Source organism: Photorhabdus thracensis (genome assembly GCF_001010285.1).
Lineage (GTDB): Bacteria > Pseudomonadota > Gammaproteobacteria > Enterobacterales > Enterobacteriaceae > Photorhabdus > Photorhabdus temperata.
The window spans coordinates 461,372-518,185 of the sequence record NZ_CP011104.1; the positions used below are offsets into that span (position 1 = coordinate 461,372).

Here is a 56,814-nt window from a genome sequence, read left to right on the forward strand (position 1 = left end):
ACCGCAGCAATCAGATCACGGAACAGATCAATCTCATAGTTGGCATTAACATGCTGCAATACAGCAGCGATACGTTCCAGCCCCATACCGGTATCTACGGATGGTTTTGGCAGCGGCTCCATCGTGCCATCAGCATGACGATTGAACTGCATAAAGACGATGTTCCAGATTTCAATATATCTATCACCATCTTCCTCTGGACTTCCTGGCGGGCCACCCCAGATATGATCACCGTGATCATAAAAAATTTCAGTACAAGGGCCGCAAGGACCGGTATCACCCATCTGCCAGAAGTTATCTGATGCATAAGGAGCACCTTTATTATCACCAATGCGGATAATTCTTTCTGCTGGTATTCCAACTTCATTTTGCCAGATATCATAGGCTTCATTATCAGTCTGATAGACAGTCACCCATAATTTTTCTTTAGGCAAATTGAACCAATCCTTGCCTGTCAGAAGTTCCCAAGCATAGCTAATAGCATCATGCTTGAAATAGTCACCAAAACTAAAATTACCCAGCATTTCAAAGAAAGTATGATGACGTGCGGTGTAACCGACGTTTTCTAAATCATTATGTTTACCACCGGCACGAACACAGCGCTGAGCAGTTGTTGCTCGGGAATAAGATCTTTTGTCCTGCCCAAGAAATACATCCTTAAACTGGTTCATCCCTGCGTTGGTAAACAACAGTGTTGGGTCATTATTTGGCACCAAAGAACTGCTTGGTACTACCTGATGCCCTTTAGTATGAAAAAAGTCGAGAAACGCTTGACGGATCTCAGCGGTGCTTTTGCTCATAATTGTCCCGAAATCAAGCTGGAAAAAACAGATTTATGAATTGGTTAGGTGGAATATTTCATCACCCATTTTCAACTCACGAATAAACAAAGTGGGGATAAGATAAAATTTCTTCCATTAGAAGTAAAATCCCAGATACATCCATTCGCTGGCAGCATTGTAAATCGTCTGGCTATTTTCTGAAAGCATGATCGCATAATATGGATAATACTTGCTTTCTGAGAGAAGAAACCGCGTCATTATTAACGCGGTTATAAGTTTGATGGCAAAACTTTTACAGCTTTAATACCAGAATACAGGCTATCAATATAATCAGATTAGAATTCTTCGTTATTCAACTCTTCTTTTTCGTTGTCTTCATAATCAGAAGCAGCACTGCTGAATTCTCCAGCATTATGCAGCAGCATTTCGCGTAATTTTTTATCCAACTCAGTAGCAATTTCAAGATGTTCTTTCAGGTAGATAGTCGCATTCGCTTTGCCCTGACCAATTTTATCGCCATTGTAGCTGTACCACGCACCTGCTTTTTCTATCAGTTTATGTTTCACACCCAAGTCGATCAATTCACCATAAGTGTTGATGCCTTCACCGTACATAATCTGGAATTCGGCTTGCTTAAATGGCGCTGCCACTTTGTTTTTGACAACCTTAACACGGGTTTCGCTACCAACGACCTCTTCGCCATTTTTCACAGAACCAATGCGGCGAATATCCAGACGTACAGAAGCATAGAATTTCAGCGCATTACCACCGGTTGTGGTTTCGGGGTTACCGAACATAACACCAATTTTCATCCGGATCTGGTTGATAAAGATCAGAAGAGTATTGGAACTTTTCAGGTTACCCGCCAGTTTGCGCATTGCCTGACTCATCATACGAGCAGCTAACCCCATATGAGAATCACCAATTTCTCCTTCGATTTCAGCTTTTGGTGTTAAAGCCGCAACGGAGTCGACAATAATGACATCAACCGCGCCGGAACGTGTCAACGCATCACAAATCTCAAGAGCCTGTTCTCCGGTGTCTGGCTGAGAACACAACAGGTTATCAATATCAACACCCAGTTTCTTCGCATAGACAGGATCAAGGGCATGTTCAGCATCAATAAACGCACAGGTTTTACCTTCGCGTTGTGCTGCGGCAATAACCTGTAATGTCAGCGTTGTCTTACCAGAAGATTCCGGGCCATAGATTTCGACAATGCGCCCCATCGGCAAGCCACCAGCACCTAATGCAATATCCAGTGACAGTGAGCCAGTGGAGATAGTTTCAACGTCCATTGAACGGTCTTCGCCCAGACGCATGATGGAACCTTTACCAAACTGTTTTTCAATTTGGCCCAGTGCCGCTGCCAGTGCTTTTTGTTTATTTTCATCAATAGCCATTTTTACTCCCTCGTAAGCAATGAAAGGATTACCTCACTGCCGATGAATAATTTTTAATACCAAAATGTTACCTGCAAGTATACTGTATAATCATACAGTATCAAGCTAATTTTTTATAATCTCTGATAACAATGTTTTCAGAGAATAAATTGCGGATTGAAGGCGTACTTCATTTCGATCACCGTTAAAACAACAATGACGGGATACAACTTCTATCCCATTTACTGTTCGGTATGCAAACCCAAACCACACTGTGCCAACAGGCTTTTCTTCGCTTCCACCATCAGGCCCGGCAATACCACTGACAGAAACCGCCAGATCCGCGTGCGCTGCTTCCAACGCTCCTGCCGCCATCTCTCTCACCACCGGTTCACTGACAGCGCCATATTGCTGTAAAGTGGTTTCTGATACACCAAGCATCTGATGTTTGGCTTTATTACTGTATGTCACAAAACTCCGGTCAAAGTAAGCAGAGCTACCGGCAATATCTGAAATTGCTTTTGCCAGCCAGCCACCTGTGCAAGATTCAGCACAGGTCACCCACAATTTTTGCTGTTGCAGTTTCATTCCCAGTTCAATACTAAGCTGAGTCAGAATTTTTTCATCCATAAACACACCTTTATCCGGTAAAAGATCAATTTTTCTGAAGCTGGTTCCAAATCCACAAACCGGTGATTGTCAAAGTAAACAGCACACCAAAACCTATCCCTGCTATGACAACCGGAACACCTATTTTAATGACCAGTGAATATAAGCCAAGCATCAGTAACATGGCAGTATTCTCACCCAAATTCTGTACTGCGATTGCATTACCGGCCCCAACTGTTTGCCTGCCGCTTTCCTGCAATAACGCATTCAGCGGAACAATAAACAAGCCGCCAAAAATGCCAAGAATAATGAGTATAACGTGAGAAGCCCAGAGACTCTGCTGAACAGCAAAAACCACCACCATCACACCAATTAAAATACCGGCAGGCATACAACGGCGGACGGTTTTCAATGTGATAAAACGGGCAGCAACCCCTGCGCCGATAATAATCCCGATAGCAACCATCACATTAAGTACTGTCGGCGTGCTGTTATCAACAATTCCCAAAACAACAGGCACCCATAAAACCAACAGAAATCTCAGTGTGATCCCCGCGCCCCAGAACAGACTGGTTCCAACCAAAGAAAATCGTGCTTCTTTGTTATGCCAAAGAATACAACAGGCTGAAGTAAAATCTGTCAGCATCTTTTTCAGGCTCCAGCCCTTACCCTGGCAAGCTGGCGATAATTGCGGGATAAAGAAATTAACAATGACAGCAATGCCATATACCAGCGCACAAGTAAATAATGCAGCGGTCAGACTCCAATCAGACAAAAGACCACCCGCCACAGAACCTGTGAGAATAGCAGCTATAGTTGAAGCCTCCAGTAAACCATTAGCTTTCACTAAGCGATCGCCATCTGTCAATTCAACCAAGATTCCGTATTTGGCCGGTGAATATGCTGCTGCCCCAATCCCAACCAAAGCATAGCCAAAAAAGGGATTATAACCCAGGCAAATACTCAGCGCGCCTAATAGCTTGAAGCTATTGGCAAACAGCATCACACGACCTTTTGGAAAACGATCTGCTATTCGCCCGACAAAAGGTGCCAACAAGATATACGCAAGGACAAACACTATCTGCAATATCGGCTGACTCCAGTCAGGATAAAACTGGGCTTTCAACTGTGCCAAAATCGCAAACAATAGAGCATTATCCGCAAAAGCCGAAAAAAACTGTGATACCAATACGGCTTTCATGCCACGGGTTAATAGCGGTTGATCAACAACAGAAGATACATTCACAATTATTATTCCTGAGCTGTCTGAAGCATTAATGAGTATTCAAGTTCCGAATCAGTAGTGAACAGCACCAATATTTTTCCTTGCTATGGTCACCCTTAACTGTAGCAACATGTATGGCATCAGGAGAGACTTGCAATGCAAGTTTCTTCACTGTCCAGTGGCACCATTTCGTCTGACAATTCAGCAAAACGTTTCACCCGATCAAGAATAGTGCAGAATCCTTGTTCATCAATTGAAACAATATCTCCAGTATCGAACCAGCCACACTGAACATTCCCATGCTCATCTTCTGCCGATGGACATTCCAAATGATTTGGATCGTCCCCCCTCAGATACCCTTTCATAACATTCGGGCCACGCAGTTGCAAACGTCCCCCTTCCCTAATACCTGCCACCGGAATCAAACGGAACTCCATTGCCGGTAAAATTCGCCCAACAGTCCCGGCTTTAGCCATCATTGGCACATTCAATGCAACGACAGGCGCACATTCCGTCATTCCATACCCTTCCAGAATGCGGATCCCGAATTTATCTTGCCAAACACGTTTAGTGTTCTCAGCGAGCTTTTCAACACCCGCCATTACACAGCGAAGACGTGCGAAATCATAGGGATGGGCAAAACAGGCATAATTCTCCAGGAAAGTAGATGTGCCCAATAATACGGTGCAGTTACGTTCATATACCAATTCCGGCACCACCCGATAGTGCAGTGGATTTGGGTAAAGGAATACCTGGCTACCCGTCAACAACGGGGTAAATAGGCCAACAGTCAGTCCAAATGCATGAAACAGTGGTACAGAAGACATAAAACGGTCAAGTGGATTGAAATCAGTAATGGTTTTTATCTGTTCCACATTTGCCAACAAACTAGAGTGACTATGAACCACACCTTTTGGCACACCGCCTGAACCGGACGTAAACAACACCAATGCATCATCATCCGGTTTTAGCGCCACCATCGCTTGTTTCGGGAAAAAGAGATGCCACAAGATCCATAATTTATCCAGAAAAGTCACTGTACCTTTTAAATCCTCAAGATAAACCCAATTAACCTCAGTAACCTGTTCAGATAAATGCGTTAACTGTTCCTTTTCCAGAAACTGCCGGGAAGTCACAATCGTTTTGATACTGGCGATTGTTATGGCATTTTTCAGCCCGTAGCTGTCTGCGGTATAGTTTAACAGGGCGGGAATTCTGCCTCTCAAAGATGCGCCAAATATAGCCGCTGCCATAATAGTGGTATTTGGTAAAAGAAAACCAATCCGTTCATTCCGACAGGTAAAACGTTGCAAAATACGGCTAATACCCAGCGTTTTTTTAAGCAAACTGTTATAGCTATCTTCCTTAAAAGAAGCATCTTCAATACAGGGCTTAAAGCGGCCAAATCGCTTTTGTGCAACCAGTAAAGATTCAAATATTGTTTCTTGCGGACGAGTCGCCATTCGTGCACTCATCATGATTTCATGCAAGCGTTCTCCCGCCAAACGGCGTCTCTGGTCCGCGTTAGGTGCATCCGGCATTGGCAATTGTGTGGCAGGCAGAATTTTTATTGTCACCTTCGGAAAAAGATGAAGCTTGAAGATACCTTTTAATCGGCTGAATATCGTTTGTTCCAACCCCTCAATGCGGACAGGCACCACCATTGCTCCCGATACAGCGGCAATAAAAGCTGCCCCATCGTAGATTTTCATTAAAGAACCCGTAACCGTAATTCGTCCCTCAGGGAAGACAACTATCGGTCTTCCTTTACCTATTTCTTTGACCAACCCCCTGACCGCCATTGGATTTATTGGATCCAAAGGCACTATTTCAACATAGCGCCTTACCCATTTCATAAAACCCCGGTTTGCAATGTCGGAGTAAACAGCAAATACCGGCTTAACAGGTAAGAAAAGTGTTAACAAAACACCGTCAAGAAAAGAGACATGATTAGGTGTGATAAGGCATTTTGGGTAGGTAAATTGTTTAATATCTCCTTCTATCGTTAAACGGAACATCAAACGAAAAACAAGTTTTAGAAAAAAAAACAACATATTCGTATCTCAACCCATTTGAAAAATAAATAGAAGATATTATTTATCATCTGATACTATAATATTCTTATTTTTAAATAAAAAAGTGTCAGGATATTCTTCTGGGAAGAATAATTTCTTTCACACAAGCTATAATTCTTTCCGGTGAAAGTTGCGCATTAATAATATGATCTGCACACTCACAATAGAGATTCTCCCTTGCAGTGAGGACTTCTTCCATTTCTTCAACAATAGATTTTCCAGTTAAACTGGGGCGTTGAGTACTTTCCGGCTGCTGCATTAATCGTTCAGCCAATATGTCAGCGGAAGCCTGAAGATAAATCACCGTACCATTTTGTCGCATATATTGGCGATTTTCAGCAGAAAGAATAATCCCACCACCGGTGGAAATAACCCGATTACTTTGACTAACTTGTTGTAAAGCCTTAGTTTCCAATTGCCGAAATTGTTGCCACCCTTGCTGGTTAACAATATCCGCAATGGTCATATTACTGATTTGTTGGATATGATGATCGGTGTCAATAAATGTGTACGATAACTCATTGGCTAATCGCTTTCCAACCGTCGTTTTTCCTGCCCCACGCGCACCTACAATAAACAATATTGGGTTCATTGTCTGATATCCTTGGTAAATTTCATCGTTAAAAATATATTAACAGCTATAGTAACCAGAACTTTACATCAACGTAAAATCAAAAGTGAATCTATATGGAAAAAGCTACCCCAAAACATGATCCTACCGATATATCAATTAATCAGACACACTTTTGGGGTAACAAAAACAGATTACTTACGGATTAAATTATCGCCATAACCAACCCACTTATACGTAGTCAGCGCATCTAATCCCATTGGACCACGGGAATGCAGTTTCTGAGTACTGACGGCAACCTCCGCCCCCAAACCAAACTGTCCACCATCAGTAAAGCGAGTGCTGGCGTTCACATAAACCGCCGCAGAATCTACCTGACGAACAAAATAGTCGGCATTGTGCAAAGATTGAGTCAGAATCGCATCAGAATGGGATGTGCCGTATGTACGGATATGGTTAATTGCCCGATCAATATCACTGACAATTTCCACATTCATATCCAAAGATAACCACTCATCACTGTAATCTGCTTCTGCCACATCCACGACTTTTGCAGGGCCTTCCCGCAAAAATTCCATTGCTGATTTACTCGCGTGAAGGGTAACACCTTGTCCTGCCATATTCCTGCTCAGTACAGGCAAAAAATCTGCCGCGATCCTATGATGTACCAACAACGTTTCCAAAGCATTACAGGCGCTTGGTCGTTGAACCTTAGCGTTAGTGATGACAGTCAATGCCTTATCGAAATCAGCACTTTCATCGACAAAAGTGTGGCAGACACCGATACCACCGGTAATAACCGGAATAGTTGACTGCTCACGGCACAGCTTATGCAACCCAGCGCCACCGCGTGGAATCAGCATATCCACATAACGGTCCATTTTCAGTAGCTGAGTAACTAATTCACGATCCGGTTTATCTATCGCCTGCACTGCTGCGGCAGGTAACCCACTCTGCTCAAGTGCCTGCTGAATGACTTTCACTGTTGCCTGATTAGTGTTATGAGTTTCTTTACCACCACGCAAAATAACGGCATTACCTGTTTTCAAACACAGAGATGCAACATCAATAGTGACATTAGGACGGGCTTCATAAATCACACCAATCACACCAAGCGGTACACGGCGACGTTCTAACTTCAAACCACTATCAAGCAAGCTACCATCAATAACTTGCCCTACCGGGTCAGATAAACGACACACCTGGCGAACATCGTTAGCTATCGCTGCCAAACGTTCCTGTGTCAGTAACAGACGATCCAGCAACGCTTCACTCATTCCCTGTTCACGAGCCTGAGCCATATCAAGCTGATTAGCTTCGAGAATGATTGTACTTTTCTGCTCCAGCAAATCTGCAATGTGGATTAATACCTGATTTTTCTGTTTCGTACTTAGCTGTGCCAGTTGCCATGAGGCTTCTCTGGCAGCCTTTCCCATTTGCTCTAACATTATGAACCCCTAACTCACAATCATGTCGTCACGATGAACCGCAACAGCACCATATTCATAACCGAGAATTTGGTTTATCTGCTGTGAATGGTGGCCTGCAATCAAACGCAAAGCATCACTGTTATAACGGCAAACGCCGTGCGCCAAATCCTTACCAGACAGGCTACGAATACAGATAACTTCTCCACGGGAGAAATCACCTTTAATATTTTTAATCCCTTTCGGCAACAAAGAGCTGCCTTTTTCACAGATTGCGGTTTCAGCACCGTGATCAACAATAATTTCACCAGCAGGTGGGGCGCCAAAAATCCAACGCTTGCGATTTTCCATCGGGCTTTCCAACCCATGAAAGCGAGTCCCCACCGGATTACCTTCAATGACATCCGTGATAACATCAGGTTTATTACCGGCAGCAATAATGACATCAATACCGGCCCGGCCTGCAATACCCGCTGCCTGAAGCTTAGTCGCCATTCCACCCGTCCCTAAACCGGAAACGCTATCACCGGCAACCATACGTAATTCGTCGCTGATGTCATAAACTTCCGGAATAAGTTCTGCATTTGTATTACTACGCGGATCAGCGGTATATAGCCCTTCAATATCAGTCAATAATAACAGTTTATCTGCTCCACCCAGAATTGCTGCCAGTGCAGATAAATTATCATTATCACCCACTTTAATTTCCGCAGTTGCAACCGCATCATTCTCATTGATTATAGGAACAATGCGATTATCAAGCAGGGCATTTAAGGTATCTCTGGCATTTAAAAAACGCTCCCGATCTTCTAAATCCGCACGGGTCAGTAACATTTGACCAACATGAATACCATAAATAGAAAAAAACTGTTCCCACAGCTGAATCAACCGGCTCTGACCTACTGCCGCCAGCAATTGCTTAGAAGCAATAGTTGCAGGTAAATCCGGATATCCCAGATGCTCCCGGCCAGCCGCAATAGCACCGGAAGTTACAATAATAATACGGTGGCCTTTTTCATGTTGTTGAGCACATTGGCGTACCAGCTCTACAATACGAGCCCGGTTCAGACGACGAGAGCCGCCGGTCAATACACTTGTCCCCAGCTTCACAACCAATGTTTGGCTACCATTCATCATATTTTTGCCGTTATATTTAATTTGAAAAAACAGCGTTCAGTTTTAGCAGGAGAGAAGCGTTATGCCAACAGGCATAACGATAAATTGAAAAAATGTGAGTTCAAAATAAACTTATGCCATCAATTTCAACTAACCCATTTTATTTTTCAACCACTGACTGGTTTCCTGTAATGCCTTATTGAAGCTGCTGTAAACAGGGGTTGTCGGAATAGTCAATAATTTACCGTCCATTGATGACATTGCTATCAGCTTTGATTCTTCCTTCGGGCTGAAAATATCATTCTGCCAGTAACCAGCTAGCATAGGAACGGAACAACGTCGGCCCAACAGACCTTGTTTTTTAAGGGAATAACAACCAAGTTCGAGGCGAAACGCATTTTCATCCACATTATAAATACCCATCCGGCTGGCAAACATATCGAGATACATCACAGGGGCATTTTGCTGGCGTTCAGCGCTATTGAGCCACTCATGAACAATAGCGCCAAAAGTCGCAATACATTTGATACGTTTAGATTCCAAATATGCCAGGCGGACAGCAATATTAGCACCAAAACGGAAACCAAAAACGCCAACCCGTGTATGGTCAATCCAAGGGATGTCATCCAGTTGATGGATTATTTGTTGATGCAGAGTACAAGTATCCTGTGTCAATCGCAGACGTGAGCAGTAACCCACTGAAGGCATATCCACAGTCAGCATGGCGAATCCCAAAGGTGCCAGATAATCACGGAATAACTGATAATAATCGCTTTGCAAATTATCTAAGCTACCACACACCAGAATAGTTGGAGAGGGTCCTTGTGGTCGTTGAGGCAAATGCAGAAAGCCAGTTACACAACCGCCCTCTTTCAGTTTGAACTCTATCTTCCTCAACTGATAATCAGAACAACGAGCCGCATTTTCATAGGCTTTATTCGCCAAAACAACGGCCTGCTGAGACAGATCATCACCTTTGAGATGAGGATAACCGGCGATGCTATACAAATTGGCCGCTTTCAACCAGAAATTACCCGCTTCGGCGGTCTGTTCTGTCTGTTCTGTCTGTAACGCTCTCTGTTGCCACAGCATCGCCTGATGTGACCATTCAAAAATCCAATTACCTTTACGGTACCCAGCCACCGTATCCAGTAAATTATCATCACTGCGTTGAGCGTTTGCCATGGCAATCCGGCACAAAACTTCGTCTATCTCAAAAGGATCAATTCCCCGCCAAATCCACATCAGCCGGTTAATCATACGATACCAGCTCCCATGACTATTACCATCCAACGTATTGTCATTACCGGCAATCAGCCGGGGATGGCGATGCTTTACCAGCGTGGAAGTTTCCTGATGCTTTTGTCTTGGCTTAAAAAGTGATTCTGAAAGATTTTGATTTGCCATAACAAATGCTAAGTTTATTTACTTTCACAAATTGGCGGAACGAATACTACACTCATATCCCAAGGTTGCTCGATCCAAGTATCTTGCGGAATATCAACAACATAATCATCAACAAGAGGACGACCTGCCGGTTTGGCGAAAATAGTCACAAAATGCGCTTTTGGATACATATCACGAATAACCTGAGCGGTGCCTCCAGTATCAACCAGATCATCGACAACGATGAAACCTTCACCATCACCTTCCGCTTTTTTCAGCACTTGCAGATCACGTTGATTATTATGGTCATAGCTGGAAATACAGACAGTATCGACATGACGGATACCCAATTCACGCGCCAGAAGCGCCCCAGGGACAAGACCGCCCCGACTCACAGCAATAATGCCTTTCCACTGTTCGACAGGGAGTAAACGTTGTGCCAATTTACGGGCATGTATTTGCAACATATCCCAGGTTACGACATATTTTTCGCTCATAAGAATGGATCCCGGCAACTTAAGAATATCTCAGAAAAGAGTTTTCGCAGAAAAAGTTGCGCGAGATTATATTGATTTAGGTCAGCAAAAACCAGCGGAAACAGGGAATCGATGAATCACATTATCCTTACCAAAGGAAAGTGGTATTCTGAGCTCAATAGCATCAAAGCGTTAATCGCTCGTAATAATAAAACCTATGTCTCTGGTAGAGAGTAGTATTTCCATCTTATTGAGATGCAGTCACAGGAGATTCGTCGTGTCAGAACTATCACAATTATCCCCTCAGCCTCTGTGGGACATCTTTGCCAAAATCTGTTCTATCCCTCACCCTTCTTATCATGAAGAAGCGCTGGCAACCCACATTGTTCAGTGGGCGCAGGAAAAAGGCTTGCACGTTGAACGCGATCAGGTTGGCAATATTCTACTCAGAAAGCCAGCCAGTAAAGGGCTGGAAAATCGTAAAGCGGTTGTTCTGCAAGCTCACCTTGATATGGTGCCGCAGAAAAACAACGATACAGAGCATGACTTTACTAAAGATCCTATCCGTCCTTATATTGATAGTGAATGGGTTACTGCACAGGGTACAACATTGGGTGCAGATAATGGTATTGGCCTGGCGTCAGCATTGGCAGTGCTGGCTGATGACAATGTAAAACATGGTCCTTTGGAAGTTTTACTGACCATGACGGAAGAAACTGGAATGGATGGTGCTTTTGGCCTGCAACCGGGCTGGCTACAGGCTGATATTTTAATCAATACCGATTCAGAAGAAGAAGGCGAAATCTACATGGGTTGTGCCGGAGGTATCGATTTCACCACAACGTTAGCACTTACCCGTGAAACGGTTCCGGCTCACTACAAAACACTAAAACTCACCATCAAAGGTCTGAAAGGCGGGCATTCCGGTTGTGATATTCATTTAGGGCTGGGTAATGCCAACAAACTACTGGCACGATTCCTTGCTGCCCATACTGAGGAACTGGAGCTAAAACTGCTCGAGTTCCAAGGCGGTACTCTGCGTAATGCCATTCCACGTGAAGGTCATATTATTGTTGCCGTCCCCACCGATAAAACAGTGCGGCTAACCCAACTGAAAGATAAATATCTGGGTATCCTGAAAAATGAATATGCCATCGTCGAGAAAAACCTGACTGTATTGCTGGAAGAGGTTGAAACCGATATTCAAGCACTGACTGATGATTGCCAGAACCGTTTTATCTCATTGCTGAACAGTACACCAAACGGCGTTATCCGTATGAGTGATATCATCAAAGGCGTAGTAGAAACTTCTCTCAATGTGGGCGTTGTGGCTATGGACCAAGATAAGGTAAATATTATTTGCCTGATCCGCTCGCTTATCGACAGCGGCAAATCCTATATTATAGGTATGCTCGGTTCCCTAGCAAAACTGTCAAACGCTGAAATTTCCGCTAAAGGCGATTATCCAGGCTGGCAGCCGGATGCAAATTCCCCGGTTATGCATCTGGTACGTGAAACTTATCAACAGCTGTTCGATAAAACCCCCAATATTATGGTAATTCACGCAGGGCTGGAATGTGGTCTGTTTAAGAAACCTTATCCTGATATGGATATGGTCTCTATCGGGCCAACTATCACAGGCGCTCACTCCCCTGACGAACAGGTTCACATCAAAAGTGTTGGTCAATATTGGCAACTGCTGACCGCAGTCCTGAAAGCTATTCCTGAAAAATCTTAATCGAATCTCCCCTGCTCCGATTAGTAGCAGGGGAATTACCACTCAAGCAATAGTTGCCGATCAATTTGTGGATCCAGCAAAGTCACATGCAGGCCCACTAAAGATAAGCCGATCAACGGTCTACAAGATACTGATTTCAGATCAAATATAGAGCTATACTTAGCTCTATATTTGATCTATTGTATAATTTTTCCGAGCGGAGGTTTTCCATGTTGCAGAAAGTCATGTGTGGCTACACAACAGCTATCAGTAAGTTTAAATCCAATCCCAGTGCAGCATTGGCAGAAGCCCAGGGAGATGCTATTGCTGTTTCATCTAACAATCAGATCCAGTTCTACGCTGTTCCTGCTGCGCTTTTTGAAGAAATGAGCGCGTTTTGTGAATATGCGCAACGGGGAAGTACGGAGTTGAAAAGCATCCCGGCCAATTTCACCGGAGAAGGGCTAAATATGAATAAAATAGCTACTAAGATGGCTGCAAAAATCAAAGAGGGGATGTCCGGGGACTACGAAGAATGGTCGTAAGATATGGACATATCTCTCCGAAGAAAGGATACGACCATTCTTTAGTGATCTACTGGTGATGAACAGCGCCCTTCATCACCAGCAGATCATGTTCACCAAGGTGAAAATGAAATAAAGAAAATAACGGAAAAGTCACTAAACAATTAATAAGGAAACTCAGCGGTGATAAGAACATTCACGCACCGTGTTTTGAAAGAGGCTTTAGGCGAACAGAGAACCAAGGCTCTGGTTGATGACTTTTGGGCCTATAAAGAGGGAAAAGGCTTACCCATTACCTTTGGTCGGGACGTTCCCTACCTATTTACGCATAACCGATCTTACCTTGAATTGCAGCACCTGCATTTCAAAGACAAAGGATTTCCACTCAAGCTAGTGCAATTTAAACGAACCAGTGGTTATGTTTTAGTTTATTGCCTTGGTTTCTTCGACGCCAACACCTACCTGTTAATCTCGATTATCAAACACTGGGATCACAACAAACCCAATGATGTAGCTGAAACGGACAGAGATATCAATTTAATGAACGAGCTAGAAAAAATCGCAGAAGGCTTTCGGGAAAAATACTAGGCTGATGGTAATAAGCGAACATTTGTTACTCGGATTTTTCATAATTGATGATTTAATCGATTTATGAAAAAGTTTATTCCCGTTGAAAACGTTATTAAAATCGATCCCTTTTGGATAATAGATTGCCTGATTAATCTATTAATATTCTTATTTAATTTTTTTCGGGATATATAAGCATTAACAAAACCAATTTTTTCTCATTTTTCACTTATAGCTTTATGAGAGGCAAGTTTTAAACTGTTATTAAAAATCATTATTTAACCGTTGTTTTTACCCCCTTTAATAGCTGAGTTTAATCATCATGGGATACCGTGTTTTACATTTCACAAACGTTAATCATACCCGCGTTTTATCTTTACTGATTCTACTTTACCAGCAATCCTGAGTAGTTTTCACCTGATGGTATAAAGATACCCTTTTATGTTTTTTCGGATAATATTCTTTTTCTCGCTGATTTCTTTTCAACTCTCTGTTAATGGTTAATGGAATTCGATTAGATTTAATTAACATCATTTTAAAAAATTTAATTTATGGTTAAATCCGATCTTTATATAAAATCTTTAATATATCTGTTTTCTTAATTTCAGATAGTCATAGCAAGCCAAGTAAATTTAAAATAATAACGCTGTAAGTAACCTGGGATTTTACTCAGTTAAATTATTTACCTTTTGGTTTTGTTATTCCAATTTTTCATGATTGATGATTTAATTTGTTTATGAAAAAGTTTATTCACTGATTGAAAACGTTATTTAAACCAGTTAATTTTTTAAATATATTATCTAATTAACCTCTCCTATGTTCTTATTTATCCTTTTTCACTGATGTTTTTATGATGAGCAGCTTTTAAATTGTTATTAAAAGCCATTTTTTTAACCTCTATTTTCAATTGGTATAATAAGGTTTTAATCGTTGTTTTTACTACTTTTAATACCTGTTTTATATTAAGTTTAATCATCATGATATATTGTATTTTACGTTTAATCTACGTTGATAATACTCACTTTTTATCTTTATTGACGTTGTTTTACTGGCAATCCCGAGCAGTTTTCATAAATCATCCTCTTTTATTTTATCCTGATAAATCAACTCGTAAATAGACTGACAGTATAAAAATACCCTCTTATGTTTTTTCGGATAATATTCTTTTTTTCGCTGATTTTTTCAATTTTCCGTTAACGGCCAATGAACTTCGATTAAATTTCATTAACATCTTTTTAAATAGCTGCACTTATAGTTAAATCCGTCCTTTATATAAAAGCTTTAATATCTCTGTTTTTTTGCTTATAAATGTCATGGCAGGTTAGGCAAATGTAAAATAAGTGGAGGATAGCATTGCCGATAAAAAGTTAAATATGGATGTGAATAGGCCGTTAAAGGGAAATACAGATAAAAAGATAAAATGAATCCTTTTAAAAGGGTGATATCGAGTAAAGCGTTTTTTGTTCCGAGAGTTTTCTTATTTTTTAATTAAAAATTTATTTAATGAATAGTTTTCATTGAGATATTTTTGTAAATCTAATAGTTTTTCCGTTTCCTGCTTGTATTTAAATTTTCCCATTTTCATTAAATTAACACTCGGATTTTATCGTTTTTACTTTTTACTATATTTGATTTTTAGGTTTAAAAACTGACGAGGAAGCGTATCAGATTAAGGATGCCATCGGTAAGCTCCAGTCGGCGCTGGCTTATCACGGGTATGCGCCCCGGTAGATCATAAGCAAACCGGAAGATTGTGGAAATCTTCCGGTTTCAAATTTTATTTATTAAGTATTAAGGTATTAAATCAACTTCCCTTTATATCAAGTAAATAATCAAGTTTTGGTTTCCATATATTTTCCCATTTATTTTCTATATCTATTGAATAATTCTTTATATGGTAATAATCATTCTCATCATGGTGAGATAGAAAACATTGTTCAACGCAACCAATAACCCATTTCAATAATTGTTTAATTTCAAGATCATCATCATAACTTAAGAAAACCTCAGTAATTTCAATAAATTCCGCCATCAAATTCGGGCAAAAAATGGATTCTTCAAATAATGAATAACAAAATGTTCCTTCAATTAAATCATCCTTATTTTCTAGAAGGCGAAGTTTAATATTCTCATTCATATCAGCAACCTGGTCCTTTTCTTTTTGCCGCTTTAATTGATTTTTTCTCATTATAGGAACCATCTAAATTGAACACTCCTTTGGACTTATCCAATGATGAAAATGTCTCGTAGTGATCTTTGTGAAGATTATCTAAATAAAAATAATCATTTTTCTTAAAAGCTACGCCTTCAACTTTTACTTTGCCTGTGAATTTATAAATTTCAGCCCCTTGAAATTTCTTTCTGGTTGTTTGGGCCGCATCACCGACGATTTCAAGAAAACTCAATCCCCACGGATCAATCCACATCATCGGGTTCGGGGCATAAGTGTATACGTTTATGCCCCCATTCAGCCCGATCGGGTCTTCGGGTCGATCCCGACGCCATCCAGGCCGGAAGATCATAAAGATCTTCCGGTTTGCGGCTTAATCTAGAAAATCATCGTATACAAGATAATGTATCACTGCTTCAATTAAATCCTCTTTAATCGCATTAGGATTGTGTTCCAGTTTGTTATCGATAATATCTGCAAACATGGGGCATTCTAGAAATGTTCCATGAGTTTCATCCATATCAAACTCTTCATCATCATTTTCAGCCAGATAATAATTTTTATTTAAAATATCTTGGGTAGATTCTGTATCAAAGTCTTTATCAATATAAATCCAACCAACATCAGGCAGTTGTTTATAAAGACTAAGTAACTGATCGAAGCCACTAATTGTTTTCATATAATAACTCCATTACTTGCGGCATTTATTCCCACCTCCCCATTTATCTCTACCACCCGACCCATCAGGATGATAAATCTTGTGATAAGTTTTATGATCATATCGGTCAACCAGACTTAATTTCCCTGGCTGATTCTCATGATGCCAAGTCATATTCTTTGGTGAAGTCCCTTTAAAGTTCCCTTTAGAATTTGGTTGAACATGCTCAACCACACTCGGATATTTAGTCTGCATTTCACGCCTGAATGCCGGATCGTGCTGCATTCTTTCGTACACAGATTGGTTGCCCCGTTTAAAGTGCTGACCATCGGATAATTGATATTCCGATGAATTCAGGGTGTGTTCATGGAAGACATGGTACTTCCCTAAACCCCGTTGCCCTTCACCCTTGTATAGCCCCAGCGGATCGATCCAATTCATCGGGTTAGGCGCATAAGTATATAAGTTTAATCCACCTGCTAAACCAATGGGGTCTTAGGGACTATCCCGACGCCATCATACAGTTTAGCGGACCTTTCCCCCTGATTTAGCAGCCTTTTTCTCCACCGTTTTTTCCCACCCTGTTAAAGAACATGCCAACTGGCCCCGACGGGCACTTTCCCGATGTTAGCGCATTTTTTCCCCGACGTCAGCGCCGGGTTTCGCCCCGCTTTGCCTGCCGGAACCGGGTTTCGCCCCGCTTTGCCTGCCGGAACCGGGTTTTATTGGGAACCCGTGGCGGCGGTGCAGCTTGTCTGCGCCGCTGACGCGGGTTGGCCGGGTGCGGGCTGGCGAAGCCCGCAGGTGAAGCTTTTCAGCGGGGAGCCCCCGCTCGCGGGGGCGGACGGGGCGGAGATGGCGAGTACGGGAACGAGCGAGGAGCCTGCGACTGCGAGCCGGACGCAGCCAGTGCAGCAGGGTTGGGCGGGGGCCATAAATTGCGCCAGCTTGCTGGCCTGCCTTCAGGGCGGTTGACCTTGACGGACTGACCGACAACGGTTTAAGGCGGATTTTCGCCCCGGAGCCGCCACGGACGGCGGCGACTGCGGCGGCCGGTTTTGGCTCTGGGGCTGACAGCAGCGGGTGAGCGGGCGAACCCGGTGCGCCACACTGCTCTGAGAAGCTCAACCCGGCGGCCAGCCGCGCACCGGGGCCAAGGTAACCGCGCAGCGCCCATGGGTGGGCGGTGCCGACATAATGTGCCGTTAAGCGTTGTGGGCCGTGTAGGCCCATTTCGCTTAATGCCACATTATGTTCATTGGGGGCTGACCGGCAACGGTGCTGACAGAGGACGCGACGGCTTAATGCCGGGCGGCCACCATTTACCGCCGGCACGCCGAAGGTCGGCAGGCAGTCTGTGCGCAGGGACGCGCTCAGTCTGCCTTTCACTGCACTCCACACGCTCACAGGGAACCGGCTAACATTAAGATTGTCCGGCAACACAGCACGTTCAGACCGGCTTCGGGCTGTCCGGCTTGTCACTCTCCGCCTGCTTGTCGTCTGGCGTGGCCTGCTTTGACTGCCGTTCTGCCGGGTGGGTCTGCTCATGCACTTGCTTTAAGTGACCGATGGCCACCCGCGTATAGATTTGCGTCGTCTCCAGTTTCTCATGCCCCAGTATCGCCTGGATGTGCCGGGTGTCCGCGCCGTTCTCCAGCATCTGGGTTGCCATTGAGTGGCGGAACAGATGACAGGCCCCCGGTTTAGTCAGTTGCGCCTGTTTACGGATGCTGTCGGCGGCTATCCAGGTTAACGTGCCCTTTGCCAGTCCCCGGCCTTTCCTGGTGATAAACAGGTGTCCACTGTCACCCCGCCGCGTTAACTCGGGCCGGACGCTGAGCCAGCGGCTTAACCAGTGCAGCGCCTGTTCGCCGATGGGCACCACCCTATCTTTACGGCCTTTACCCTGTCTGACCAGCACCACCCCGCGCCCGAAGTCCACCTCGCTTAACAGCAGGTTGGCTACTTCCATCCGCCGGATACCGGTACTCCACAGTACTTCAAGGATAGCGCGATTTCTCAGCCCGGTTGGGGTGTTGATATCCGTTGCGGCTAAGACCGTGTGGGTTTCGTCTTCATTCATCACCTGTGCTGGCAGCCGTTTTTCTTCTCTTGGCAATACCATGTTATCCGTCGGGTTATACAGGATATGGTGACGTTGCAACAGCCAGCGGAACCACTGACGTAAGACACTCAGGCGGTCCCGCTGACTGCCCGGGCTGTAGGGCTGGCCGTTCGCTTTACGGGCGCTTCTCAGCCAGCGCTGGTAACTTTCCAGTAACGGCAGGCTGACCTGCGGTGCCGTCATCACGCCACGCGCTTCGCACCAGTTGACGAACGGCAACAGCCGCTCTTCATAGGACTCTTGTGTCCGTTCGCTTAAGCCCTGTCCTCGTACGGCTTCCAGCCAGGCGGCCAGATGCTGGCGTAAAGTGGCGAAGCGGGCTGGGATGGCGTCGGGTTGACCGTGGGTCTCCGTCACCGAGGGACGTTTTTTTCTGTCTGGTGAGGCGAGGGTTGCCGCCGGGCTGGTCGGGATAGCGTGCTGTTGCTGCAACCAGTCGAACCACAGGCGTAAGGCCCGCAGGCGTCGGCGCTGACTGTCCGGCGGGTAGGGCTGGCCGTTGGCCTTGCGGTATTGGGTCAGATACTGCTGCCAGTTTGCCAGTAACGGCCCGGTGACCTGAGCGGCGGATATTACGCCCTGTTCCTCGCACCAGCTGACGAACGGCGACAGCCGTTCATGACGGGCGGACTGGCTCTTTTGACTCGCCCCCTGCAACAGCAGGTTATCCAGATACGCCTCCAGATGCTGGCGCAGGGTCAGCCGGGCAGGTTCAGATTGACGTTTAACGGGTGATGACATGATGGGATTTCCTGTAGAGAACAGCGGTTAGTGTTATCAGTGTGTGATACATCACTACGGTACGATGGCTTGATTCTTAAGTGGCCGGAACAGTCCTTTTCTGTCTGCCCCAACTTGCGGACCGCTCAGCCCGGTATTGCTGCGGTCTGGCGTCCATTTCCCGGCCTCCAACTTGGGCCCAACTTGACCCCAACTTGAGGGCAACTTGCGGTTCAGTCAGTCCAACTTGCGTCGGTCGTATTCCGGGTTTTCGGGTTCTATGATGTACTGGCAGTACGATACGACGGCTTTTTCTTATTATTGCCGGAACAGTGTTTTTCAACCGTCCCCAACTTGCGAGCCGTTCCTCCCAGTATTGCTGCGGTCTGACGCCGGTTTCCCGCCCTCCAACTTGGGCCCAACTTGATCCCAACTTGAGGGCAACTTGCGGTTCAGTCAGTCCAACTTGCGTGAGTCATATTCAGGGTTTTACCGGTTTTTCCGGCGCTGTCAGGTCAATCAGGCCGCACAGATGGGCTTCTTCTGCGCTGTCGCCGTTCCACAGCAGTTCATACTGCAACAGATGGCCGCGACTGCCGCCGTGGACTAACAGATATTCCATGTCGGCCAGTCGCTGACAGTGGACTTTTAACTGGTTATCGCTCCACTGGGTGTAATGGCGGATATCGCGGCGGGTAAAGCGGACCGCGTTCACCGGGCGTTGCTGCGCTGTCGCCGTCTCTTTCACCATCGCTTGTATCAGCAGTAACAGTTTTCGGGTCTGGGGCGACATTTCATCCAGCGTGCGGCCTAATATCTCGTGGGCCAGCCGGTTTGCTAAGCTAATATCGTCTTTGGTCACCTCGATATATTCAAGCCGTTTGCCCCGGTGTTCCGCGGTCTTCACCTCGCGCTGGTGCTGATGCAGCAGGGCGATACTTTGTATCAGGGTGAGATATTTCATGTGGTCGCGTCGGGTGCGGGTTTTATCGCTCATGAACGTTAACTGTGAGGCATAAGGGTTAACCACATTCAGCGGGCGCAACAGCCGCTGGGCGTTTTGATGCAGTTCGGTGATATATGCCTTTTCATTCTCGGCCAGTAGACCTTCCAGCGTTTGTTTATGGCGCTGCAAGGCGTGGATAGCTTCGGTCTGCTCCCGCGATTCGTTTACCGTCAGCACCAGACAGCGGTTTAACAGCTCTTCATCCACATCTATCGCGGTGGTGGTGAGCATCAGCATCACCGGCCCTTTTACCGTGTACTGTTTGGTCACCAGATTCCCGCTGGCGTCATCTTTACCGGTGCTGGCAATGGTCAGTTCGCCGTCGCTTTGCAACAGTTTGAGCGCATAGGCGGCCTGCCTGACGCCTTCCTCTTCGGCAATGGCTAAGATTTTATGCTGGAGATTGGTTTCCCCCAGATAGAACAGACTCTGGCCGGTCATGGCGCTGTATTGCAGCCGTTCTTCTTCCGGTATCAGATTGAGTACCGCATCCATTAAGCTGCTTTTCCCTGCCGCCGAACTGCTTTGTATCAGCACGGCCAGCGGACGGTCCAGCTTGCGACTGACGGCGGCTAAGTAACCGGCCAGCAGGTTAGTGGATTCGCCCACCACGCCACAGGCGGCTAAGTCAGCGGTGATGCGTTCACTCAGTTTCGGGTCTTGCAGCAGCGCCAGCGCCGCAGCCCGCTGGTCCTCGCTCAGTTCGGGAACCGGTGGGGGTTCGGTTTGTTCACTGACGCCGGCCTGTTGACACTGTTCCAGTACCAGCAACACCTGCCCCAGTGCCCGGCGCAGGTCACCTTCGGCCAGCCCGAGTTCGGTGGCGGCCAGCCGCGCATACCCGCCCCGGCTGCGGGCGCTCATCATGTCCACGCTGTCGGCAAACATCACGCCGCTGTCGGTATCAACGACCTGAACATTCACTTTCATCACCGCCGCCCCGGCTTTCACCTGTGACAGGCCCCGGATACCCCACTGTTGTGTGCCCAGCGTCAGGGATATCTCGCCGTTAGCGCCGGTTTCCCAGACCACATTCGGCATTGACGGCAACGCGGCTATACCGGCGGCTAATGTGCTGACTGTTTCCGGCACCGGAACCGGCTGATGTTCAGCCAGTGCGGCCCGCTCTGTTGCAGTGGTGGCCTGTACCTCTGCCGCTTCCTGCATCGGCACGGCACTGTCGAGCAACAACCCGAAGGCCCGTTCCGGCTCAGCGACCTGACACAGATAGCCGTTGGCATCCATGCCCTCGGGGAACACCACCCGGAACACGGTGATACCGACGGCGGTCAGTTCGGCGGCCAGTTTTACCGCCGCTTCATTGCCTGCCGGATCATTGTCGTAGGCGATCAAGACCTGCTTAACGCCATGCCGCCGAAACGCCTGCCGCATCTCATCGGTGAAGCCGTTCACCCCATAGGCGGCGGTGACATGGCGGTGACCGGCCACCCAGAACGACAGGGCGTCGATCAGGGATTCACAGAGGATGACCGTCCCTGAACTGATCAGCGCCGGCTCATTCCATATCCCGCCATGTGCGCCGGGAAGGTACAGATGCAGCGGCGTTCCTTTACGTAAACGGTCGGTGATTTTGCGCCCGTAGATCTCGCGGATCTGGCCGTTCGGGTCGATAACCGGTATCACCAGCGAACCGGTAAAGTGCTCGTGCCCGCTGTCGCGCATCAGCCCCACGGCCCGAAGACGGGCGCGGATCTGTGCGCCGGCCTGCACCGCCTTGATGGGCAGGCGATAGGCTAACGTGCGGTTGGCAAAGCCCAGTTTAAACTGGGCGACTAATTCCGGGTGGTTGAGCCGGCGTTTTTCCAGATAAGCCAGGGCTTCGGGGGCATTCAACAGCGTATGATGGTAGAACCCGACGACCCGACTGAGCAGCGCCTGCCGTCCGGCGTCATCATCGGCCAGCATGGCGGGTTCATCCGGTTTCACCAGCGGGGCCACCGAGGGGTTATCTCCCAGTATCCCGCGCAACTGTTCCACGGCCCGGCGCAGACTTAAGCCTTTGGTTTTCATTACCCAGTCCAGCACGGAGCCGCCGGCATCACAGCCAAAACAGTGATAAAGATTTTTTGCCGGTGAGATAACCATTGACGGGGTTTTCTCCTGATGGAACGGGCACAGCAGCACGTAATCTTTGCCGCGTTTAAAGAGCTGTCGCCCCTGTTGCTCCACCACGGCGACTAAGGAGACGGCGGCTTTCAGGTGCTGTAATTCTGCTTCCGGGATGCGTGCCATAAGTTTGTTCCTTTGAAACCTTGTCAAGACCACTAATATGTTTTATTATGGCACATATATATGTACTATCGTCAAGTGGATATTAATCAAGGGGGTAAAATCATGAGTCACTCGGTTTACTGGTGCTTATCTATGCCCTTATCTGAACGACTCATTGCTTTACGTAAGCAACGTAGCTTATCTCAGCAGGCGATGGCTGATGCTATTGGGATTCATGCTAATAGCTGGAAGAAGTACGAGACAGGGCAGGCTCAGCCTTCCCTCGATGTATTGAAGAAGATCGCGACTTCGCTGAATGTCAGCACGGACTTTTTGTTATTTGATGAACATGAACGTGTGCCAGTTGATGAACTGTCCTTGCAGTTTGAAGCCATCAGCCAGCTTCCTGATGATGAACAGAGTATTGTTCGTGAAGTGCTGGAGAGTTTAATTATCAAGTATCAGTCCCGACGTTGGGATTCAGCCAGACAGGCAGCGAAGAAGAAAGAAGAGTAACGAATAAAGCTAACGCGGATTGCCAGTGCGCCAACACTGACAACCCGCTCACCACAGCAACTAATAGGAGTAGTCACTATGGCTAAGGCGCATTCTAAAGCAGAAGCGGCAGTAAATAAAGCTGTGAAAACAGAACGTTATTACACGGTGGGCTATGTGCCGAACGGGAATAAGGTCAACAACGCCACACCGGCGATACATTTGAAGGGGCTGTGGCTGAGACAGGCGGGGTTTAATACTGGCGGCCAGATTACGGTGAAGGTGATGGATGGCTGTCTGGTTCTGATTCCTGACAGTGAAGCCACACAACACTATCAGCAGCAATACCAGCGGCAGCAAAGCCAACTTAATGAGATTAAGCTGCGGATGCGGGAGATGCTGGCTGAATACAACGCGGGCTAAGGGAGAGGATAAAATGAAAGTGGTGATTGAGCATTTGCAGGACATTCAGTTAACCCACATTGAAGCGCTGGCCTTGGCCCAACTGGTTAAACGACTGAACTGGGCGGAGATACGCGCCTGTGCCGTGAATGACGAGGAAGCGTATCAGATTAAGGATGCGATCTCTAAGCTCCAGTCCGCTCTGGCTTACCGTGGGTATTCACCAAGGTAGATCATAAGAAGACCGGAAGATATCGAAGGATCTTCCGGTTTTGATTCGAAATCATTATTGAGTTAAAACATCTAAATCAAAATGTTCTGGTTGGAAACCTCTGTTAACAACAAATTCAAAAAAATCCTCTTTTATTGATTCAATGCTTCCATCCCCTGATGAATCAAAAAAATATACTTCATTTTTATATTGAGTCTTCTCTTTTAAAAAACCGTAATAACCACCAGTTTCATCATCACTAAAAGCAATGAAACCTTGTGGCATTGAGACCATTTCATATTCTTTATTCTTAACAGGTAAATACCACTCACTATTAGGATTAAGAGAGTAAATATTCACGAATGCAAAATACCCGGCATTATAATTATTTGAAAAATAAATATATTCATCTGGTAAAGTTCCTCCTACAAGCAACTCTACTTGTTCTATATCCTCCTTACTTGCCAAATATTCATCTCCTGATAAAAACCAATTTGGTTTGATGCTTTTTACATAATTAACAACTCGTGAGAATTCATGTGTATTCATGTTAGTACCAAAATAAATAAGTTTTCATAATTATGCTCCACTTCCAACCAGCCCTTGTGTACCAAGATATACAGCCTTTTCATCCAAGTGGTCTGTAGAATCAATGAGATAGGCTACAGAACCAATGTTGTTCAAAAAGAAAACAAAAGGCATAGGTGTATCAGTATTATGGAAAGCTATTTATTAATCGTAAATTAGATGAGGATATATTTGCTCTGCACCTTGTTCTCTTGCTCTATACCACCAATGTAATTTCCTATCCGCATCTCGCATGGCCGGTGTGACACCCTGATTAAATTTATTTGGATGTAATGCAGTATTGCCTCTATGAACGTTTGGTAAAACTTCATGGATGGCAGAGCCTGGCATTTGATGAGCATGATGTAGATCTGGCGAGCCTAAACCTTTAGGTGTTCTTCCATGCAATCCATTAAATATGTCTTGTTTACTCCAGTCTCCAGATATTCTGACGGGCTTATCATTCACTCCATAACCAAAACCCGTTTTTGTATTAGGTTTACTGAAATTAGATGATTCTCTGGCGGCTTTACTTGCTGCGATATTGTCCAGAACACGTTGTTTGATTACTGGGCATGTTGCCAGCCCCAGAGGATCAACCCATCCGGTGGGATTATGGACATACGAATACGGGTTCGGACCCCCATTTAGCCCGAGCGGGTCTTAGGGACTATCCCGACGCCATCATACAGTTTAGCGGACCTTTCCCCCTGATTTAGCAGCCTTTTTCTCCACCGTTTTTTCCCACCCTGTTAAAGAACATGCCAACTGGCCCCGACGGGCACTTTCCCGATGTTAGCGCATTTTTTCCCCGACGTCAGCGCCGGGTTTCGCCCCGCTTTGCCTGCCGGAACCGGGTTTTATTGGGAACCCGTGGCGGCGGTGCAGCTTGTCTGCGCCGCTGACGCGGGTTGGCCGGGTGCGGGCCGGCGAGGCCCGCAGGTGACGCTGTTCAGCAGGGAAGCCCCTGGGGGCTGCACGGGGCGGAGATGGCGAGCACGGGGACGAGCAACGAAGCGCAGCGCAGTGCGAGCCGCGCGCAGCCAGTGCAGCGGGGTTGGGGCGGGGGCAATAAACCGCGGCCAGCTTGCTGGCCTGCCTTCCGGGCTGTTGACCTTAACGGACTGACTGACAACGGTTTAAGGCAGATTTTTGCCTCGGAGCCGCCAGGGAGGGCGGCGACTGCGGCGGTGGGTTTTGGCACCGCGGCTGACAGCAGCGGGCGCAGCCCGGTGCGCCTCTGGGGCTGAGAAGCTCAACCCGGCGGCCAGCCGCTCACCGTTGTTGAGGTGGCCGCGCAGCGCCCTGCGGTGGGCGGCGCCGACATAATGTGCCGTTAAGCGTTGTGGGCCGTGCAGGCCCATTTCGCTTAATGCCACATTATGTTCATTGGGGGCTGACCGGCAACGGTGCTGACAGAGGACGCGACGGCTTAATGCCGGGCGGCCACCATTTACCGCCGGCACGCCGAAGGTCGGCAGGCAGTCTGTGCGCAGGGACGCGCTCAGTCTGCCTTTCACTGCACTCCACACGCTCACAGGGAACCGGCTAACATTAAGATTGTCCGGCAACACAGCACGTTCAGACCGGCTTCGGGCTGTCCGGCTTGTCACTCTCCGCCTGCTTGTCGTCTGGCGTGGCCTGCTTTGACTGCCGTTCTGCCGGGTGGGTCTGCTCATGCACTTGCTTTAAGTGACCGATGGCCACCCGCGTATAGATTTGCGTCGTCTCCAGTTTCTCATGCCCCAGTATCGCCTGGATGTGCCGGGTGTCCGCGCCGTTCTCCAGCATCTGGGTTGCCATTGAGTGGCGGAACAGATGACAGGCCCCCGGTTTAGTCAGTTGCGCCTGTTTACGGATGCTGTCGGCGGCTATCCAGGTTAACGTGCCCTTTGCCAGTCCCCGGCCTTTCCTGGTGATAAACAGGTGTCCACTGTCACCCCGCCGCGTTAACTCGGGCCGGACGCTGAGCCAGCGGCTTAACCAGTGCAGCGCCTGTTCGCCGATGGGCACCACCCTATCTTTACGGCCTTTACCCTGTCTGACCAGCACCACCCCGCGCCCGAAGTCCACCTCGCTTAACAGCAGGTTGGCTACTTCCATCCGCCGGATACCGGTACTCCACAGTACTTCAAGGATAGCGCGATTTCTCAGCCCGGTTGGGGTGTTGATATCCGTTGCGGCTAAGACCGTGTGGGTTTCGTCTTCATTCATCACCTGTGCTGGCAGCCGTTTTTCTTCTCTTGGCAATACCATGTTATCCGTCGGGTTATACAGGATATGGTGACGTTGCAACAGCCAGCGGAACCACTGACGTAAGACACTCAGGCGGTCCCGCTGACTGCCCGGGCTGTAGGGCTGGCCGTTCGCTTTACGGGCGCTTCTCAGCCAGCGCTGGTAACTTTCCAGTAACGGCAGGCTGACCTGCGGTGCCGTCATCACGCCACGCGCTTCGCACCAGTTGACGAACGGCAACAGCCGCTCTTCATAGGACTCTTGTGTCCGTTCGCTTAAGCCCTGTCCTCGTACGGCTTCCAGCCAGGCGGCCAGATGCTGGCGTAAAGTGGCGAAGCGGGCTGGGATGGCGTCGGGTTGACCGTGGGTCTCCGTCACCGAGGGACGTTTTTTTCTGTCTGGTGAGGCGAGGGTTGCCGCCGGGCTGGTCGGGATAGCGTGCTGTTGCTGCAACCAGTCGAACCACAGGCGTAAGGCCCGCAGGCGTCGGCGCTGACTGTCCGGCGGGTAGGGCTGGCCGTTGGCCTTGCGGTATTGGGTCAGATACTGCTGCCAGTTTGCCAGTAACGGCCCGGTGACCTGAGCGGCGGATATTACGCCCTGTTCCTCGCACCAGCTGACGAACGGCGACAGCCGTTCATGACGGGCGGACTGGCTCTTTTGACTCGCCCCCTGCAACAGCAGGTTATCCAGATACGCCTCCAGATGCTGGCGCAGGGTCAGCCGGGCAGGTTCAGATTGACGTTTAACGGGTGATGACATGATGGGATTTCCTGTAGAGAACAGCGGTTAGTGTTATCAGTGTGTGATACATCACTACGGTACGATGGCTTGATTCTTAAGTGGCCGGAACAGTCCTTTTCTGTCTGCCCCAACTTGCGGACCGCTCAGCCCGGTATTGCTGCGGTCTGGCGTCCATTTCCCGGCCTCCAACTTGGGCCCAACTTGACCCCAACTTGAGGGCAACTTGCGGTTCAGTCAGTCCAACTTGCGTCGGTCGTATTCCGGGTTTTCGGGTTCTATGATGTACTGGCAGTACGATACGACGGCTTTTTCTTATTATTGCCGGAACAGTGTTTTTCAACCGTCCCCAACTTGCGAGCCGTTCCTCCCAGTATTGCTGCGGTCTGACGCCGGTTTCCCGCCCTCCAACTTGGGCCCAACTTGATCCCAACTTGAGGGCAACTTGCGGTTCAGTCAGTCCAACTTGCGTGAGTCATATTCAGGGTTTTACCGGTTTTTCCGGCGCTGTCAGGTCAATCAGGCCGCACAGATGGGCTTCTTCTGCGCTGTCGCCGTTCCACAGCAGTTCATACTGCAACAGATGGCCGCGACTGCCGCCGTGGACTAACAGATATTCCATGTCGGCCAGTCGCTGACAGTGGACTTTTAACTGGTTATCGCTCCACTGGGTGTAATGGCGGATATCGCGGCGGGTAAAGCGGACCGCGTTCACCGGGCGTTGCTGCGCTGTCGCCGTCTCTTTCACCATCGCTTGTATCAGCAGTAACAGTTTTCGGGTCTGGGGCGACATTTCATCCAGCGTGCGGCCTAATATCTCGTGGGCCAGCCGGTTTGCTAAGCTAATATCGTCTTTGGTCACCTCGATATATTCAAGCCGTTTGCCCCGGTGTTCCGCGGTCTTCACCTCGCGCTGGTGCTGATGCAGCAGGGCGATACTTTGTATCAGGGTGAGATATTTCATGTGGTCGCGTCGGGTGCGGGTTTTATCGCTCATGAACGTTAACTGTGAGGCATAAGGGTTAACCACATTCAGCGGGCGCAACAGCCGCTGGGCGTTTTGATGCAGTTCGGTGATATATGCCTTTTCATTCTCGGCCAGTAGACCTTCCAGCGTTTGTTTATGGCGCTGCAAGGCGTGGATAGCTTCGGTCTGCTCCCGCGATTCGTTTACCGTCAGCACCAGACAGCGGTTTAACAGCTCTTCATCCACATCTATCGCGGTGGTGGTGAGCATCAGCATCACCGGCCCTTTTACCGTGTACTGTTTGGTCACCAGATTCCCGCTGGCGTCATCTTTACCGGTGCTGGCAATGGTCAGTTCGCCGTCGCTTTGCAACAGTTTGAGCGCATAGGCGGCCTGCCTGACGCCTTCCTCTTCGGCAATGGCTAAGATTTTATGCTGGAGATTGGTTTCCCCCAGATAGAACAGACTCTGGCCGGTCATGGCGCTGTATTGCAGCCGTTCTTCTTCCGGTATCAGATTGAGTACCGCATCCATTAAGCTGCTTTTCCCTGCCGCCGAACTGCTTTGTATCAGCACGGCCAGCGGACGGTCCAGCTTGCGACTGACGGCGGCTAAGTAACCGGCCAGCAGGTTAGTGGATTCGCCCACCACGCCACAGGCGGCTAAGTCAGCGGTGATGCGTTCACTCAGTTTCGGGTCTTGCAGCAGCGCCAGCGCCGCAGCCCGCTGGTCCTCGCTCAGTTCGGGAACCGGTGGGGGTTCGGTTTGTTCACTGACGCCGGCCTGTTGACACTGTTCCAGTACCAGCAACACCTGCCCCAGTGCCCGGCGCAGGTCACCTTCGGCCAGCCCGAGTTCGGTGGCGGCCAGCCGCGCATACCCGCCCCGGCTGCGGGCGCTCATCATGTCCACGCTGTCGGCAAACATCACGCCGCTGTCGGTATCAACGACCTGAACATTCACTTTCATCACCGCCGCCCCGGCTTTCACCTGTGACAGGCCCCGGATACCCCACTGTTGTGTGCCCAGCGTCAGGGATATCTCGCCGTTAGCGCCGGTTTCCCAGACCACATTCGGCATTGACGGCAACGCGGCTATACCGGCGGCTAATGTGCTGACTGTTTCCGGCACCGGAACCGGCTGATGTTCAGCCAGTGCGGCCCGCTCTGTTGCAGTGGTGGCCTGTACCTCTGCCGCTTCCTGCATCGGCACGGCACTGTCGAGCAACAACCCGAAGGCCCGTTCCGGCTCAGCGACCTGACACAGATAGCCGTTGGCATCCATGCCCTCGGGGAACACCACCCGGAACACGGTGATACCGACGGCGGTCAGTTCGGCGGCCAGTTTTACCGCCGCTTCATTGCCTGCCGGATCATTGTCGTAGGCGATCAAGACCTGCTTAACGCCATGCCGCCGAAACGCCTGCCGCATCTCATCGGTGAAGCCGTTCACCCCATAGGCGGCGGTGACATGGCGGTGACCGGCCACCCAGAACGACAGGGCGTCGATCAGGGATTCACAGAGGATGACCGTCCCTGAACTGATCAGCGCCGGCTCATTCCATATCCCGCCATGTGCGCCGGGAAGGTACAGATGCAGCGGCGTTCCTTTACGTAAACGGTCGGTGATTTTGCGCCCGTAGATCTCGCGGATCTGGCCGTTCGGGTCGATAACCGGTATCACCAGCGAACCGGTAAAGTGCTCGTGCCCGCTGTCGCGCATCAGCCCCACGGCCCGAAGACGGGCGCGGATCTGTGCGCCGGCCTGCACCGCCTTGATGGGCAGGCGATAGGCTAACGTGCGGTTGGCAAAGCCCAGTTTAAACTGGGCGACTAATTCCGGGTGGTTGAGCCGGCGTTTTTCCAGATAAGCCAGGGCTTCGGGGGCATTCAACAGCGTATGATGGTAGAACCCGACGACCCGACTGAGCAGCGCCTGCCGTCCGGCGTCATCATCGGCCAGCATGGCGGGTTCATCCGGTTTCACCAGCGGGGCCACCGAGGGGTTATCTCCCAGTATCCCGCGCAACTGTTCCACGGCCCGGCGCAGACTTAAGCCTTTGGTTTTCATTACCCAGTCCAGCACGGAGCCGCCGGCATCACAGCCAAAACAGTGATAAAGATTTTTTGCCGGTGAGATAACCATTGACGGGGTTTTCTCCTGATGGAACGGGCACAGCAGCACGTAATCTTTGCCGCGTTTAAAGAGCTGTCGCCCCTGTTGCTCCACCACGGCGACTAAGGAGACGGCGGCTTTCAGGTGCTGTAATTCTGCTTCCGGGATGCGTGCCATAAGTTTGTTCCTTTGAAACCTTGTCAAGACCACTAATATGTTTTATTATGGCACATATATATGTACTATCGTCAAGTGGATATTAATCAAGGGGGTAAAATCATGAGTCACTCGGTTTACTGGTGCTTATCTATGCCCTTATCTGAACGACTCATTGCTTTACGTAAGCAACGTAGCTTATCTCAGCAGGCGATGGCTGATGCTATTGGGATTCATGCTAATAGCTGGAAGAAGTACGAGACAGGGCAGGCTCAGCCTTCCCTCGATGTATTGAAGAAGATCGCGACTTCGCTGAATGTCAGCACGGACTTTTTGTTATTTGATGAACATGAACGTGTGCCAGTTGATGAACTGTCCTTGCAGTTTGAAGCCATCAGCCAGCTTCCTGATGATGAACAGAGTATTGTTCGTGAAGTGCTGGAGAGTTTAATTATCAAGTATCAGTCCCGACGTTGGGATTCAGCCAGACAGGCAGCGAAGAAGAAAGAAGAGTAACGAATAAAGCTAACGCGGATTGCCAGTGCGCCAACACTGACAACCCGCTCACCACAGCAACTAATAGGAGTAGTCACTATGGCTAAGGCGCATTCTAAAGCAGAAGCGGCAGTAAATAAAGCTGTGAAAACAGAACGTTATTACACGGTGGGCTATGTGCCGAACGGGAATAAGGTCAACAACGCCACACCGGCGATACATTTGAAGGGGCTGTGGCTGAGACAGGCGGGGTTTAATACTGGCGGCCAGATTACGGTGAAGGTGATGGATGGCTGTCTGGTTCTGATTCCTGACAGTGAAGCCACACAACACTATCAGCAGCAATACCAGCGGCAGCAAAGCCAACTTAATGAGATTAAGCTGCGGATGCGGGAGATGCTGGCTGAATACAACGCGGGCTAAGGGAGAGGATAAAATGAAAGTGGTGATTGAGCATTTGCAGGACATTCAGTTAACCCACATTGAAGCGCTGGCCTTGGCCCAACTGGTTAAACGACTGAACTGGGCGGAGATACGCGCCTGTGCCGTGAATGACGAGGAAGCGTATCAGATTAAGGATGCGATCTCTAAGCTCCAGTCCGCTCTGGCTTACCGTGGGTATTCACCAAGGTAGATCATAAGAAGACCGGAAGATATCGAAGGATCTTCCGGTTTTGATTCGAAATCATTATTGAGTTAAAACATCTAAATCAAAATGTTCTGGTTGGAAACCTCTGTTAACAACAAATTCAAAAAAATCCTCTTTTATTGATTCAATGCTTCCATCCCCTGATGAATCAAAAAAATATACTTCATTTTTATATTGAGTCTTCTCTTTTAAAAAACCGTAATAACCACCAGTTTCATCATCACTAAAAGCAATGAAACCTTGTGGCATTGAGACCATTTCATATTCTTTATTCTTAACAGGTAAATACCACTCACTATTAGGATTAAGAGAGTAAATATTCACGAATGCAAAATACCCGGCATTATAATTATTTGAAAAATAAATATATTCATCTGGTAAAGTTCCTCCTACAAGCAACTCTACTTGTTCTATATCCTCCTTACTTGCCAAATATTCATCTCCTGATAAAAACCAATTTGGTTTGATGCTTTTTACATAATTAACAACTCGTGAGAATTCATGTGTATTCATGTTAGTACCAAAATATTAATCGTAAATTAGATGAGGATATATTTGCTCTGCACCTTGTTCTCTTGCTCTATACCACCAATGTAATTTCCTATCCGCATCTCGCATGGCCGGTGTGACACCCTGATTAAATTTATTTGGATGTAATGCAGTATTGCCTCTATGAACGTTTGGTAAAACTTCATGGATGGCAGAGCCTGGCATTTGATGAGCATGATGTAGATCTGGCGAGCCTAAACCTTTAGGTGTTCTTCCATGCAATCCATTAAATATGTCTTGTTTACTCCAGTCTCCAGATATTCTGACGGGCTTATCATTCACTCCATAACCAAAACCCGTTTTTGTATTAGGTTTACTGAAATTAGATGATTCTCTGGCGGCTTTACTTGCTGCGATATTGTCCAGAACACGTTGTTTGATTACTGGGCATGTTGCCAGCCCCAGAGGATCAACCCATCCGGTGGGATTATGGACATACGAATACGGGTTCGGACCCCCATTTAGCCCGAGCGGGTCAAAAACAACGAGATTGAAGGTCAGAACGGCACTCGTTTCACGTTTAAAGGTCTTCGCAACAATATTCAAAGCATCAAGTCGATGCATGGCATTAAGATCTGCTGGGTTGAAGAGGCTCAGACCGTTTCGCAAGATAGTTGGGATATTCTTGGGCCAACTGTACGTGCTAATAAATCCGAAGTCTGGGTTTCTTTCAACCCTCGCGAGGAAGAGGACCCGACATACAAACTGATGACCCGGCATCAGGAAGATCCCCCTGACGGCGGCGTTATTATTCGAAAAGTTAACTATTGTGATAACGCCTTTTTCCCTGACGTACTCCGGCAGGAAATGGAATATTGCAAACGCATCGATTATGAAGCGTATGAGCGTATTTGGCTTGGATTACCAAAAGCACTCAGTGAAGCGGTTATTTTCTCTGGAAAATACCGGGTTGAAGCATTTTCTGATGAGCTATGGCTAGAAGCCGACCGGCTTTTCTATGGAGCTGACTTTGGTTTCGCTAATGACCCGTCCACACTGGTTCGCTGCTTCATTATTGGTACCAAACTATATATCGAATATGAAGCCTATGGGGTAGGCGTTGAATTAGATGAAATGCCCCAGTTCTATGATTCGGTGCCGCTTTCTCGTAAATGGCCCATTCATGGGGACAGTAGCCGACCGGAAACTATCAGTTACTTATCACGCCAGGGGTTCGTTATCGATGGTGCCACAAAATGGCCGGGGAGCGTTGAGGATGGGATCACTTACCTAAAAGGGTTTGGAGAAATCATTATTCATGAACGCTGTAAGCACATGATTGATGAGGCAAGACTCTATTCATACAAGACTGACCGACTGACCGGTGAAGTCCTGCCGGTGGTGCTCGACAAACATAACCATTTATGGGATGCGGTACGTTATTCGCTGGATGGTTATATCACAGGCAAAAACAACCCACTTCGTATATCTAAAAATCTGTTGGGGCGAATTTAATGTTTTTCAGATTCAGACATAAAAAGAAAGCGGAGGCTTTGCCAGTTGAACAGGATATTGATCAAGCATCACCTCAGCCAATGAACATACATCCGGATACTGTCGGATCGATAACAGAGAGAAAAGTAGCTCGGCCTGTTGAACCATACAGGCCCCCTCCCGGTGTTGTTCCTACTGAACAGTTATCCGCATTAATGGCAATGGATTCTACACCTTATGAATATATGACGGGTACAGGTGGTATATCGGGAGATGTGGGTTTCCCCGGTTATCCTTATCTGGCCCAACTGTCACAATTACCCGAATATCGGAAAATGGTCGGCACTATTGCAGGGGAGATGACTCGTAAGTGGATAAAGCTAACGTCAGTGGGGGATAATGACAAATCAGATAAAATCAAAGCGCTTAATGAGGCTATTGAAAAATTCCACGTTCGTGAACGGTTAAAAAAAGCCATTGAACATGATGGTTTTTTTGGGCGAGGTCAGATTTACATTGATGTTCGCACGTCAAGAGGCGTGCTTGCTGCAACCGATCCGGTTGAACTTGAGTCTAGATTATTTCTGTCACCCAAAAAAATCACAAAGGGGAGTCTTATTGGATTTAACGTCATTGAGCCAATATGGACATATCCGGGGATTTATAACGCTAGCAACCCGTTGAGCAATGATTTCTATAAGCCGTCAAGTTGGTATGTGATGGCAAAAACTGTACATGACAGTCGTTTGATTACATTTATCACCCGGCCATTAACCGATATGTTTAAACCTGCGTATAATTTCGGCGGCTTATCACTGACTCAGATTGCAGAGTCTTATGTACAAAACTGGTATAGGACACGTGATAGCGTATCTGATTTGATCCATTCATTCTCTGTGTCTGGATTTAAAACCAATCTTCAATCGACGTTGCAAGGACAGACGAAGAATCCCGATCAGTTAATTTATCGTGCAGAATTGTTTAACAAGATGCGTGATAACCGAGGGGTAATGATGCTGGATAACGAAGAGGAGTTTTTCCAGTTCAATACACCGCTAAGTGGCCTTGATTCACTGCAAGCCCAGTCTCAGGAACATATGAGTTCAGTCAGTAGCATACCGTTAGTGATTTTTACAGGTATCACACCAAGCGGGCTAAATGCGTCATCTGATGGGGAAATCCGTGTTTTCTATGACTTCATTGCTACCTTGCAAATGTTAGTGAAAGATGGATTGGCACGAATGATTGATATTATTCAATTATCCGAATTTGGCGAAATTGATCCTGATATTAGCTTTACATTCGAGCCGCTGTATCAAATGAATGATGAACAAAAAGCCAGTATACGTAAGACCGATGCAGATACTGATTCAGTATTAATTGCTGCAAATGTGATTAGCACAGATGAAGCTCGCGAACGTCTAGCCAACGATGAAAACAGCCCATATCACTCTCTGGAAATCAATGATGAAATCGACAAAGAAGACGACATCGAAGAAGAGGGCAACACGGAAAACATCATCTGATCCCCTTCAAACACTCCGACAAATTAAACCTAATGCCGGTGTTCGGGTGTGGTACAGCAAGCAGTTATATAAGCTGGTGGATGAGATGAATAACTCGGTGATTTACTGGGTATCCGCCAACTATAAGAACAGCGGTGCAGCAATGGCAATGGATGTTAGCCCGGAGATGTTGATGCGTTCAGCAATGCGAAAATTAACCCGGCGTTGGTTAAAGCAGTTTGATGCTTTAGCTGACAAGCTGGCGAAAAAATTCGCGGCTTTATCAATGGACAACATGGATGCCTCGTTAAATCATGCGTTAGATGCGGCACATATTTCGATACCGTTCACGATGACGACAGAAATGAATAACGCGCTACAGACGGTCATTGGTGAGAATGTTGGGTTGATTAAAAGTATTCCACGGCAATATTTATCCCAAGTTGAAACGCTAGTGATGCAATCAGTAGCAAGGGGGCGTGATCTTGGAACGTTGACAAAAGCCTTGCAAGAGCGTTACGACATTACTAAGCGCCGAGCAGTCCTGATTGCTCGTGACCAGAACAACAAAGCGACTTTTGTTATGCAATCTGCCCGGCAGCGTTCAATGGGTTTTAAAACGGGTATCTGGCGGCACAGTCATGCAGCAAAAAAATTTCGTCAATCACACTTGAAAGCGGATGGTAAAGAGTTCGATTTATCAAAAGGGCTTTATATTGACGGAAAATGGATCATGCCTGGTGAAGAAATCAATTGCGGGTGTGGTTGGCAGGTCGTCATTCCTAAACTAACCAATTAATTAATCCGAGAAATATTATGAATCACGGTCTGGCGTTAGATCGGGCTTCTGTACGCTCATACGACAGAGATGGGCGTTTGCATGTTACTGAAAGTCCTATCTCTAAGGCGACGGTATCATCGTATTACGGAAGAGAAATCCCGAACTGGCAAGGGTTAAGGCTTGATCCTAATCGTATCTACAAACTGTTGCGTGCCCCTGATGAATTAGAGAAAGGGGTTGCAACTTTCAATAACCTGCCGTTATTGAAAAAACACATTCCCGTCACGGCGGCCAAACCTTCAACAGAATTGATTGTCGGTACAACGGGATCAGATTCCATGTTCGATGGTACATACCTGAAAAACAGCCTGGCAATTTGGGATGCTGAATCCATAGCGGGTATTGAATCGGATGAACAAAAAGAATTGTCAGCGGCGTATCACTACGTCGCTGATATGACCCCCGGCATGTATGACGGCATTCATCATGATGGCGTTATGCGCGATATCGTCGGGAACCATGTCGCTCTTGTTGAAGAAGGGCGAGTCGGTGCAGATGTTGTTGTCTGCGATTCCCTCCCTCTGGAGTTAAAACACATGAAGTTAAATAAAAAAATGGTGGCTGTCGCTGTACGTGCGGCGCTGGGGGCATACTTGCAGCCGAAATTAGCACAAGATGCTGCACCAAAAGAAATTGCCTCATTACTGAAAGCGGGTGGTAGCGCGAAAAGTATAGCGGAAGCGGCGAAAAACAAATTCGGTACCCTTCTGGCTCAGGATATGGAAATCGACTCAGCGGAGCTTGCCTCAATCATTGAAGCTGTTGCTGATGATGCGGAGACACAGGAGCCTGCGGAGTTACCCGCGCAGGACGATGATATCTGTGCACAAGTACTTGAACTGCTTGCGGGTAAATTGCCAGAGGAAGACTTGGAAAAAATCCGGGCGTTAATTTCAGGCACTCCCGCGCAAGACGATGATCCCGATAATAAACCAGAACCAAAGGAAGAGGATAGCGTCAGTAAGCCCGCAATGGATGCTGCTATTCGTGCAGCTACTCGAAAGGCAGAAAAAGACACAGTGAATCGCATTAATGCTATTCGCATTGCTGAGGCTGAGGTTAAACCCCTCATCGGTGATGTAGTAGCAATGGATTCTGCTGACGAAATTTACAAGGTTGCGCTTGATGAGGTGGGTGTTGATACAACCGGCGTTCATCCGTCCGCTTATCGCTCTTTAGTGAAAATGCAGATCGGCATAGCAGAATCAGCAAAACTTAAAGCCCGCCTAGCAATGGATTCTGCTGTTATAGATTCTTTTGAAAAACGTTTTCCCACCGCATCTAAATTAGTGAGGATTTAACTATGGGTTTTCCGAACAAAATTAATCACTATCCAGCCCCCGGCATTGAGGGAGCATTTGCCAGTACTAACCCTAGCGCCACTTTGTTAGCAAGGGACGGCACGCTGATTGCGGGTAACGATGGAGTAACTGTTGGGCGTTTTGCCTGGGTGATTGATGGTGTTGTTTCGAACAAGGGGGCGGGTGCCCCGTCTGGTTTTGTGGGGCGTGACGGACAAGCGTCTATCACTCTTTGGTTGGGAGAAGCATCCATGCTGATCCAACCCGGACGTGAAGTCACTTTATTTACTGCGGGTGATTTTACGGTACGAACAAGCACTCCCGCAAAAGTTGGGGATAAGATTTACGCATCCTTAAAAACGGGTGAGGTGCAGGCCGCCGCAGCGGGAAAAACTATCACTGATTTTATCGAAACTAAATTCGTTGCCGGTACTGCTGCTGGTGAGAGTGAATTAGTCAAAATGGGGACCTGGAGCTAATGAAACGACACACAGATTTTCAATATATTGAAGGGGAATACGGCATTGTAGTACCACAGGCCGTCGATTACTTAAATCCCCAATATGCTCGTAACTATACGTTAGCTATGGATGCACAGCCAGCTATGGTGACTGTGAGTAATGCCGGTGTTCCTGCGTATCTGACTAACTATCTCGATCCTGAGCTGGTTCGTGTGTTGGTCACGCCGATGAGAGCGGTTGAAATTATCGGTGAAAATAAAAAAGGTGACTGGACAACGCTGACAACCCAGTTCCCGGTTGAAGAATCAACGGGTAAAGTGAGATTGTGGGGGCATTTTCACGCATTAATGATGCTAAAGCCCGACTAAAATCAGGTGTTGCGCTTGATCCGGCTCTTGAGACGCTGTTAAAAACGGCATCACAAGCGGGTGTCGATATTGATATTGCCTCAGAAAGCACCGAATCTATCATGCGTAAGCTGAGCGGTGTTTTTCCCAGACTTAATAAAGATCAACAGCAAGCTTACGGTGGTGAACTTGGGGTCGGGTACGCCGCGCAACAGTGGTTCTCATCCGGTCACGTACTCAAAGATGTGGATAAATTTACAGCCAATTCGGGTGTGGATGATAAATCTGTTGCCGCCGCGCGTCGTTTTCGTGAACAGTGGACAGAGATAAGCCAGAGTTTTGAGAAAACAGGCTACATTCTGTTTAATGCCCTTTTACCATATATCAATGATTTCAATATCTGGCTAAAAAATTTAGCCGATTGGATGAATAAGCACCCAGAAGAGATTAAAAAAGCGGTCAGTGGTTTTCTCGATAAGATGAGTTTTATTATTTCAGTCGCTAATCAGGCCGCAGATGCGGTAGGCGGTTGGGGTAATGTCATTATTGGTCTAATTGGCTTGAAATTTGCTGGGTGGCTGTGGGGAATATTTCGTGCGATTTCGTCCATGCTGAAAATGGGGAAAGGCGGCGGGTTACCGGGAAAAGGGATTGCCGGGAAAGCCGGAATATATGGCGCTATCACATATGCGTTATATGATCCTGTGGAGTCAGTTGCGACTTCGATTGTTGGGGAAGAGACAAAAAATACACTTGATTCATATGGATTGTATCTGGCAAGCGACTGGACACCCTTTTTTAGTAAAAAAGAGTATGAAGCCTATCAGGCAAAACTGGATGGTAAAACCTCTAAGCCAGATACGACCGTAGTCAAAGAGGTCAAAAAGGAAGAAAAGCGCAGCGAAAATGACCGTATCATTCGGGCCGAGGATGAACGACAACAGCGGCTAGAATACAGCAATAATTGGTTAAAAGCCGCGTTAGATAAGCTGACCGATTCAATTAATAAACTGATTGATTCGCTCGTTCCTCAAGTCGCAGCCGCTGAAATGTCACCGAACACTACCGGCATGAAATTACTGGGTTGGCTATCACCAAAATTAGCACAACTTGAGCAGCAGTTCGGGTTACCGGAGGGTTTGTTACGTAGTGTTGCCATGACGGAATCGGGAGGCAATCAGTATGCTGTGTCTAAAGCAGGTGCCAAGGGCTTATTCCAGTTTATGCTAGGTACAGCCAAACATTTTGGGTTAATGGATGATGATGTTTTTGATCCGGTAAAATCTTCGGAAGCCGCGGCAAAATATTTATCTCAGCTAATGAGAATGTTTGACGGAGATTTGAGTAAAGCACTGGCGGCTTATAACTGGGGACAGGGAAATGTTATACGGAAAGGATTGGGCGCTGCGCCAAAAGAAACCCGCGATTATATCCCAAAGGTATTGGCGAATATGCCACAACTGGGGGCTCATGTGGCCGCTCAGCGTTATTCGAATACGGTAAATAACAACCGTACCTCCTCTGTTTCTGAGAGTTATCACATCGGAACTATTCAAATCAGCTCTAACGCTAACAACGTAAAAGGCGTGGTTAACGATGCCCGGCAGAAAATAGGTGGATCAACGCTGGCAACAAGCTATTCAACGGGGGTAACTGGATAATGGCATTCTCTCTCAATCAAACAACGGTACTTAGTGCGTTCCGTAGTGGCAACCTGCTATCTGGTGTTAACAGTATGATATCTCCTGGATATGGTATTTATTATGCATCCGGGCAGAGAGTTGGTGATAAGCCGTTTACGCCCACATCATTCATTGTAGTAGAAGTCACACGAGAGGCATCAATCACGACTGCGCCGATAGAGAAAGGCGGCTATACATCATACAACAAAGTGCAGCGGCCCGGTGAAGTCCATGTGACATTCTCGTTTGAGGGATGGACCGGTTTTTCTGGTTCCGTGCCTAACTTAACAAACCTCACCCTGACGTCCCGTTCTGATATTCTTGAAGCGTTAGATAAGATGGTATCCAGTGCTGAAATTTACGACATTGAAACACCTGATACTACGTACACAAGTTATGATTTGATTAAGTACGATTTTCGAATAAGGCAGGATAACGGTGTTACCTTACTGATTGTGACCGCAGTTTTCCAGGCGGTACAAGACATTGCCGAAGTGAAAATGAGCAGCAATGTTGCTAACAAGTCGAATACAACAAAGAATGAGACAGCAAAAGGCCAAAGTAAAAATACCGAACAATCAACAGGTTCAACAAAACATGCCACACTATCCGATGTCAAAAAGGCTCTGACCGGATTGAAAAAATCCGTTTCCAGTGCTGCAACGCAAGTTGCTGATAAAGTTTCATCTGGTTTCAAGCGTGCAACAGAGACGATTACCGGTCCATTAAATGATTCTGTATTGAGTGCCACCAACCATCTTAATGATGCAGTAGAAGAATTATCGAGGAAATTAACGTGATTGAAATAGCGATCAGGGCGGCTAAGGCTCAGGAGTTCACTGTGACCTTGAATGAGCAGTCATGCATGATACGCCTCAATCAACGTGGCACAGGTTTATATATGGATTTAACCGTCAATGATAAACCTGTGCTACAGGGAGTTGTGTGCCTCAACTGCAATAAAATTGTCCGTTACAGTTATTTACGGTTCCAGGGTGAATTGTTTTTTGCTGATCTGGATGGTTTATCTGATCCCCATTGGGAGGAGCTAGGGCAACGCTACAAATTATATTACCTTTTTCCAAGAGAGGTGACTCAGTGACGTACAAACAACACAATATCACAGTTGAATTTCAGCTAGTTGACGGCAAGACATTTGATGATAGCGGTAACAATATACTGACTATCGAAAACGCACGCGCTTATGTCAACATGGCGGCGTGGGGTGGCATATCAGGGACACAAATAACATTACAAATCTGGGGTTTAACAACCAGCCAAATGGCAACGTTGAGTTATCGCGGGATCTGGATTGGTAGTGCGAAATTCAACTTAATGCGTGTATGGGCGGATGGTAATGCTATATTTGAGGGTTTTATCAGTAATGCTTATGCAGATTTTAATCAGTTACCCGATACTCCCCTGACGATAACAGCCAGTGTGATGTTTGGCCTAAGAGCAAAGGAAGTTGAACCGTTCACTGCATCGGGAGATGTGGATATTGTCGATATTATTACTGCAATGGCTAAAAAAGCGGATCTAACGGTTGAAAATTATGGCGCCACAGGTGTTATCTCAAATCCTCATTATACAGGAAACGTTGTTAATCAAATCCAACAGGCGGCAAGTGCGCTAGATATAGACACTGACTTTGGGATTGATAAAGTGACCATTTGGCCTCATGGTCAACCGAAAGTTGAAAAACCGCTACTTACGTCTCCAGAATATGGGCTAATTGGCTATCCCATATTTACTGGCGTGGGAATAACAGCAACTACCCTTTTCAGTAATGAAATTATTTTAGGTCGTAAGGCAAAAATAGAAACCTCTTTGCCGAACGTTAGCGGCACTTATCTGATAACAGGGGCGGAACACTACCTTACCTCCTGGCTTGATGGTGGTCAGTGGCATACATCTTTTAGTGGCACTCCAGTGAAAACAGAGGATAAAAACAATGACAAAGCTGACAACAAAACCAACGGACATAAACACTGAAGCGAATGCTTTTGATTTTGTCATGAGGCAGTTTCTTAGTCAGCATGTTTTTATCACTTTGGGCCTTGTTATTAAATCGAGCGGGAAAACCGTAGATGTAAAGCCGATGGTACATAATATGACGGGAGCAGGGAGAAAAATCGAGAATGGAATAATCTATAATGTTCCAGTATTTCGTCTTCAGCGTGGTAACAGTGCTGTCATTATGAATCCTGTGGTTGGTGATATTGGTTTAATTGCCATTTGTGATCGTGATATTAGCAGCATCAGAGCAACAAAAGCACCGGCATTACCGGGTTCAAAAAGAACGCACAATTATTCAGACGCAATTTATCTGGGGGGAGTTTTAAACGCAGAACCACAACAATATGTTGAATTCGTAGATAATCAGATAAATATTGTTTCACCGAATAAAATTAACGTAGTCGCTCCGACAACGGAAATGACTTCATCAAATTCAATCACAATGAACTCACCATCTATTATATTAAATGGTGCGGTTATTCAAGGTGGTGGCGGTAACGGTGGAAATGCAACATTCGATGGAACCGTAAGATAGTTAAAGCTGTAAATAAGGATGATAAATATGTAGAAATGAAGAAACTAAGAAATCTTTGTGAAGCCCAGGTAAATTTTTTATTTTTCTCGGTCATTGTTTTAACTGGTAACAGTATTAGTTGAACTGTGAAACTGGAAAAGGTTACGAGTATGTGCGACTTGGAAAAGAGCTTCTTTTGACTGATATAGAGATAGAAGCAATGGTTCTGTACTATAAAGTCAATCACATTGAAGTCAACATTATTTATTTTAGCTGAAGTTTAGAGAATAAAATATAGAGAACGGTAAGTTATAAACCTTAGTCACGCTGGTGGATATAGCCATCCTTGGTTTGGGGTTAATTGTTAACTCACTTGTCATTGTTAAATAACATTTCATAATTTTGCTACACATGGCCTTCTTCAACCCATTGTTATATATAGAATTATGAGTAGTATAAGATGTAGCGCTATTTTGGAATCTTATTTAAATAGTGCACGTTTTAATGGCAAGAAAAGTTAAATAGCATATGAAATAATCACAAAAAGCTGTAAGATATATCAACCAATTAAAAATGAGAGATAAAGAATGTTTAATCTTGAGCAGATCGGGCATGTGGTAAGAAATAGCATGCAGATTATTGTTGATGAGCTTAAGCTTAACCTTGCTGTAGGGGATATCTCTGATGATGATTACAGAATCCTTTCTCGCGGATACGGCGAAATAAACTGGGATGAATGTTTGTCTAGGGTAGGAAACAGAGAAGATAAATTTGAATTTTGCTTAAAGCTGGTAGAATGTGGAAATGTGCAAGGACCTCCTTCTGGGCTAGCTTTATGTACATATTCCATTGATGAGGAAAGTTTTGAAATTCATATGATAGAGAACTTCTATCGTGATGACGCAAAACACCCTTTAAATGGGAAAATGTTTCAACTTACTCTGATGGCTGCTTACATGTTTTGTAAATCTGCACAGGGTAAATATATCCGTATCATTGAGCCTGTTGAAGAAGTAATCTCCTATTACTCATCTTATGGATTTAACATGATGAAGTGTGGTTACATTATGGAGGCTGATATTGATACGTTTGAAACAATATTCAAGACAATCAAAGATTGATAAAAAAAAGACTAGACACTAGAGTTTATAGTGATAGCATACGAAAACTAACGAATATTAGTTTGTTTTTTGTGCAAGAGAAAACTTTGTTAATGTGAACACCCCTTATGGGCTCAGGCTCAAAGCTATTGGAGAGAAAATCTCTTAGGAGTCATTATGTCAAAGCAGAAAGCAGCCATTAAAGATATCAAAAAATTTGATACGCAGCAGGTGTATACTGCTGTGGGTGGAGCTATTGACTTGTTGATAAAAGCTGCCCCAAAAATGTTTGAGCATAAGCCAAAAGTTGAGCTTCAAGGAAAGCGTAAGAATCATCGTCAAGCTGCTTAAAATTTTTTGAGTAGTCGTCAATAAACCCGCCTACAGTGCGGGTTTTTTCATATCTACACCGCTTAATTGCGGTTTTTTTATTTCCATAGGAATCGAAAATGCAAACTCGTTCATTTCTTCTTGATACCGAGTCATGGGATTTAACGTTAGATGATTCTGGAAATATCGCCATTACTGATAATCCCTATTCTGTAGCGCAGGATGTCGCTTGTGCCTGTAGTACATATCTGGGTGAGTGCTGGTATGACACAGCATTGGGTATTCCTTATTACCAGCGAATTTTGGGATATTGGCCGGGAACTCAGCTAATCAACAGCAAAATGCAACAAGAAGCAATGAAGTTACCTTATGTTCAGTCTGCCACTTGTAAAGTTATAAATGGAAAGGAGAGAACTATTGCGGGCATGATGACAATAACGGACATGAACAATCAATCAACGGTGGTAAATTTCTGATGACTAACTCTGTAGTACTGACAACAAGTGTTCCAGGTGTAACCTTTACAAAGACGGGTCTAACTGTGCCCGACGAGGTTGATATTTTAAATGGGCGGCTAAATGATTTGGCTACAGCAATGGGTGGTGCAATGAGTACGAGCTTAACAACACCGCAAGGTCAAATAGCCATGAGTGATGCGGCTATCATTGCTGACAAGAACGATCAGTTACTTGCTATCGTCAATCAAATTAATCCGGATTATGCAACCGGACGTTTTCAAGATGCTATCGGACGAATTTATTTTTTAGATCGAATTCCAGCATCGGGAACAACGGTAACAGCAACATGCACTGGGTTAGTTAATACAGTTATTCCAATTGGTAGTATTGCTCAAGATAAAAAAGGGTATCTTTATCATTCACTAACAGAGGTTAAGATCCCGGGCAGCGGCTCTGTTGATGTTGTTTTCCAAAACTCAACATCAGGGCCGTTAGCATGCCAAATTGATGACTTGAACACGATTTATATCTCGGTGCCCGGTTGGTCAGGTATCAGTAATGCGAGTGCTGGCGTACCTGGCATAGATGAGGAAACCCGCGCTAATTTTGAGTATCGTCGTAAACAATCTGTTGCTAAAAATGCGACAAACTCATTACATGCCATTTATGCCGCAGTATTAGAAGTAAATGGCGTGGCAGACGCATACGTTATTTCAAATGATACATCGGTAGTAAAAACGGTCGGGGTATCAAAATACAGAATGGTGCCAAACTCTATTTATAGTGCTGTGTATGGGGGAAAGACTGAGGATGTCGCTAGAGTAATCTGGAAGAAAAAGCCTCCAGGTATTCCTACGAACGGAAATACAACTCACACAATTGTGGATGATGAAAACTATGTTCAGCCTTATCCCGAATATGAAATTAACTATGTGATACCAGCACCCATTCGTGTCTATGTTGACGTCTCACTTGCTAATAGCGATTACCTTCCTGCTGATATTGAAACACAGGTTAAGTCAGCTATAGCGCAAGCATTTAACGGAGAAGACGGTGGAACCCGAGCAAGAATAGCATCTACATTATTTGCTGGTAGATATTATTCAGGCGTTTATAACATAGATACATCGAGTGTTGATATTTACAATATTACGCTTAGCCGTGACGGTATTACTTATTCAACATCAATTAGTTTTGGTATTGATGAAATCCCAACGCTTGACGTTGATAATATATCTGTGAAATTAGTAGGTTCATAAATGGAAAATGTGGGAGCAACTATTCTTGCTCAGTATGCCGCTAGTCCAAAACTCAACTCACTTATTCGAAGTTTCAATGCCGCTGTTTCCTCTGTTGAATTTATTAATACATTTTACGATCTGATTTGGAATATTGACACAGCAAATACTTACGGGCTGGATGTGTGGGGAAAAATAGTGAATGTCAGCAGGCGGCTGACTGTTAATGAAAATGTAAAATATATAGGTTTTGGTGAAGCTTTACTGAATGTTCCGACAACGATAGATCCAAATCCATTTGACCAAGCACCATTTTATTCCGGGGAGTCAAAAACAAAAACTATTGAGCTATCAGATCTGATGTACCGAAAGCTAATTATGATGAAAGCCATGTCAAATATATCTGACTGCACTATACCAAACATCAACAGAATGCTTGTTTATATGTTTAGCGATAGCGGACGTGCATATATCACTGATGATGGAAATATGAAGATGAGTTATGTATTTGAATTTCAGCTATCAACAGCAGAATTAGCAATTGTTCAAACATCGAGAGCACTGCCTTACCCGGTTGGTGTCAGTGTCGCAATCGTTCAAAGGATACCAACAAATGAAATCAACTGAAAAACCTAATCTTATTGCTGTTCCGTTTGCGAGCGCCGGAGACTATAACGAGATTGCAACAAAATCAACTGAAAGCAGCTTGGCAAAAGGAGTAGCTACGTATCCGAGCGGTTTCCCCCCGTTAACGATGACAGCAATATCTGCTGGTGGAATTCCTCCATCTGGCAAGGATATGAACGGGATATTGAATGATATTACTACCGCAATACGTTATTCAATGTCTGGTGGCTTGTATTCGTATAATGCTGACTTTAGTGCTGCCATTGATGGTTATCCTAAAGGGGCCATTGTTGCCAGTTCTGATGGAAGTAAAATTTGGTGGAATGAGGTAGAAGATAACAATACAGATCCGGATAGTACATCAGTTTCCGGTTGGAAAAATCTACTAGCAGATCCTAATGGGTTATTTCTACAGAAAGCGAATAACTTATCTGATATTAATAACAAAGCGACAGCACGTAATAATTTAGGACTGGGAGAGATTGCAACTCAAGATTTGATTCCTGACGCCACACTTATAGAAAAAGGCATCACCCAACTTACAGACAAGACAGGTAACAGTAATACCCTTGCAGCAACTCAGAAACTTGTTTCTGATGTGAATGATAATGCCAATAATAAGCTCGCTAAAAATCAAAATGGAGCAGACATCTTCAATAAAACTGAATTTGTAAAAAATATCGGTTTATCGGAAATGGTGGAGTTGGCTAAAAGGGCGGTGCCGAATAGCCGGAAAATTAACGGGAAGCCGTTGATCGGGGATATTAGTCTGAATGCTGGGGATGTGGGAAGTTATGCTAAATCTGAGAGCGATAATACTTTCTTACGCATTTCTAGCAATAAAACCGCAACCGTTGGCAGTTTACTGATTGACAGTAAAACTCCTTTTCCTAAATTGCGTTTCAAATCGAAAGATGGATATATATTGGGAATTAACGGCTCTGAAGGGAAATTGTTGCATATCTATTCTGACGATCCCAAGAATCAGCGGCGTTACAATATATTAACGCCTGAGAGAAGTGGTACTCTTGCATTACAAAATACAGCTATAAAATCCGAAAATGGTTGGTGGCAATGTGGAGATACGGGGGTAATTATTCAATGGGTTAAAGTCCCATCAGCTTAACAATCATGGATAAAGGTAAATTATCCAATTTCTTTTAAAAATAAGCTTTTTGGCTATATTGCAAGTATGTCGAGTATCAATACATCAACTGGCCACACATTAGTACGTAATGCAACACTATCGACATTTGAATATCAAGCAGGTACTCCCAACAATGATGAGAATCCAGGCAAAGTTGTACATATATTATTTTGGGGGGTATAAATGGTCTATTTCTCCAGAAAAGAATGTGTTTTTTATAATGAAGCTCATGAAGAGTGTGTTGAAATAACAGCAGAAAAACACAATGAATTACTTGACGGTCAATCACGCGGGTTTGCTATCGTCAGTGATAAAGAGGGTTATCCAATTCTTACAGAACAAGCACAGTCTGTTTATCACAAGTGGGATAGTGAAAAGTGGATAATATCAGAAAGTGATAAAATAAAGCTCAGACGGGAACAGCAGCAGCAAGCAGAACATAAGAAACAGCAACTTATGCTCACTGTAAGTAAACAGATCGCTCCGTTACAAGATGCTGTAGATTTGGAGATGTCGAGTGATAAGGAAAAATCGCTGTTAGCAGAGTTAAAAAAATATAGAGTATTATTGAACCGCGTTGATGTTAATTTAGCGTCAGATATTAACTGGCCCGAAAAACCCTTAGAATAATGGAATCAGGGCCAATTGAACCGACCTCCAATAGTTAGATAAGTCTAATCAAATATGGCTTTTTTGCACTACTCTGACTGAATCGTCCTCAAAATGTTGGATAATCATCCAACATTTAAGGATATAGTCCATTCATGCTTTAGTCTATTAGGTAATCATCAACCCACCAGGATAATACTTAATCCAGTCAATAGCAGCATTGGGGTTAAATGGCTCAATACTCAGTCCTTCCAGGCATTGCCAGAGTTCCTGAGTGTTCTGGGCGGTAATAACAATACAGTCCGGCATCACCCGGATTTTTAGTGGCATTCCAAAGGTAAATCCCGCTTCCTGTAACCATTTTCCTTTTAAAGAAATGCCGTTTTTAGCTACCTTGCCAAAACGTTCAGCTTGGGAAATTCGGCGAATTGTTTTATTATCGCGTTTAGCCATAATTAACTACCTTATATAGTTAGTTGTGGTAAGCAGGGTTATCGGGTGGCAGCCCGGTAGCTCTGCGTCAGTGAAAATAGTCTCTCAATGTTGAATTATGAACGATAGGTTACCTTTCTGCAATAAAAATATGACCTATAGTTTACCTAGGTTTTTCGTTGTCAGGCAGTCCATTGAGGGCGTCATTCCAGTGTTGATCCCGTTCTATATTATTCACTATTTTGCTGATCCATGTTTCTGATTTGCCCCACCGTATAGCCAGCTCGCGGCGCGTCCAGCCTTTTCGTTTCATTTCAGACTTAAACAATTCTGGCGGTATACGTTTCAAAATTACTCCACAAATATAAACTGTTTATCGACACATCATAGTATAGCCATTTCGCCGATAGGGTGACATTGGTAAATAAAATGACCGCTTAAGTGGCACAAACCGAACTCCATGAACATAGGATATGCCACACCAGAAACATCTATCACTAAGGCGATTGTTACATGAAGTTAGGTTACATGCATGCGTCAAAAGCTGGCGGTATCAGGTGCTGGATTTATGAATAATGCCCTATGAGGCAGAGATCTGGTGAGGCATTTTATTTTGTACTATGAATTATAAAATAGAGGTAGCTGCTGTGCTACAGACATAAAAAAACCGAGCTGACTGCGGTGTCTTGAATGCTCTATCTGAGAAATATTTTTAAGCTGATCTATGACCGTTTCTATCAAAAATCGCCTTCTTAACATCAGTTTATCCCAGAGAGATAATTCTTTTGCCTTCATGTTATTACGAACATGAGTGATTAACGTTATTCCTTCTGCTTCCAGTTCATCGCACAAAGCCTGCGACAAATACCCTTTATCGCCATATAAACATCCAGTTAACCCTTGTACCAGCGCTTTGACGGGATGGCGATCATCCTTATTTCCTGAGGTCAACTTCACTGCCAGAAGTTCACCACAATCATTGATAACCCGATGAAGTTTAAAGCCATAAAACCAGCTAGTACGGGTTTTCCCTCGCTGTGCGACGCCCTGAAATACGCGATGACGGGGAATACGGAGATTGTGGCAAACAGCAATTTTGGTTGAATCAATAAAAGCGATCCCCTGGGTTTCAGCCTTGCGTGACGAAAGAAAAGCACAGAGAGGAATGAGCGCCCTTTGCTTCAAGGTTAACATCCGGGTATAGCTGACCAACCGGGGAAAATCGGCCTGAAGATAGTGCTTAACATGCTGAATATAAAACGTTTTAAAATCACGATAATGGCTCATGTGGAATAAAATGAGTATCGTCATGACTTCACTGAGAGAAAGGAAAGCTTCGCGGCGACGTTTGAGCAAGCCATTTTCAATTAATTGTTGATGCCAGAGAGGAATAAATTTTTGGCAAAAGTCATCGACGCAGCAGTAAAGTTCTTCTAAATTAAACATGCCTGAGGATCTCCACGATTTTGTTTTATCTAGCAAAAACTTTGATCGTGCCTCAGGCACTTAGTTCCCTTCTTAAGCAAACCTCAGGTTAAGTAGTTTCAGTGATGAACCAGAAGGAATGCAGCGGTGTCCATTGATGCCCATAAAAATAAAATAGATGGACGTAAAGTGGACATTGGACAAACAAAAAGGGCTACACTTTAGTGTAACCCCTTGATTTATTTGGTGGAGCTGGCGGGAGTTGAACCCGCGTCCGAAATTCCTACATCCTCGGTACTACATGCTTAGTCTAATCTTTACATTCGCTTGCCAGCTGCGGACAGACACGCCACTAACAAACTAGCCTGATTAGATTTAACGCTTCAACCCCAGGCAAGGCATCCACGCGATCTCTTTTGGGTTTGACCTCTCTTGATCCCCGTCCTAAGAGCGGAGGCTAGGGAGAGAGGGCGATATGCAGGTTATTAAGCTGCTATTGCGTATTGTTCGTCGTTTGCGACTATTTTTTTGCGGCTTTTTACGAGGCCAACCGCCCCTCGGCATGCACCTTGGGTTTCGCGAATCCCGTCGAATCCAGAATCAGCCCCAAGTATGTTAAAAACAAGTATATCAGAATATTAAACTATAATGCCAGAGATTATCGTCCGGCATTCTTCATAATACGTGCTTTGTCTAATTTCCATTCACGTTCTTTGATATCTGAACGTTTATCGTGCGCCTTCTTGCCTTTTGCTACGCCAATCTTGACTTTGCACCAGGCGTTTTTCCAATAGAGGGATAAGGCAACAACGGTATAACCTTCACGGTTAACTCGACCATATAATGAGTCAAGTTCGCGCTGATTAAGTAAGAGTTTGCGTGAACGCATAGGATCACAGACGACATGGGAAGAAGCTACATTTAACGGAGTGATGGTGGCACCAAAAAGATAAGCGTCGCCATCTTTGAGTAAAACGTAACTGTCGCTGATATTTGCTTTACCAGCGCGCAGTGATTTGACTTCCCATCCTTGTAACGAGAGGCCAGCCTCAAATTCTTCTTCAATGAAGTATTCGTGACGGGCTCGCCTATTCATGGCAATGGTTGCCGAACCGGGTTTGTGTGCTTTTTTCTTTGTCATAGTGTATGCATTATACTGAATGCTTTGATGAAAGAAATCTTTTCCCGCAGCATATTTGCTGATTAATGAGTATTTATTGCATTATACGCTGACAGGTTTTTCTTTAATCACGTATAGGTGATATTATTTGCCACAATTGAGCCTTACAGGAAATGATATGCCACAGATTAGTCGCTCTGCGTTAGTACCGTACAGCGTGGAACAAATGTACAAATTGGTCAATGATGTGAGTTCTTATCCGGATTTTCTTCCGGGGTGTGTCGGCAGCCGTGTGTTGAGCATCAGTCGTCATGAAATGACTGCGTCAGTCGATGTTTCCAAGGCGGGTATAAGCAAGACTTTTGTTACCCGGAATATCCTAGCTGATAACCAAAGCATTAATATGCAACTGGTGGATGGGCCTTTTCGTAAGTTGATGGGAGGCTGGCAGTTCATACCTCTGAGTGAAGATGCCTGTAAAGTTGAGCTTCATCTTGATTTTGAATTTACTAATAAGCTGATTGAATTAGCTTTCGGCAAGATTTTTAAGGAGTTAGCCGGAAGTATGATACAGGCTTTTACTCTGCGTGCACGTGAGGTTTATAGTGCTTGATATCAATGTCGAAGTTGTTTATGCATTGCCTGACCGCCAATATCTGCGTACTGTGAAATTGTCCCAAGGGGCGACTGTAGAGCAGGCAATTGTTGCGTCAGGTCTGCTGACTTTGCGTAATGATATTGATCTGCAAAAAAATAAAGTTGGAATCTATAGCCGTCCCGCCAAGCTGACGGATATTTTGGAAGAGGGTGATAGGGTGGAAATTTATCGCCCATTGTTAGCCGATCCAAAAGAAATGCGTCGTAAGCGTGCTGAACGGGCTAAAAATAATGCTCAATAATTTGTCAATAGACAGCAAGTCATCTGTATTTTATGACTTGCTGTCTATATCTCTTTGATTATTGAAGATTCTCAGTAAGTGAGTTTTCGTTTTTAATGTCAGTCAGTACACCTTTACTGTCAAACGTCAGTGTTAGGGTTTGCTGAGTCACTTTTTCATGCCCAGGTTGCTGACGAAACACATAAAACCATGTCTGAGTACCAAACGGGTCTTGTAACATGGGTGTTCCTAATGTGTAGGCTACCTGTTGCTGGGTCATCCCTTTGTGGATTTTTGATACATTAGCAGGTGTCAGATAGTTCCCCTGATTAATGTCAGGGCGATAAACAACCCGTTCCAGTGTAGAGCAACCCGCAGTCAGCATAACGAATGATACAGCAGCGGCAGTCAACATTTTACAGCGCATGGTAATTACATTCCTTTAGGAGTCAGGATGTTGATAATAATAGACCTTGACGAGATTGAAAACCTCTACAAGTTTTAGCTATGACCCCAAATATCCGTAAAAGTTGTGTCATATTATGCTGCCAGCAGCTCTTTTGCGTTCGCCAGGGTATTTTTTGTGACTTCACTACCCGCCAGAAGCCGCGCCAGCTCTTGTAATCGGGCTTTCTTGTCCAGTAATTGCATTTGAGTTTCAGTTTCTTCACCATCGGTCTGTTTACTGACATAAAAATGCTGGTGACCGCAACCGGCTACCTGGGGCAGGTGAGTGACGCACATGACCTGTGTAGATTCGCCTAATTCACGTAACAGACGACCAACAATTGCGGCTGTCGGGCCACTGATCCCCACATCCACTTCATCGAATATCAGGGCTGAAGTTTCCATTTTCTTGGCCGTTATAACCTGAATTGCTAGTGCAATACGAGAAAGTTCACCACCCGACGCGACTTTTGCCAGTGATTGGTGTGGCTGACCAGGGTTAGTGGTGACATTAAATTCAACTTTATCTGCACCATCAGCATTTAAGTGTTCAGGCGCAAAAGAGACATCAACAGTCAAGCGGCCATGAGGCATGGAAAGCTGATGCATACTGTTAGTAATTAGCTCACTTAACTCTTTAGCGTATTGTTGGCGAACCAGATGCAGCCTTTCTGCTACTTCCAATGCTTGTTTATGGTGTCTGTTAACCTGTTCGCAGAGATGAGCGCAATCATCTTCTTGTTGTGCCAGCAGTTGCTGTTCTTCCCGTAATTGTTGATGTAGTGAGGGAAGTTCTTCCGGTACAACATGGTGTTTACGGGCGACTCTGATTTGCTGCGAAATTTTCTGTTCCAGTTCAAACAGGCGATTTGGATCCACATCCAGTTGATCACCATAGTGGCGGAGTTCATCACTGACTTCATTAATTTGGATGGATGCTTCTTCCAGCATAGTCAGCAGGTTACCAAATTTATCATCCATTGTGATGAGTTCTGCCAGTTCGTGTTTAGCGTGATTCAGCAGACTGATAATATTTTGCTCATCATTATCACTCAGTAGTAGGAGTGCATTCTGACTGACCGATAATAGCTGACCACGGTTTGCCAACCGTTTGTATTCATTATCTTGTTCTTGATATTCACCTGGCTGCGGGGCTAATTCATTTAGCTCTTTCAGGTGATATTCCAGCAACTGTTGACGAGATTGGCGCTCAAGAGCCTGTTGCTGGAATTGTGCCAGATCCTGACAGCTTTGGTGCCATTTCTGATAGACCTGTTTCATCTCATTTTGCAGATTGAACTGATTGGCGTAAGTATCGAGCAGGCGCTTTTGGTGACCACTCTCCAAGAGTAATTGGTGGGCGTGCTGGCCGTGAATCTGAATAAGGTGAGCCCCCAGTTCACGTAATTGGGAAAGTGGTACAGCCGTACCATTGATAAAGCCCCTTGAGCGGCCATCTAAAGTTATGGTACGGCGCAGCAAGCATTCATTACTGTCATCAAGTTGACGTTCTTCCAGCCATTGACGGGCAGAAGGTGCATCAGAAAGAGAAAAATGGGCGCAAATATCAGCACGGGAAGCGCCGTTACGTACCATGTTGGTCTCACCGCGATTACCCAGACATAAACCTAATGCATCAATTGCGATGGATTTACCAGCGCCGGTTTCACCCGTGATGGCTGTCATACCTGACCGGAAATCGATTTCAAGCTCACGAACAATGGCAAAGTTGCTAATAGTTAACTGGGTGAGCATCATGCCTCTCCTGTGTATAAAAACACCTCTGTATTTTCATACAGTATAAACTGGTTTTTTATACAGTAAAGTAGTGAGGCCTGTTTTTTTAGAACATTTTTTTAGACCAGCTTAGTTTTGTGCTTAATGTATTGAAGTAATTATAATCTTTAGGATGGATGAGATTGAGCTTCTGTTTGCTGCGGCTAATAATTACATCCTCTCCATCCTGTATAGGCAGAACTATCTGGCTATCACAACTGACTTCATAATCGTTGCTGTTTTGGGAAAATTTCAGTCTGATGCTGCTTTCGCTACTGATGACCAATGGGCGGGCAGATAATGTATGCGGGAACATCGGCACCAGGACGATAGCATCCAGGTTAGGTGTCAGAATTGGCCCCCCCGCAGAGAGTGAGTAAGCAGTCGAACCCGTTGGCGTTGCGATAATCAATCCGTCAGAGCGTTGGGAAAAAGCAAAACGTTCATCTATATAAACTTCGAATTCAATCATGTGAGCCACTTTCCCAGGATGGAGAACGACTTCGTTAATTGCGGTACTGATACGAGGTTTCTGGCCGTTTCTTCTGACTTGAGCTTCTAGTAGGAAACGGTGTTCGTTGCGATATTCGCCATCCAATACTTCAGAAAGTTGTTGCAAAGCATTATCAGGATCTAAGTCGGTCAGAAAACCTAGATTGCCTCTATTAATACCAATGACTTTAATATCATAACGGGAAAGAACCCGGGCAGCCCCCAGCATATTGCCGTCGCCACCAACAACCACGGCTAAATCAGCTTGTTTACCAATTTCAGTCAGGCCGCCGGTCTGTGCATCTTTTAAACCAATATCTTTGGCTACCTGGCGATCAACAATGACGCAGTAACCTTTGGACTTTAACCAATGATAAAGCATCTCATGAGTGGCGAGTGCTTCTGGATGACGAGGATGGCCAACAATACCAATGCATTTGAATTTTTTATTCATCGTTGTAATTTCCTTCAGCAAGAGGTTTTGTCCTCACAATATGACGGGTTCCCTTGAATCCCCAGTTTAGATCCCCATAATAAGCTAAGTAGCGAGATTAATGCCAAATACGCGGAGATATTCATGAGTAGTAAAGAACAAAAAATGCCTGACGAGCAAGTCTCGGAAGATATGGAAGTTGTATCTGAACAGCAAAACAGTGCGGATAAAGCAGAAGCATCAGAGACTGAAAGCGTTGTTGAGCCACGGGTCGCAGAGCTGGAAGAACAGCTCAGACAGGCACAACAGCGTGAACGTGACGCCATTTTGCGTGCTAAAGCTGAAGTTGAAAATATCCGTCGTCGTACTGAGCAAGACATAGAAAAAGCCCATAAATTCGCGCTGGAAAGATTTGCGAATGAACTGTTGCCGGTGATCGATAATCTTGAGCGTGCTCTGGAGGCAGCAGATCGCACCAATACCGAAATAGCGCCAATGCTTGAAGGTATTGAACTGACGTTGAAATCCTTCCTGGGGGCTGTTGGTAAATTTGGTATTGAAGTTGTCGGCGACACTGATATTCCTTTTAATCCTGAAGTTCATCAGGCCATGACCATGATGGAATCCGATCAGCATGAGCCGAATCATGTCATGATGGTCATGCAGAAAGGGTATACCTTAAATGGCCGCTTATTGCGCCCAGCAATGGTAGCCGTATCAAAGTAATTTTAGCTCAGTGTAGATAATCAATGCCGCTCCAACCGGAGCGGCATTTCAGACCGCTGACAAACCTCGTTGAAAATAACGGGATTTGTTCCTTTCATTGTGAATCATAATGCCATCCATTTTCCTCATTAAGCCAATTTAATCGCCCGACAAGGCGTTATTTTCGCTTCTCCTGCAATGAAATGCTCGCTCTCCAGAGATAAAAACAACAAAGCATTGCGACCAGCAAGGCTATCTTCTTGATATTTTGGGCTGTGGCTGCCAAAAGACACTGTATTTGCACTTTTTGCAACCCACGGAAACGGGCATAGCGGTGCCCGTGATGTTGCTTCGCATCTGCAAAACTACGCTCTATCGTCTCCTTTCGCCGCTTGTAGGTTTTTTTACCCCACTCCGTTAGCCGGTTTTCCCTGGCCTGCTCTTTACTGTCCTCCCAGACATGACGGGTTATCTTTTTGCCCCCTTTGGCCTGCGTACAGGACGCGCGTTTCGGGCAATACTGGCAGATATTCGCCGCGGCCTGATAATGCCGGTATCCCTCTCGGCTGGTTGTTTTATAAATCAACTTTTCGCCCTGAGGGCACACATAGCAGTCCTCCTGCTTGTCATAGGTAAAATGTTTTTTCTGGAAGACGTTCGACCCCTTATTCGGACGGCGGTAACCGATTATCGGCATGACACCTAACTGTTCCGTTAAGTAACAAACCGGGGCCGTAAAATAGCCCGCATCCAACCCAACCGCGAGGGGATTGAGGGCAAAACGCTCTAACTGACGCGTCAAGCGCTTGATAAAAGGCTGGCTATCGTGGACATTACCCGGTGTGGCGTAGGTATCGGTGATAATACCGACTTGCCCATCCACGGTACGGTGGTCAAGGTAAAAGAACCCCCTGGGTTTGTTGGTCCGGTGCATAAACCCGCTTTCCGGATCAGTGGTACTGACCTTCGTCTTTCTCTGCCGTTCCTTTAGGGCTGGCTTCAGGCTTTTTTTCCGGCTGCCGCCCGGTCTTCAGTGACGGCTTTATCCAGTGCATCAAAATAGGCGCCGGGGGGAACCGGCCGCATGACATTCTCCGATTTATGCGGATTGGCACTGGCTTTCAGGTGGGTGCTGTCGGTATA

The 56,814-nt window shown here is 45.8% G+C and carries 63 protein-coding genes, 1 other RNA gene and 5 pseudogenes (2 of these 69 only partly in view); 35 read left to right on the plus strand and 34 right to left on the minus strand.

The genetic code is table 11. The features are described 5' to 3' along the window. The 10 genes and pseudogenes from alaS to gpt form a co-directional block, all read right to left on the minus strand. On the minus strand, positions 1-800 hold the beginning of the coding sequence (alaS, locus tag VY86_RS01610) for an alanine--tRNA ligase (protein WP_046973691.1). Its footprint begins 1,834 nt before the window's first position; the window shows 800 of its 2,634 coding nt (coding positions 1-800); its start codon is at positions 798-800; its stop codon lies off the left edge, out of view. Between the two features lie 317 nt (positions 801-1,117). After that, entirely contained in the window at positions 1,118-2,185 is a 1,068-nt protein-coding gene (recA, locus tag VY86_RS01615; protein ID WP_046973692.1) for a recombinase RecA, read from the minus strand. Positions 2,186-2,290: 105 nt separating this feature from the next. Continuing rightward, positions 2,291-2,794 carry a nicotinamide-nucleotide amidase gene (gene pncC, locus VY86_RS01620; protein ID WP_046973693.1) on the minus strand — a complete coding sequence of 168 codons (504 nt, stop codon included), beginning with the start codon at positions 2,792-2,794 and terminating at the stop codon, positions 2,291-2,293. Between the two features lie 25 nt (positions 2,795-2,819). Then, a complete protein-coding gene (lplT, locus tag VY86_RS01625; RefSeq protein WP_046976648.1) occupies positions 2,820-3,974 on the minus strand; it encodes a lysophospholipid transporter LplT in 1,155 nt (384 codons plus the stop codon). 53 nt (positions 3,975-4,027) lie between these two features. Then, positions 4,028-6,052: pseudogene (gene aas / locus VY86_RS01630) on the minus strand (bifunctional acyl-ACP--phospholipid O-acyltransferase/long-chain-fatty-acid--ACP ligase); the annotation flags it as partial. An 88-nt stretch (positions 6,053-6,140) separates the two neighbouring features. After that, complete coding sequence (gene aroL / locus VY86_RS01635; RefSeq protein ID WP_046973695.1) at positions 6,141-6,665, minus strand: shikimate kinase AroL; 525 nt, start codon at positions 6,663-6,665, stop codon at positions 6,141-6,143. Positions 6,666-6,838: 173 nt separating this feature from the next. Then, positions 6,839-8,092 carry a glutamate-5-semialdehyde dehydrogenase gene (gene proA / locus VY86_RS01640; protein ID WP_046973696.1) on the minus strand — a complete coding sequence of 418 codons (1,254 nt, stop codon included), beginning with the start codon at positions 8,090-8,092 and terminating at the stop codon, positions 6,839-6,841. 9 nt (positions 8,093-8,101) lie between these two features. Beyond that, the gene (gene proB / locus VY86_RS01645; RefSeq protein ID WP_046976649.1) at positions 8,102-9,205 is read right to left on the minus strand and encodes a glutamate 5-kinase; all 1,104 of its coding nucleotides are present in this window, start codon (positions 9,203-9,205) and stop codon (positions 8,102-8,104) included. A 132-nt stretch (positions 9,206-9,337) separates the two neighbouring features. After that, positions 9,338-10,594, minus strand: coding sequence for an esterase FrsA (gene frsA / locus VY86_RS01650; RefSeq protein WP_046973697.1), 1,257 nt, complete (start codon positions 10,592-10,594; stop codon positions 9,338-9,340). 14 nt (positions 10,595-10,608) lie between these two features. Continuing rightward, positions 10,609-11,070: a xanthine phosphoribosyltransferase gene (gene gpt, locus VY86_RS01655; protein WP_021325967.1), complete on the minus strand. Its 462-nt coding sequence runs from the start codon at positions 11,068-11,070 to the stop codon at positions 10,609-10,611. A gap of 256 nt (positions 11,071-11,326) precedes the next feature. Here gpt and pepD point away from each other — a divergent pair, with 256 nt between their 5' ends. From pepD to VY86_RS26375, 4 genes are all read left to right on the plus strand, one after another. Further along, complete coding sequence (gene pepD / locus VY86_RS01660) at positions 11,327-12,787, plus strand: beta-Ala-His dipeptidase (protein WP_046973698.1); 1,461 nt, start codon at positions 11,327-11,329, stop codon at positions 12,785-12,787. A 209-nt stretch (positions 12,788-12,996) separates the two neighbouring features. Continuing rightward, on the plus strand, positions 12,997-13,311 hold the full coding sequence (locus tag VY86_RS01665) for an antitoxin (protein ID WP_046973699.1): 315 nt from the start codon (positions 12,997-12,999) through the stop codon (positions 13,309-13,311). A gap of 162 nt (positions 13,312-13,473) precedes the next feature. Then, positions 13,474-13,878 carry a type II toxin-antitoxin system YafO family toxin gene (locus VY86_RS01670; protein WP_046973700.1) on the plus strand — a complete coding sequence of 135 codons (405 nt, stop codon included), beginning with the start codon at positions 13,474-13,476 and terminating at the stop codon, positions 13,876-13,878. Positions 13,879-15,537: 1,659 nt separating this feature from the next. Next, the gene (locus tag VY86_RS26375) at positions 15,538-15,588 is read left to right on the plus strand and encodes a hypothetical protein (protein ID WP_420800619.1); all 51 of its coding nucleotides are present in this window, start codon (positions 15,538-15,540) and stop codon (positions 15,586-15,588) included. 73 nt (positions 15,589-15,661) lie between these two features. Here the strand turns inward: VY86_RS26375 and VY86_RS01675 are convergent, their stop codons facing one another. From VY86_RS01675 to VY86_RS01690, 4 genes and pseudogenes are all read right to left on the minus strand, one after another. Next, the gene (locus VY86_RS01675) at positions 15,662-15,994 is read right to left on the minus strand and encodes a hypothetical protein (RefSeq protein ID WP_052760756.1); all 333 of its coding nucleotides are present in this window, start codon (positions 15,992-15,994) and stop codon (positions 15,662-15,664) included. Position 15,995: 1 nt separating this feature from the next. Further along, a complete protein-coding gene (locus tag VY86_RS26380) occupies positions 15,996-16,379 on the minus strand; it encodes a hypothetical protein (protein WP_052760757.1) in 384 nt (127 codons plus the stop codon). Between the two features lie 21 nt (positions 16,380-16,400). After that, a complete protein-coding gene (locus VY86_RS01685) occupies positions 16,401-16,706 on the minus strand; it encodes a hypothetical protein (RefSeq protein ID WP_011148374.1) in 306 nt (101 codons plus the stop codon). A 12-nt stretch (positions 16,707-16,718) separates the two neighbouring features. Beyond that, positions 16,719-17,180: pseudogene (locus tag VY86_RS01690) on the minus strand (HNH endonuclease); the annotation flags it as partial. Between the two features lie 98 nt (positions 17,181-17,278). On the opposite strand from VY86_RS01690, the gene VY86_RS24400 reads away from it, so the two are divergent. Continuing rightward, positions 17,279-17,452, plus strand: coding sequence for a hypothetical protein (locus VY86_RS24400; protein WP_158019886.1), 174 nt, complete (start codon positions 17,279-17,281; stop codon positions 17,450-17,452). Positions 17,453-17,743: 291 nt separating this feature from the next. Beyond that, positions 17,744-18,106 (plus strand): hypothetical protein, encoded by a 363-nt coding sequence (locus VY86_RS22860; RefSeq protein ID WP_071880952.1) that lies wholly within the window; start codon positions 17,744-17,746, stop codon positions 18,104-18,106. Between the two features lie 29 nt (positions 18,107-18,135). On the opposite strand, the gene xerC (VY86_RS01700) is transcribed toward VY86_RS22860, so the two are convergent. The 3 genes from xerC (VY86_RS01700) to VY86_RS01705 all read right to left on the minus strand — a co-directional run bounded on the left by xerC (VY86_RS01700) (position 18,136) and on the right by VY86_RS01705 (position 22,789). Next, positions 18,136-19,137: a site-specific tyrosine recombinase XerC gene (gene xerC, locus VY86_RS01700; protein ID WP_046976652.1), complete on the minus strand. Its 1,002-nt coding sequence runs from the start codon at positions 19,135-19,137 to the stop codon at positions 18,136-18,138. A gap of 490 nt (positions 19,138-19,627) precedes the next feature. Beyond that, positions 19,628-19,963, minus strand: coding sequence for a hypothetical protein (locus tag VY86_RS24405; RefSeq protein WP_158019887.1), 336 nt, complete (start codon positions 19,961-19,963; stop codon positions 19,628-19,630). Positions 19,964-20,011: 48 nt separating this feature from the next. Continuing rightward, positions 20,012-22,789: a CHC2 zinc finger domain-containing protein gene (locus tag VY86_RS01705; RefSeq protein WP_046973703.1), complete on the minus strand. Its 2,778-nt coding sequence runs from the start codon at positions 22,787-22,789 to the stop codon at positions 20,012-20,014. 132 nt (positions 22,790-22,921) lie between these two features. On the opposite strand from VY86_RS01705, the gene VY86_RS01710 reads away from it, so the two are divergent. The 3 genes from VY86_RS01710 (at position 22,922) to VY86_RS01720 (ending at position 23,897) form a co-directional block, all read left to right on the plus strand. Beyond that, positions 22,922-23,284 (plus strand): helix-turn-helix domain-containing protein, encoded by a 363-nt coding sequence (locus tag VY86_RS01710; protein WP_046976653.1) that lies wholly within the window; start codon positions 22,922-22,924, stop codon positions 23,282-23,284. Between the two features lie 78 nt (positions 23,285-23,362). After that, complete coding sequence (locus tag VY86_RS01715) at positions 23,363-23,686, plus strand: SymE family type I addiction module toxin (protein WP_046973704.1); 324 nt, start codon at positions 23,363-23,365, stop codon at positions 23,684-23,686. A gap of 13 nt (positions 23,687-23,699) precedes the next feature. Continuing rightward, positions 23,700-23,897, plus strand: a complete 198-nt coding sequence (locus VY86_RS01720) for a DUF7706 family protein (protein WP_046973705.1) — start codon at positions 23,700-23,702, stop codon at positions 23,895-23,897. 54 nt (positions 23,898-23,951) lie between these two features. Here the strand turns inward: VY86_RS01720 and VY86_RS01725 are convergent, their stop codons facing one another. The 3 genes and pseudogenes from VY86_RS01725 to VY86_RS26265 all read right to left on the minus strand — a co-directional run. Continuing rightward, positions 23,952-24,425: an SMI1/KNR4 family protein gene (locus tag VY86_RS01725; RefSeq protein WP_046973706.1), complete on the minus strand. Its 474-nt coding sequence runs from the start codon at positions 24,423-24,425 to the stop codon at positions 23,952-23,954. 183 nt (positions 24,426-24,608) lie between these two features. Then, on the minus strand, positions 24,609-24,911 hold the full coding sequence (locus VY86_RS01730) for a hypothetical protein (RefSeq protein ID WP_046973707.1): 303 nt from the start codon (positions 24,909-24,911) through the stop codon (positions 24,609-24,611). Between the two features lie 99 nt (positions 24,912-25,010). After that, positions 25,011-25,106: pseudogene (locus tag VY86_RS26265) on the minus strand (RHS repeat-associated core domain-containing protein); the annotation flags it as partial. A gap of 98 nt (positions 25,107-25,204) precedes the next feature. Between VY86_RS26265 and VY86_RS24410 the strand changes: the two are divergent. Both VY86_RS24410 and VY86_RS24415 read left to right on the plus strand, forming a co-directional pair. After that, the gene (locus tag VY86_RS24410) at positions 25,205-25,348 is read left to right on the plus strand and encodes a hypothetical protein (protein ID WP_158019888.1); all 144 of its coding nucleotides are present in this window, start codon (positions 25,205-25,207) and stop codon (positions 25,346-25,348) included. A 425-nt stretch (positions 25,349-25,773) separates the two neighbouring features. Then, positions 25,774-25,995, plus strand: a complete 222-nt coding sequence (locus tag VY86_RS24415) for a hypothetical protein (protein ID WP_158019889.1) — start codon at positions 25,774-25,776, stop codon at positions 25,993-25,995. A 29-nt stretch (positions 25,996-26,024) separates the two neighbouring features. On the opposite strand, the gene xerC (VY86_RS01745) is transcribed toward VY86_RS24415, so the two are convergent. The 3 genes from xerC (VY86_RS01745) to VY86_RS01750 form a co-directional block, all read right to left on the minus strand. Continuing rightward, the gene (gene xerC / locus VY86_RS01745) at positions 26,025-27,026 is read right to left on the minus strand and encodes a site-specific tyrosine recombinase XerC (RefSeq protein WP_046976652.1); all 1,002 of its coding nucleotides are present in this window, start codon (positions 27,024-27,026) and stop codon (positions 26,025-26,027) included. Positions 27,027-27,516: 490 nt separating this feature from the next. Next, a complete protein-coding gene (locus VY86_RS24420; protein WP_158019887.1) occupies positions 27,517-27,852 on the minus strand; it encodes a hypothetical protein in 336 nt (111 codons plus the stop codon). A 48-nt stretch (positions 27,853-27,900) separates the two neighbouring features. Then, the gene (locus VY86_RS01750) at positions 27,901-30,678 is read right to left on the minus strand and encodes a CHC2 zinc finger domain-containing protein (RefSeq protein WP_046973703.1); all 2,778 of its coding nucleotides are present in this window, start codon (positions 30,676-30,678) and stop codon (positions 27,901-27,903) included. Between the two features lie 132 nt (positions 30,679-30,810). On the opposite strand from VY86_RS01750, the gene VY86_RS01755 reads away from it, so the two are divergent. The 3 genes from VY86_RS01755 to VY86_RS01765 all read left to right on the plus strand — a co-directional run bounded on the left by VY86_RS01755 (position 30,811) and on the right by VY86_RS01765 (position 31,786). Then, positions 30,811-31,173, plus strand: a complete 363-nt coding sequence (locus VY86_RS01755) for a helix-turn-helix domain-containing protein (RefSeq protein WP_046976653.1) — start codon at positions 30,811-30,813, stop codon at positions 31,171-31,173. A 78-nt stretch (positions 31,174-31,251) separates the two neighbouring features. After that, complete coding sequence (locus VY86_RS01760) at positions 31,252-31,575, plus strand: SymE family type I addiction module toxin (protein ID WP_046973704.1); 324 nt, start codon at positions 31,252-31,254, stop codon at positions 31,573-31,575. A 13-nt stretch (positions 31,576-31,588) separates the two neighbouring features. Further along, a complete protein-coding gene (locus VY86_RS01765; RefSeq protein ID WP_046973705.1) occupies positions 31,589-31,786 on the plus strand; it encodes a DUF7706 family protein in 198 nt (65 codons plus the stop codon). Positions 31,787-31,840: 54 nt separating this feature from the next. Here the strand turns inward: VY86_RS01765 and VY86_RS01770 are convergent, their stop codons facing one another. Both VY86_RS01770 and VY86_RS26270 read right to left on the minus strand, forming a co-directional pair. Next, positions 31,841-32,314 carry an SMI1/KNR4 family protein gene (locus VY86_RS01770; protein ID WP_046973706.1) on the minus strand — a complete coding sequence of 158 codons (474 nt, stop codon included), beginning with the start codon at positions 32,312-32,314 and terminating at the stop codon, positions 31,841-31,843. A 417-nt stretch (positions 32,315-32,731) separates the two neighbouring features. After that, positions 32,732-32,827 (minus strand): annotated as a pseudogene (locus tag VY86_RS26270) (RHS repeat-associated core domain-containing protein); the annotation flags it as partial. A 63-nt stretch (positions 32,828-32,890) separates the two neighbouring features. Here VY86_RS26270 and VY86_RS01780 point away from each other — a divergent pair. The 18 genes and pseudogenes from VY86_RS01780 (at position 32,891) to VY86_RS01860 (ending at position 47,984) form a co-directional block, all read left to right on the plus strand. Continuing rightward, complete coding sequence (locus VY86_RS01780; RefSeq protein ID WP_238591660.1) at positions 32,891-33,805, plus strand: PBSX family phage terminase large subunit; 915 nt, start codon at positions 32,891-32,893, stop codon at positions 33,803-33,805. Continuing rightward, positions 33,805-35,310: a DUF1073 domain-containing protein gene (locus VY86_RS01785; protein WP_046973710.1), complete on the plus strand. Its 1,506-nt coding sequence runs from the start codon at positions 33,805-33,807 to the stop codon at positions 35,308-35,310. Before VY86_RS01780 ends, VY86_RS01785 begins: the two co-directional genes overlap by 1 nt. Before the next feature lie 85 nt (positions 35,311-35,395). Then, a complete protein-coding gene (locus VY86_RS01790; protein ID WP_040149365.1) occupies positions 35,396-36,088 on the plus strand; it encodes a phage head morphogenesis protein in 693 nt (230 codons plus the stop codon). 17 nt (positions 36,089-36,105) lie between these two features. Continuing rightward, positions 36,106-37,431, plus strand: coding sequence for a DUF2213 domain-containing protein (locus tag VY86_RS01795; RefSeq protein WP_046973711.1), 1,326 nt, complete (start codon positions 36,106-36,108; stop codon positions 37,429-37,431). 2 nt (positions 37,432-37,433) lie between these two features. After that, positions 37,434-37,910 carry a structural cement protein Gp24 gene (locus tag VY86_RS01800; RefSeq protein WP_011147586.1) on the plus strand — a complete coding sequence of 159 codons (477 nt, stop codon included), beginning with the start codon at positions 37,434-37,436 and terminating at the stop codon, positions 37,908-37,910. Further along, positions 37,910-38,233, plus strand: a pseudogene (locus VY86_RS01805) (DUF2184 domain-containing protein); the annotation flags it as partial. The gene VY86_RS01800 and the pseudogene VY86_RS01805, both read left to right, overlap by 1 nt. Further along, positions 38,218-39,900, plus strand: a complete 1,683-nt coding sequence (locus VY86_RS25560) for a lytic transglycosylase domain-containing protein (protein WP_052760759.1) — start codon at positions 38,218-38,220, stop codon at positions 39,898-39,900. The pseudogene VY86_RS01805 and the gene VY86_RS25560, both read left to right, overlap by 16 nt. Then, positions 39,900-40,721, plus strand: coding sequence for a phage baseplate protein (locus VY86_RS01815; RefSeq protein WP_046973713.1), 822 nt, complete (start codon positions 39,900-39,902; stop codon positions 40,719-40,721). Before VY86_RS25560 ends, VY86_RS01815 begins: the two co-directional genes overlap by 1 nt. Then, complete coding sequence (locus VY86_RS01820; protein WP_046973714.1) at positions 40,718-41,023, plus strand: phage baseplate plug family protein; 306 nt, start codon at positions 40,718-40,720, stop codon at positions 41,021-41,023. The genes VY86_RS01815 and VY86_RS01820 overlap by 4 nt, the downstream gene beginning before the upstream one ends. Beyond that, complete coding sequence (locus VY86_RS01825) at positions 41,020-41,916, plus strand: baseplate hub protein (protein WP_046973715.1); 897 nt, start codon at positions 41,020-41,022, stop codon at positions 41,914-41,916. The genes VY86_RS01820 and VY86_RS01825 overlap by 4 nt, the downstream gene beginning before the upstream one ends. Then, positions 41,876-42,475, plus strand: coding sequence for a Gp138 family membrane-puncturing spike protein (locus tag VY86_RS01830; RefSeq protein WP_046973716.1), 600 nt, complete (start codon positions 41,876-41,878; stop codon positions 42,473-42,475). The genes VY86_RS01825 and VY86_RS01830 overlap by 41 nt, the downstream gene beginning before the upstream one ends. 566 nt (positions 42,476-43,041) lie before the next feature. After that, positions 43,042-43,575: a hypothetical protein gene (locus VY86_RS01835; RefSeq protein WP_046973717.1), complete on the plus strand. Its 534-nt coding sequence runs from the start codon at positions 43,042-43,044 to the stop codon at positions 43,573-43,575. 156 nt (positions 43,576-43,731) lie between these two features. Continuing rightward, positions 43,732-43,905 (plus strand): hypothetical protein, encoded by a 174-nt coding sequence (locus VY86_RS24430; protein ID WP_011147570.1) that lies wholly within the window; start codon positions 43,732-43,734, stop codon positions 43,903-43,905. Positions 43,906-44,003: 98 nt separating this feature from the next. After that, entirely contained in the window at positions 44,004-44,360 is a 357-nt protein-coding gene (locus tag VY86_RS01840; RefSeq protein ID WP_046973718.1) for a contractile injection system sheath initiator, read from the plus strand. Further along, positions 44,360-45,601 (plus strand): baseplate J/gp47 family protein, encoded by a 1,242-nt coding sequence (locus tag VY86_RS01845; protein ID WP_046973719.1) that lies wholly within the window; start codon positions 44,360-44,362, stop codon positions 45,599-45,601. The genes VY86_RS01840 and VY86_RS01845 overlap by 1 nt, the downstream gene beginning before the upstream one ends. Continuing rightward, positions 45,602-46,207 carry a DUF2612 domain-containing protein gene (locus VY86_RS01850; RefSeq protein ID WP_046973720.1) on the plus strand — a complete coding sequence of 202 codons (606 nt, stop codon included), beginning with the start codon at positions 45,602-45,604 and terminating at the stop codon, positions 46,205-46,207. Continuing rightward, positions 46,194-47,333: a phage tail protein gene (locus VY86_RS22460; protein WP_052760760.1), complete on the plus strand. Its 1,140-nt coding sequence runs from the start codon at positions 46,194-46,196 to the stop codon at positions 47,331-47,333. Before VY86_RS01850 ends, VY86_RS22460 begins: the two co-directional genes overlap by 14 nt. Positions 47,334-47,537: 204 nt before the next feature. Continuing rightward, positions 47,538-47,984: a tail fiber assembly protein gene (locus VY86_RS01860; RefSeq protein WP_011147565.1), complete on the plus strand. Its 447-nt coding sequence runs from the start codon at positions 47,538-47,540 to the stop codon at positions 47,982-47,984. A gap of 147 nt (positions 47,985-48,131) precedes the next feature. Here VY86_RS01860 and VY86_RS01865 read toward each other — a convergent pair whose 3' ends face one another. The 5 genes from VY86_RS01865 to smpB form a co-directional block, all read right to left on the minus strand. Beyond that, positions 48,132-48,416, minus strand: coding sequence for a SymE family type I addiction module toxin (locus VY86_RS01865; protein ID WP_158019890.1), 285 nt, complete (start codon positions 48,414-48,416; stop codon positions 48,132-48,134). Between the two features lie 142 nt (positions 48,417-48,558). Further along, a complete protein-coding gene (locus VY86_RS01870) occupies positions 48,559-48,744 on the minus strand; it encodes a helix-turn-helix domain-containing protein (RefSeq protein ID WP_011147563.1) in 186 nt (61 codons plus the stop codon). A 269-nt stretch (positions 48,745-49,013) separates the two neighbouring features. Further along, positions 49,014-49,841 carry an IS982 family transposase gene (locus tag VY86_RS01875; protein ID WP_046973721.1) on the minus strand — a complete coding sequence of 276 codons (828 nt, stop codon included), beginning with the start codon at positions 49,839-49,841 and terminating at the stop codon, positions 49,014-49,016. Positions 49,842-50,064: 223 nt separating this feature from the next. Continuing rightward, positions 50,065-50,428: a transfer-messenger RNA gene (ssrA, locus tag VY86_RS22865) on the minus strand. Positions 50,429-50,478: 50 nt separating this feature from the next. Further along, positions 50,479-50,961, minus strand: coding sequence for an SsrA-binding protein SmpB (gene smpB, locus VY86_RS01880; protein WP_015833415.1), 483 nt, complete (start codon positions 50,959-50,961; stop codon positions 50,479-50,481). Positions 50,962-51,118: 157 nt separating this feature from the next. On the opposite strand from smpB, the gene VY86_RS01885 reads away from it, so the two are divergent. Next, complete coding sequence (locus VY86_RS01885; RefSeq protein WP_036843021.1) at positions 51,119-51,553, plus strand: type II toxin-antitoxin system RatA family toxin; 435 nt, start codon at positions 51,119-51,121, stop codon at positions 51,551-51,553. Beyond that, positions 51,546-51,839, plus strand: a complete 294-nt coding sequence (locus tag VY86_RS01890; RefSeq protein ID WP_046973722.1) for an RnfH family protein — start codon at positions 51,546-51,548, stop codon at positions 51,837-51,839. The genes VY86_RS01885 and VY86_RS01890 overlap by 8 nt, the downstream gene beginning before the upstream one ends. 58 nt (positions 51,840-51,897) lie before the next feature. On the opposite strand, the gene bamE is transcribed toward VY86_RS01890, so the two are convergent. The 3 genes from bamE to nadK all read right to left on the minus strand — a co-directional run bounded on the left by bamE (position 51,898) and on the right by nadK (position 54,987). After that, the gene (gene bamE, locus VY86_RS01895) at positions 51,898-52,245 is read right to left on the minus strand and encodes an outer membrane protein assembly factor BamE (protein ID WP_021324742.1); all 348 of its coding nucleotides are present in this window, start codon (positions 52,243-52,245) and stop codon (positions 51,898-51,900) included. 113 nt (positions 52,246-52,358) lie between these two features. After that, positions 52,359-54,020: a DNA repair protein RecN gene (gene recN, locus VY86_RS01900; protein ID WP_046973723.1), complete on the minus strand. Its 1,662-nt coding sequence runs from the start codon at positions 54,018-54,020 to the stop codon at positions 52,359-52,361. An 88-nt stretch (positions 54,021-54,108) separates the two neighbouring features. Then, positions 54,109-54,987, minus strand: a complete 879-nt coding sequence (nadK, locus tag VY86_RS01905) for an NAD(+) kinase (protein WP_046973724.1) — start codon at positions 54,985-54,987, stop codon at positions 54,109-54,111. Between the two features lie 123 nt (positions 54,988-55,110). Here nadK and grpE point away from each other — a divergent pair, with 123 nt between their 5' ends. After that, entirely contained in the window at positions 55,111-55,692 is a 582-nt protein-coding gene (gene grpE / locus VY86_RS01910) for a nucleotide exchange factor GrpE (protein ID WP_046973725.1), read from the plus strand. A gap of 157 nt (positions 55,693-55,849) precedes the next feature. On the opposite strand, the gene VY86_RS01915 is transcribed toward grpE, so the two are convergent. After that, a protein-coding gene (locus VY86_RS01915) for an IS1182 family transposase (protein WP_158019891.1) occupies positions 55,850-56,814 on the minus strand; the annotation gives its coding sequence in 2 pieces (ribosomal slippage) (positions 55,850-56,676 and positions 56,676-56,814; 1,395 coding nt in all); it runs 429 nt beyond the window's last position.

What these genes read in the sequence shown, in the direction of transcription:
- recA (WP_046973692.1), bottom strand. Translation starts at nt 2,185, where the DNA reads ATGGCTATTGATGAAAATAAACAAAAAGCACTGGCAGCGGCACTGGGC.
- pncC (WP_046973693.1), bottom strand. Translation starts at nt 2,794, where the DNA reads ATGGATGAAAAAATTCTGACTCAGCTTAGTATTGAACTGGGAATGAAA.
- lplT (WP_046976648.1), bottom strand. Translation starts at nt 3,974, where the DNA reads ATGAAAGCCGTATTGGTATCACAGTTTTTTTCGGCTTTTGCGGATAAT.
- aroL (WP_046973695.1), bottom strand. Translation starts at nt 6,665, where the DNA reads ATGAACCCAATATTGTTTATTGTAGGTGCGCGTGGGGCAGGAAAAACG.
- proA (WP_046973696.1), bottom strand. Translation starts at nt 8,092, where the DNA reads ATGTTAGAGCAAATGGGAAAGGCTGCCAGAGAAGCCTCATGGCAACTG.
- proB (WP_046976649.1), bottom strand. Translation starts at nt 9,205, where the DNA reads ATGAATGGTAGCCAAACATTGGTTGTGAAGCTGGGGACAAGTGTATTG.
- frsA (WP_046973697.1), bottom strand. Translation starts at nt 10,594, where the DNA reads ATGGCAAATCAAAATCTTTCAGAATCACTTTTTAAGCCAAGACAAAAG.
- gpt (WP_021325967.1), bottom strand. Translation starts at nt 11,070, where the DNA reads ATGAGCGAAAAATATGTCGTAACCTGGGATATGTTGCAAATACATGCC.
- VY86_RS01665 (WP_046973699.1), top strand. Translation starts at nt 12,997, where the DNA reads ATGTTGCAGAAAGTCATGTGTGGCTACACAACAGCTATCAGTAAGTTT.
- VY86_RS01675 (WP_052760756.1), bottom strand. Translation starts at nt 15,994, where the DNA reads ATGAATGAGAATATTAAACTTCGCCTTCTAGAAAATAAGGATGATTTA.
- VY86_RS26380 (WP_052760757.1), bottom strand. Translation starts at nt 16,379, where the DNA reads ATGATCTTCCGGCCTGGATGGCGTCGGGATCGACCCGAAGACCCGATC.
- VY86_RS01685 (WP_011148374.1), bottom strand. Translation starts at nt 16,706, where the DNA reads ATGAAAACAATTAGTGGCTTCGATCAGTTACTTAGTCTTTATAAACAA.
- VY86_RS24400 (WP_158019886.1), top strand. Translation starts at nt 17,279, where the DNA reads ATGCCAACTGGCCCCGACGGGCACTTTCCCGATGTTAGCGCATTTTTT.
- VY86_RS01705 (WP_046973703.1), bottom strand. Translation starts at nt 22,789, where the DNA reads ATGGCACGCATCCCGGAAGCAGAATTACAGCACCTGAAAGCCGCCGTC.
- VY86_RS01710 (WP_046976653.1), top strand. Translation starts at nt 22,922, where the DNA reads ATGCCCTTATCTGAACGACTCATTGCTTTACGTAAGCAACGTAGCTTA.
- VY86_RS01715 (WP_046973704.1), top strand. Translation starts at nt 23,363, where the DNA reads ATGGCTAAGGCGCATTCTAAAGCAGAAGCGGCAGTAAATAAAGCTGTG.
- VY86_RS01720 (WP_046973705.1), top strand. Translation starts at nt 23,700, where the DNA reads ATGAAAGTGGTGATTGAGCATTTGCAGGACATTCAGTTAACCCACATT.
- VY86_RS01725 (WP_046973706.1), bottom strand. Translation starts at nt 24,425, where the DNA reads ATGAATACACATGAATTCTCACGAGTTGTTAATTATGTAAAAAGCATC.
- VY86_RS24410 (WP_158019888.1), top strand. Translation starts at nt 25,205, where the DNA reads ATGCCAACTGGCCCCGACGGGCACTTTCCCGATGTTAGCGCATTTTTT.
- VY86_RS01750 (WP_046973703.1), bottom strand. Translation starts at nt 30,678, where the DNA reads ATGGCACGCATCCCGGAAGCAGAATTACAGCACCTGAAAGCCGCCGTC.
- VY86_RS01755 (WP_046976653.1), top strand. Translation starts at nt 30,811, where the DNA reads ATGCCCTTATCTGAACGACTCATTGCTTTACGTAAGCAACGTAGCTTA.
- VY86_RS01760 (WP_046973704.1), top strand. Translation starts at nt 31,252, where the DNA reads ATGGCTAAGGCGCATTCTAAAGCAGAAGCGGCAGTAAATAAAGCTGTG.
- VY86_RS01765 (WP_046973705.1), top strand. Translation starts at nt 31,589, where the DNA reads ATGAAAGTGGTGATTGAGCATTTGCAGGACATTCAGTTAACCCACATT.
- VY86_RS01770 (WP_046973706.1), bottom strand. Translation starts at nt 32,314, where the DNA reads ATGAATACACATGAATTCTCACGAGTTGTTAATTATGTAAAAAGCATC.
- VY86_RS01785 (WP_046973710.1), top strand. Translation starts at nt 33,805, where the DNA reads ATGTTTTTCAGATTCAGACATAAAAAGAAAGCGGAGGCTTTGCCAGTT.
- VY86_RS01790 (WP_040149365.1), top strand. Translation starts at nt 35,396, where the DNA reads ATGAATAACTCGGTGATTTACTGGGTATCCGCCAACTATAAGAACAGC.
- VY86_RS01795 (WP_046973711.1), top strand. Translation starts at nt 36,106, where the DNA reads ATGAATCACGGTCTGGCGTTAGATCGGGCTTCTGTACGCTCATACGAC.
- VY86_RS01800 (WP_011147586.1), top strand. Translation starts at nt 37,434, where the DNA reads ATGGGTTTTCCGAACAAAATTAATCACTATCCAGCCCCCGGCATTGAG.
- VY86_RS01815 (WP_046973713.1), top strand. Translation starts at nt 39,900, where the DNA reads ATGGCATTCTCTCTCAATCAAACAACGGTACTTAGTGCGTTCCGTAGT.
- VY86_RS01830 (WP_046973716.1), top strand. Translation starts at nt 41,876, where the DNA reads ATGACAAAGCTGACAACAAAACCAACGGACATAAACACTGAAGCGAAT.
- VY86_RS01835 (WP_046973717.1), top strand. Translation starts at nt 43,042, where the DNA reads ATGTTTAATCTTGAGCAGATCGGGCATGTGGTAAGAAATAGCATGCAG.
- VY86_RS24430 (WP_011147570.1), top strand. Translation starts at nt 43,732, where the DNA reads ATGTCAAAGCAGAAAGCAGCCATTAAAGATATCAAAAAATTTGATACG.
- VY86_RS01840 (WP_046973718.1), top strand. Translation starts at nt 44,004, where the DNA reads ATGCAAACTCGTTCATTTCTTCTTGATACCGAGTCATGGGATTTAACG.
- VY86_RS01845 (WP_046973719.1), top strand. Translation starts at nt 44,360, where the DNA reads ATGACTAACTCTGTAGTACTGACAACAAGTGTTCCAGGTGTAACCTTT.
- VY86_RS01850 (WP_046973720.1), top strand. Translation starts at nt 45,602, where the DNA reads ATGGAAAATGTGGGAGCAACTATTCTTGCTCAGTATGCCGCTAGTCCA.
- VY86_RS22460 (WP_052760760.1), top strand. Translation starts at nt 46,194, where the DNA reads ATGAAATCAACTGAAAAACCTAATCTTATTGCTGTTCCGTTTGCGAGC.
- VY86_RS01860 (WP_011147565.1), top strand. Translation starts at nt 47,538, where the DNA reads ATGGTCTATTTCTCCAGAAAAGAATGTGTTTTTTATAATGAAGCTCAT.
- VY86_RS01865 (WP_158019890.1), bottom strand. Translation starts at nt 48,416, where the DNA reads ATGGCTAAACGCGATAATAAAACAATTCGCCGAATTTCCCAAGCTGAA.
- VY86_RS01875 (WP_046973721.1), bottom strand. Translation starts at nt 49,841, where the DNA reads ATGTTTAATTTAGAAGAACTTTACTGCTGCGTCGATGACTTTTGCCAA.
- smpB (WP_015833415.1), bottom strand. Translation starts at nt 50,961, where the DNA reads ATGACAAAGAAAAAAGCACACAAACCCGGTTCGGCAACCATTGCCATG.
- VY86_RS01885 (WP_036843021.1), top strand. Translation starts at nt 51,119, where the DNA reads ATGCCACAGATTAGTCGCTCTGCGTTAGTACCGTACAGCGTGGAACAA.
- bamE (WP_021324742.1), bottom strand. Translation starts at nt 52,245, where the DNA reads ATGCGCTGTAAAATGTTGACTGCCGCTGCTGTATCATTCGTTATGCTG.
- recN (WP_046973723.1), bottom strand. Translation starts at nt 54,020, where the DNA reads ATGCTCACCCAGTTAACTATTAGCAACTTTGCCATTGTTCGTGAGCTT.
- nadK (WP_046973724.1), bottom strand. Translation starts at nt 54,987, where the DNA reads ATGAATAAAAAATTCAAATGCATTGGTATTGTTGGCCATCCTCGTCAT.
- grpE (WP_046973725.1), top strand. Translation starts at nt 55,111, where the DNA reads ATGAGTAGTAAAGAACAAAAAATGCCTGACGAGCAAGTCTCGGAAGAT.